Below are 44760 nucleotides of genomic sequence, written 5' to 3'. Positions count from 1 at the left end.
ATGAGCTCTTTGCTGGTTCGAGCCCAAATCGAAGCAGCGCAAGGCTGCCAAAGCCTTGCGACACAAGTGTCGGATGGCTTTGGCGGACGCCGCGAACTTCGATTTGGGCGCGAATCGCTTCGCGACAGGTCCCATTTTTCGAGGAACTGCGTTTGCCAAATGGGACAGGGCCTCGGCCCAGCCGCCATTTGGCCGCCTTGTTCTTCGAAAAATGGGTTCCTGCCAGCTTTGAGCTCATTCAAAGAGACGCCCTTGCCGATCAGCTAGTCGTAGAGCCAGAATCGGCGGCTTTCGATCTGGTACTGCTTGGCTTGGCGCTGCCAAAGAGTGATGTAGCCGCTGACGTTGGCTTGTTCGCCTTTGGTCACGAGTTGGTTCCACCAGCTGCTCGAGCCAGTGTGCTTGTTGAAGAGGGTCGCTTTGGAGTCGGTGGCGGCGGCGAAGGGATTGCCTGCTTCGAACTTTGCGGTGAGCTGCATCATGTAGAAGCTGAGCTCGGTTGGGCGCCAGGTTTTCCAGTCGGTCACGCGGATGTAAAGCCCGGTGCCTTGCTTGGTTTTGCGTTTCGTGAAAGCGATGCCGGGGATGTTGCAGGCTTTGAGTTCCGCGTGGAGCTTGTCGATATCCATCGCTCCGTAGCGAAGGCAGCGGAAGGGATATTCGGAGCCGATGCCGTGCTTGAAACCTCCGAGCTGCGCCCCGAGGCCCGTCATGGGGTAGCCGACGACAGATTCAAAATCCGGGATGAAAGGGGAAGTGGGAACCCACTTAAGTCCGGTTTGCGGCCAGCTCATGTAGCGATTCCACCCTTCCATTGTAATGACCTTCAGGTCGCCGTTCAGGCGTTGCGACTCGGTGACTTGAAGTATTCCGGGAGTGGATACGGCCATGCGTGCTAACTCGCCAATCGTGAGACCGTGGACGTAAGGGACGCGGAATGCGCCAACGTAGCTTTGCCACTTCGCTTCCATGGGTGGGCCGTCCACCTTGAGACCGCCGAGCGGGTTGGGGCGGTCAAGAATGATGACTTCCTTGTTGTTTTCGAAGCAGGCTTCGATGGCGAGCTTCATGCAGCTGACGAAGGTGTAGCTGCGGGTGCCGATGTCCTGCAGGTCGACGACGAGCGTGTCGATGTTACGGAGCATCTCGGGCGTCGGTTTACGGTACTTTCCGTAAAGCGAGTAGACGGGGAGTCCGGTGCGGGTATCGACTTTATCGAGAACGGGGACGTCGGCTTTTTCGTTGCCGTAGATTCCGTGTTCAGGACCGAAGAGGGTAGTGAGATTGACGGCTCGGGCGGAATGCAGGACTTGGATGGTGCTGACCCCGTTGCGGTTCACGCCAGCTGGGTGGGTGAGTAGGCCGACTTTTTTGCCGCGAAGTTCCGCGAAGCGGTTGGCTTCGAGAACGTCGATCCCGAGCTGTACCTTTGATCCGGTATTGGAATATTGGGCACTGGCGACGAATGGCAGGAAGCAGCAAACGAACGCGAGAATTAGCGTGAGGGGGGAAGGCTTAGTTGGTTCACTCCGCATGAAGGTGGCGAAATTGGAGCGCCAGAGCGGATTGGGCAAACCTAACTTTTAAGCATCCGCTTAACGTTTACGCTCTTGTTGAGGCGTTGGAAGAAGAAGAAGCGGAACAGGAGGTCGATAATGAAGCCGAAGATGAGCCCGACGACGAAGCCGCCGACGACGAGGTTGTAGGTGCCGGCCACGATTCCGGGGTGTGGGTCTGGCAAGTGCCAATTGTCGACGAGCCAGCCTCCGAGCTTTGCGGTGAAGATGTAGATGGGGACGGCGGTGAAGATGTTGGTTACCAGCTGGACTCCCATGATGACGAGGAGGTTCGCTCGCAGGGCGAGGGCGAGGAAGAAGGCGATGACGAACTGGAAGCCGAGGATGGGCTGGAAAGCGATGATGCTGCCGAGATAGATGGCCATGCGGACCTCGCGTTCCCCGAATTTCCAGAGGTGAGGGGTCTTGCGTGCGGCGGAGGCGAAGTTCTTCAGGATGGGCCAGCGGTGCAGTGTGGCGCGTCGCGGAAGGGGGCGAAGGATCTGCTTTGCTCTACGGAACCGGGTGTGTACGCGCGTGCGATGCTCTTCATCGTGATGCGTGTCTGGTTCCATGGTCATCATTTTAAGCGGTGGTTTTTGGGAGAGGGGGCTGGCACGGGCAAGTAAATCTGGGTGCCCTTGGTGTATTTTTACTTAAAACTGTTAAGGTGTGTCGTCCTCTCGTTACCTCCGTAAAATACTCGACGGTTGGGGTGAATCCTTGATTGGGGAAGATCCCTTTCGTCGAAAATTGACGGAAACTGCGGTGATTACTGAGAGAAGTGGGACCGGATCGCGGCCTGGAGGTTCGCTTCTGTTTGCAGGAGAGCCTCGGCCAGCGGGAGTTCGGGCGGCGAGATGGCTCGGGCTTGTTTGGCCAGTTTGGGATCCGGCAAATCGCCGAGGCTGCCTGCGAGCACGAGGAGTTCCTTGTTTTGCTGGAGGGCGTGCTTGGCTAGGGAACCGGGGCCTTTGCCTTGCAGGGAGGAGGCGTCGAAGCGGCCTTCTCCGGTCATGACGAGGTCGGCGGCGGCTAGCTTTTGGTGCAGGTTGGACCAGGCGAAAACGAGTTCGGCGCCGGGTACCAGTTGCCCGCTCAGACCGAGCATCAGACCGAAGGCGGCTCCTCCTGCGGCTCCGGCTCCTGGCGTATCCATGCTTTGGATTTCGGAATGGGTGGCTTGGCAGAGCAGGGTGGCGAGTCGGTGCATTTCGGCTTCGAGGGAGTCGAAGTCGGTTGGTTCGAGCCCTTTTTGGGGGCCGAAAATGGCAGTGGCTCCGTTGGGGCCGAGCAGCGGGTTTTCGACGTCGCAGGCGACGCGGATGGGGAGCGTGATGGGAGAGTCTGGAGGAGCGATGCGGTCGATCTCGCTCCAGGTGGCTGGCGTTGGAAGGGGATCGAGGAGACTTCCGTCGGAGCGGAGGAGCTGGTAGCCGAGGGCTTGGAGGGCTCCGATCGCGAGGTCGTTGGTGGCGGATCCGCCTAGGCCGATGAGGATGGCTTCAGCTCCCTGTTTCTGGGCGTGGGCGATGGTCTGGCCGAGCCCGTAGCTCGTGGTGGTCCATGGGGAGCGTTCTTCTGGCGGGACGAGGGCGATTCCGCTTGATTGGGCGAACTCGACGATGGCAAGCGTTTGGGTTTCGGGGGGGAGATCGAGTTGGCGTTGGGCGGCTGGTGTGATGTTGGTCGTTTTGACGATTCCGTAGGTCGCTTCGGTTTTCTTGCCGAGAGGGCCTTGAACTTGGCAGCTGTGGAAACTGCCTTGGCAAAGTCGGGTAAGGGTATCGCAAAATCCGTCGCCTCCGTCGGCGAGAGGGGAGGTGGTGAGCGTCCAGGCGGGCTGGACATCTGCGAGGGCGTGGGCCGCGGCTTCGCAGACTTGGTGGGCGGAGAGGGCGTCCTTGAATTTGTCGAAAGCGATGAGGGCGGTTTTCATGTCGGCCCGCAGTGCAGCGAGTTATGCGCCTACTTGGCTTGACGCTCGAAAATGAGCTTCTGCCTACGGCTTGATTTCGAGTTCTTCCTCGACCCCGACGACGCCTTTGGTGAAGACGGCGATCTCGATGGCCAGTTGTTTGGTTTCTTCGTCGGGCACGCTGCCGGTGAGGGTGACGACCTGCTCTTCCACGGAAACGGAGAGGGCGTCGCTTGCGATGCGCTTCTCGAGCTTAAATTGGCCCATGATGGCGAGGGCGATGGTGGCGTCGATGCCGCTCTCGATTCCCTGCTCGATGTGAGGCTTGGCGTTTTCGGCTGCCTCGTTGATCTTTTCTTTCACCTCTTCGGCGATTTCCGCCGCCTTTTCGACGCCTTGCTCCACGAGATCCTGCGGTTCTTCTGCGGGCGTTTCTTGGGTTTCTTTCGCTTCCGCTTCGGGTTCTTGAGGTTGGAGTGGCTCGGGTTTGGGAAGCGGTTCCGGGGTTGGCTCTTCGGCTGCGGTCTTGGAGCCTGCGTTTAGTTCTTTGCTAGCGACTTCGAACATGGCGGGTTCTGGCTCGTCGCTTGCCAGCTCGGGTTCGGCGACTTGGAGGGGTTCGGCTTCCTCTTCGCTGAAGAGGCGTTCTTTCGCGTCCTTGATCTTGGTGTAGGCTTCTGGGTCGGAGAAATAGTTGTTGATGAACAAGCCGACGAAGATGCCGAGAATGAGGGCGACGAAGAAGGTTTTCATTGGGAGGAAAGCGCTTGGGAGGTGGAGAGTTGAGTGTGGAAGTTCGCCCAGGCAGGAGGCTTGTTCAACCACTTCCTGTTAAGTCCGTGAATTTTGCTTGGGGTTCCGGGAGGAAGAGCGGGGAGGGGATTGTGGAAAACGAAGGTGAGAAGAGTGTTGCTAGGGGTGAGCGGTCCGTGTGTTTTTGGCGGATTGAAAAACGAGCGATCAGATTCACCTTGGAGAGGAAATGAGCGGGGCGGTGGCCGAGGACCACGCGAGAGACGAGGGCCGCGGGGACGTCCACGCTCGGGGTCGCGCGACGGCCGGCCGCGTCGTGAAGGGCGGCCTAGGAAAGAGGAGGATGCCAAGCCAGAGATCATCCGGACGGCTCAAGGCGATCAATGGCTTGAGCCTGTCTGCGGCGTGCACGCGGTGGGCAGCTTGTTTCACTGTAAGCCGTTTATTGTGGAGCGGCTCTATTTCTCGGCAGAGCTCGCTCCGATGTTCGGGGAGATCTGCAAGTTTTTAGCCAAGGAGAAGAAGGCCTACAATCAGGTTGACGACGCGGAGTTGGCTCGAGTGGGCAAGACGCGCGACCATGGTGGAGTTGTGGCGATCGCCCGGCGTCGTAATCCGGAAATGGCGACCAGCAAGGCGGCCGAGTATTGGGCGAAGGAAGGTATGCCGCTTCTCATCGTGGACGGGGTGAGCGATCCGGCTAATCTTGGCGCTTTGGCCCGAACGTCCGCTTATTTTGGCGTGGAGAAATTCTTGATCGCCTCGTCCCGCAAGCAGGCTCGACCAAACCCGCTTTCCTACCGCGCGGCTCGTGGCGGGCTAGACATGGTGGATTTGCGACTTGTGGAGAATGTGCCCAGTTTTCTGAAAGGGATTCGCAAGACCTATTTTGTGGTGGGCGTCGACGTGGAAGCTCCGCCGTTGCCGGAGCATCTAGCGATCTGTCCGGAGGAGGACGTCGACAAGCCGGTTGCGATCGTGATCGGGAACGAGGAGGCGGGACTGCTGGATTCGACGAAGCAGGAGTGTTCCGCTCTGGTGGGAATTCCCGGAAGCGGGGCGATCGATCGACTGAACGTGGCCACGGAAGCGGCTTTGCTTCTGCAGAAGTACTTGGTCGAAGCGTAAGGTTTTGTGAATACGGTGGCTGTCGATCTGGAGGATGCTCTCGCGGAGGTGGATGCCTTTGCTCTGACGCTCGATGCGGAGGCGACGCGGTATTGGCAGCTGCATCGCAAGCGCTTTGCCTGGATGGCTCGTTTTGCGGGTGAGCGGTTGGCGTCAAAAAGCGAGCTGCGTATTTTGGATGTAGGGAATTCGTTTCAAACGGTTTTGCTCAAAAAGACGTTTCTGTATTCGGAAGTGGATACGATTGGCTTTTTGGATCATCGTTTCTCTGCGGGAGAGGCATCTGTCCATTACGAGATGGATTTGAACGATGCGTACTGGCCGGAGCGATGGCCGGAGTTGAGGGGCGAAGGGTATGATCTGATTCTCTTCGCTGAGGTGATCGAACATCTGTATACCTCGCCAGAACAGGTTTTGAACTGCCTGAAATCGATGCTGCGATCCGGTGGGCGAATCTTGGTGCAAACGCCAAATGCCGCGGCCTTGAAGAAGCGTTTGAAATTGTTGTCAGGAAAAAATCCCTACGAGCTGATTCGGCTTGATCGTGGCAATCCGGGGCATTTTCGCGAGTTGACGGTGAGCGATTTGCGTCGTTACGCGAAGCTGTGCGGCCTGCAGGTGGAAGGGGTCTGGATGGATAGCAATCTAGTGGACGGGAAGCGGTTTGATCGGGTGTGCGATCGGATTTCCCGTTATCTGCCGGGACCGCTTAAGGGCGGCATCAGCATGAGTTTGCAGATGTAGCTGAATTGGCTACTTGCGAGTGACCAGCTTTTCCTTCTTCAGGTTTTTGCCGAAGTATTTCGATGCGATTTTGTAGAGGTCTTCCAACTGGGTGACGGTGTCTTCTTCGCGCAAGTTGTTGTAGGTGGTGCGTACTGCCCACAGCTGTTCCGGCTTTTGGCCTTCTTTGACTTTGTCGAAGCTCCAGGCTGAGACTTGAAAGGTGATGGGGCGGATGGTGGCGATGAGGGTGCCATCTCGGCCTTCTTTGAATTCTGCTCCGTCGGTTCCTTGTTCGGCGAGGTCGATGATTTTTCCGTCGGGCCCGAGGATGCTGGGGAGGTCTGAGTTTTGACTGCTATTTTGGGCTTGAGCGACTTGGTTGTAGCGTCCGCCGCCGAGGATGGCGGCGTAGTTTTTGGTGCTTGCCGAGTTCGAGTAGTCGATTTGTCCGCGTTCCTTGATTTTGATCTCGGTTTCGAAGGCTTCGTGCGTCTCGAATTTTACGTTTACGAAAATGACGGCGGCGCTCTCGTCGGCGACGATTGGGTATCCCATCTTGCGGAGCGTAGCCTCGATGTTTTGAGGGATTTGGGAATCTTCAATTGTCTCGAGGTCAGCGCCTTCCGGGAAGACGATATAGCAGGGGGCGTCGGTTTGGATCTGTTTTTGGGAAACGGATTGGACCACGACCTTAGTCTTGGCGACTGGTTGGGCCTGCAATGCGATGTTGCCGAAAAATAGGATGATGGTGGCAAGTATGGGCGTGGCTTTCTTCATGGCGGACGCAAAGAAGATACGCGTTTTCCGTCTGAAGGCAATCGGTAATGCCTAGTGGCTGGCGAGGGGCAGCTGGTAGATTTCTACATCGAGCCAGCGTTCGAATTTGTAGCCAACTTCCTTTAGGGTGCCTGCATGTTGGAACCCGATCGATTGGTGTAGGTGGATGCTTGCTTCGTTTTGCGCGTCGATGAGCCCGAGCATCTGATGGTGGCCTTGCTCTTTGGCTCGTTGGATTAGTTCGACCAGCAAGGTTCTACCGAGTCCGTTTCCTCTGTAGTCGCTATGGACATACACGGAGTGCTCAACCGTGTGCAGGTACGCGGCTTGGGGGCGGAAGCGACCGTAGGTGGCGAAGCCCATGAGCTTCTTGTCGCTGGACTCTAAGCCGACGACTGGGAGGTTTCCTTCGTGCTTAGCGGCGAACCAGGAACGCATGTCGTCGAGGGTTCGCTCCTGATAGTCGTAGAGTGCGGTGGTGTGGGCGATGGCGTCATTGAAGATCTCCAGGATCGCTGCGCCCTGTTGCTCGAGACTGCACTCTACGAAACCGTTCACGATGCGGGCAGGGTTTGTGGCTGGGTGACGAACAGGGAGTAGAAAATGTAGGTGTTCATGGCCAGGTTGAAGCCGGCGTGCGCGGTGATGGGGATCCAGATGGAGCCGCCTTTCTGTTTGAGGTAGCTGAATGCGAGGCTGCTGACCAGCATGAGCCCGAACCAGATGGTCCCGGCGGTGGGCATGAATTCGATCCCGTTGTACCCGCGATAGACTCCATGGTGCACGAGGTGGACGAGGGCGAAGAGCGTGGCGGAGAGGAGGGCGCATTGTGGGGGCGACCAGCTATCTCGTTTCGATTGCTCGATCATTCCGCGGAAAAAGATCTCCTCTCCGATGGGGCTGGCGATGATGGCGGGGATGGTGAAGATGATGTAGGCGACGTGGCGATCGAGCAGGGCGATCCGCTCGTCGCTTTGGTAGGTGTAGGCTACGCTGACGAACCAGTTTTGCTCTCCTTTGCCGTAGAGGGCGAGGCCGAGGAAATGGCAAAGGCTCGCCAGGACGGCTCCGCTTAGGAGGGCGACCAGTATCCACTTTAGGGCGATCTTTCTACCGAATCCGATCTGTTCGCGACCGTAGTTGCTGAGGAAGAGGAAAGGCAATAGCCACATGAGGACGAAGCCGATCATGATCGGTGGTCCTTGAAAAAGGTCGCTGCCGAAGTACCCGTAGATTCGGAGACCGGCCAGCAAGACAAATAGGGTCAGTACCAGAACGAGCGGCGAAAGGCCGAGACGTTGCCAGGCGGCGGCGAGGTCGAGTGGAGCTCTTGGTTGAGGCATTTAGGCAGAAAAGACGCGGGCCGAGGCCCGCGTTTGTTGGAAGTCGTTCGCCGTGCTCGATCAGTGTTAAGCCACGGCGTTGTGTAGGCTTGTCCTACTGGCCAGCGGCGCGGCGTTGGGCGGCACGGCGGGTGTTGTTGACGTGGTTGCGCTCGGGGATGTCGACCGAAAGGAATGCGCTGATGCTTTCCTTGCGGCGATCGGTGATGAGCTCGGTTGGAGCGGAGCGGCCCGCCTGGGCGGCTTGAGCTTCCATTTTTGCGGTCGCTTCGGCGATGGCGGCTTCGCGAGCGGCTTGGATCTCGGCGGCCTTGGCTGCTTCGGCGGCTGCGAGCTGTGCTTCTGCTGCCTTGACCTTGGCTGCTGCATCCTTGGCTGCTGCGGTGCGAGCGGCTTCTGCGGCTGCGAGCTCCGCTTCGAGTTCGGCCTTGGACTGATTGATTTCCTCTGTTTGTGAGTTGAGATTCTTCACGAGGGCGGCGAGACGGGCCTTCTCGGCCTTGTCGCGCTCGACCTGGGCGGTGAGTTCGGCGCGGCGAGCGGCTTCTGCTTCGGCAGCCTTGTCGGCGGCGGCCTTTGCTAGCTCGTTTGCGGCGGCGAGTTCTGCGGCGCGCTTCGCTTCGGATTCTGCGCGAGCCTTGTTTTCTGCGACTTGAGCTTCGAGCTCAGCGAGGCGTGCGAGTTCTTCTTCGCTAGGACCTTTTGAGCAGCCGCCGAGTAGAGCGAGGGCCGCGATAGAGAGTGTGGCAAGAGTGATAGGGAGTTTCATAACCTTGTTATTGGGTGTTATTTAGCGGCAGCTTGGAGTGCTTCATGGTGAAAGTCGATAGCTGTTGTTGGCTTGAGGGGAATTCGTGGGATTTACGGAGGTTTCGCCAGAATTGTTCAGGGAATGCTTTGCTGCTTGGTGTTTAGGTTTTAGTGCTTCGGTGTTCCGATGGCCTTTTCCGTATCCCTTCCTTCAAACAATATAGAGTTCGCCCCATCCTTTATGGAATTGTCAGCCCGACGTTTTTTCCTCCTGTCTTTGACCCTGTTTTTCTTGGCTTGTTCAAGCCGGATTGTGGAAGCCGCCTTTACAGACGTTTCTAATGCGATCGGGATCAGCTATTTGCATTCGGAAAAGAACGACCCGGTCAACAACCATGGTGGCGCGGCGGTCGTCGATGTGAATGGGGATGGGCATTCGGACCTGATTTTTGCCCGCTACGAGCAAGCTCCTTTGCTTTTCGTGAACGATGGGAACGGGGCGTTCACGGATGAGACTGCGGCCAGAGGTTTGTCAGGCGCTACGGATGCGGCTGCTTTCGGGGCGGCGGATTTCGACAACGACGGGGACCAGGATCTGTTTATGACGGTCCATGAAGGGGACCGGTTCTATCTCTACATCAACGATGGAGCAGGTCACTTCGTCAACGAGGCGGCGAATCGTGGGGCTGACTTGGTGGTGACCGGGCAGGACCACAAGGGATATAGCGTGGGGATCGTCGACTACGATTTGGACGGCTATTTGGACATCTATATTAGCGAATGGGGTGTCGAGGTGGACAGCGAGCGGGCTTTGCATTCCGCGTTGCTGAAAAATCGCGGCTCGGAAGCTCCGGGCCATTTCACGGTTGCGACGGAGGAGGCGGGATTGCTGCAGCCGGCGAAGTCGACTACTCAGAATGGGTTCGCGTCAGGATGGGCGGATTTCGATGGGGATACTTGGCCGGATTTGGCTTTGGTTTCTGACTACGGTAAAAGTCAGATGTATTGGAACGATGGAGACGGAAGCTTTACGAATACGACTGAGGCGTCTGGTGTCGGGTTTGACGAGAATGGCATGGGGGTGGCAGTCGCGGACTACGACAACGACGGGTTGCTCGATTTCTATGTTTCTTCGATTTTTGACGAGTATTCCAACAACAAGAATGGAAGTCATTCCGGTAATAAGTTGTATCGGAATAATGGGGATAGGAACTTTCAGGAAGTTTCGGTTCCGTCGGGGACGAGTCGTACTGGTTGGGGTTGGGGCGCGTCTTTCTTTGAGTATGACAATGACGGGTTTTTTGACCTCGCAGTTACTAACGGGATGCCGATCGCGGAAGGGGCGGATCGGAACACGACCCCTTATGCGGATGCAGATGATGATCCGACTATTCTATTCAGGAATCTAGGGGACGGAACCTTTAATGATGTGACGAATGGGTCTGGCGTCGCCGATGTACGTTATGGAAAGGCGTTGCTTGTGCTCGATTGGGATTCGGATGGGGATGAGGATCTCGTGGTGGTGAACTCGCACTCTGATCCTGTTTTTTACGAGAGTGATGCGGCGGCGGGCGACAATGACTGGATTCGTTTTACGTTTAGCGGAACCCGTTCGAATCGAGATGGGGTTGGGACGTCGGTGAAGGTGACGGAAGCGGGCGTAACGCGTCACCTTTATTACAATCCCAGCAATGCGTATATTGGCCAGCGGGAAGCGGCTTTGCACTTCGGCTTAGGGAATTCGGACGGGACGATCGATACGGTGGAGGTGAAGTGGCCGACGGGGCTGGTTCAGACTTTGACTGATGTATCCGCGAATCAGGTACTGGAGTTGGTCGAGCCCGATGACGCGCCGACTCCACCGCTCTTCTCGCAACAGCCTGTCCCGGCATTAAGCTATGCGTTTGGCGATCCACTGATGCTTGAAGTGGAAGCGATTGGGACGCCAGCTCCTGTCTTTGTATGGGAAAAGGACGGAGAGACGATCGAGGGCGAGAGTTCGCCGCGCTTGCATTTGAAGCGTGTCGTTCCTTTCGACACGGGAACTTATCGCGTGAAAGCGGTGAATGCGGGAGGAGAGGTCTACAGCGATGAAGTCGAGATCACTTTGGATATGGACCTCGAGGCTCAGTCGGTGGCTCGCTGGTGGAACGAGTTTATGCTGGAAGCGATCCGCAAGGATTTTCCGGATCCGACGAAGCATGGCCGCAATCTCTATCATGTTTCGGCGGCTATGTGGGATGCTTTTTGGGCTTATGAAGAAGAGGCTTGGTCGCGTGCGAAACCGATGTTTCACCAAGAGGACGTTTCGGAGTCGGATTGGGGTGGTGATCGATTGGCGGCTCAGCGTGAAGCGATTAGCCATGCAGCCTTTACTGTATTGAAAAAGCGTTACACGGGGAGTCCGGGAGAGGAGCGGTCGCTTTCTGGTTTTCGTTGGTTGATGGAGCAGTTGGGTTTCGATCCGGATGATGTCGGAACTGAAGACCAGTCTCCTGCGGCTGTGGGCAATCGGATCGGTGTTGGAGTATTGGAGGCAAATTATGACGACGGTTCGAATGAGTTGAATGATTATGTGGATACGAGTGGCTACGAGGCGGTGAACGATTCGCTTGTGCTCGAACTGTCCGGGGCCTCGATGGACGATATCAATCGTTGGCAGCCGCTTGCTTTCGATTTTGCGATCTCGCAGAACGGAATTCCGTTGGGGGCGTTGGTGCAGGATTTTCTGGGGGTCAACTGGCGTGAGGTGAAGGCGTTCGCCATGGATAAGCCGACCTCCAACACGATCGCTTTCGATCCAGGGCCGCCTCCGCTTTGGGATACCGAGTCGCACGAGGAATTTATCGATGCGGTGGTGGAAGTGATTTTGTTTTCATCGTATTTGGATCCCAATGACGAGACGATGATCGACATCTCTCCGGGGGCTCGTCTGAACAATCGTTTGGCGACGAATGATGGCATCGGGCGTCCGCTAAATCCTGTGACGGGAGTGGAGTACGCGGAGAACAAGGTGAAGCTCGCCGACTATGGTCGCATCCTCGCAGAGTATTGGGCGGATGGTCCCGCCTCGGAAACGCCGCCTGGGCACTGGAATTCGTTGCACAATGAGATTTCGGATTATCCAAATTTCGAGCGTCGTTACATGGGCAAGGGGGACGAGCTTTCGAAGCTGGAGTGGGACGTGCGCGCTTACCTCGCTTTGAATGGAGGGCTTCACGATGCTGCGGTGGCGGCTTGGACGCTTAAGGCTCAATACGATTATTCGCGGCCGATCTCCATGATTCGTGTATTGGCAGGGCTGGGACAATCGTCCGATGAGTCTAAGCCGTCCTATCACGAGAAGGGGATTAAGCTGGTGCCGGGCTTGGTCGAGGTGGTTACTGACGAGAACTCTGCGGCTGGGCAGCCGCTTGAGCATTTGGCGTCGCACGTGGGCAAGATCGCCATTTACGCCTGGGCGGGCGAGCCGGACGACGCTCATGCGGAGGTCGGCGGTGTGGACTGGATTCTGGCGGAGGACTGGTTTCCTTATCAGAGGAGCACTTTTGTGACGCCGGCGTTCGCTGCCTATGTTTCAGGGCATAGTACGTTTAGCCGGACGGGTGCGGAGATCATGACCCTTTTGACGGGTAGTCCGTTTTTTCCGGGCGGGATGGGCGAGTTTCATTTTCCGAAGGGCGGGTTCTTGGAATTTGAATACGGCCCGAGCGAGGACGTGACGTTGCAGTGGGCGACTTATTACGATGCGGCGGACCAAGCCGGAGTGTCGCGTTTGTACGGAGGGATTCACGTTCGGGCGGATGATTTTATCGGTCGGACATTGGGGGCTCGCGTAGGGGTCGAAGCGTTTTTGCGAGCTCATCAACAGAGGCATGCCAATGCGGCGAGTACCGGGCTGATCAAGGAGATTCGCCACCTGTCGACGGCTCCGAAAGGATCGATGGTACGTTTCGAGTCGGCTGGGGACGCTTTGCCGATGCGTGTTTTGCACTCGCTCTCGGACGAGAGTTTCAGCGACGCGGACGGGCTCTATTTGCGCTTCTCGCGCGATCCGCAAGCGGACGGAGTGGCGGCGGGTACGCACGGATACGCAGGGGTTGGTTCAATGAAGGGAGTGGACTTGCAGGTGGAGGTTTCGGAAGGGGAAACGCTTTCGGTTGAGATCGAAGTCGAAGTGGATGAACCGGTGCTGGTTCTTTCTACGGTGGAGGGCGCGACTCTCGGTTCCGGCGTGGCCGACACATTAGTAAGAGTGTTTGCTGTTGCGGAGAACGGAAGTGAGACTGAAGTGGCGAGCAACGATGATTGGTTGGCCAACGACACGTCCTCCCAGGCCGAGGTTCTGTTTTTAAGGGAGTCTACGGAAAACGTTCTTCATGAGAAGGATGCGGCGGTCTCTGTGGCTCTTTCTTCGGGCGTTTACCGATTTGAGGTGGAAGCGCTCTCGGGGTCTGGGACCATCGTTTTAGGGGTTTGGGGACAAGGTTGGCGGGAGTAATCGCGACGCGGCGGAATCTCGCTGGTTTTACCTGAAAAAAAATGTGAAGGGGGCTCTTGGGGGCTGGGGTCATGCTGCTCCGAACCAGCCTAAATCGACCAACCTCGTCTCTTCGGAGGCAACTACCCCCCGTATCTCCCCTTGTTCCCTACGTTAACGGAAACCCCTTTAATTTCATCGTCTGAATCGGGTCCCCTCTCGGATCTCGTTCAGCGATTTTCAAGTACATAAATGCTACCGTGTTTCCGCGTATCGCCGTGTCACCCAACGACTGGCTTGAGCGGAACGAACTCCCTTTTGCCGGCCTGCGTGTAGGGTCGGCATAACACAACCCAAATCGTGAATTGGTATTCACACTACCCAATGAATAAATCGATCAAACTAAACAATAGATATGCATGGCCTAGATCTGCATCCGGAGCGATCGCTCTGGGCGCTGCCCTTCTAGTTGCTCCTCTCGGCATCGCTCAGAACGATGACGAAGAGGATGTGTACGAGCTCTCTCCCTTCACGATTGAAGGTGAAGCGAACTCTGGCTACCGCGCGACCTCTACTCTTGCCGGAAGTCGTATCCGTACCGACCTGAAGGACGTTGGTTCTTCGATCTCTGTCGTCACGGAGGAGTTCTTGCGTGACACGTCCGCGACGGACAACGAATCGCTTCTTATCTACACAGGTGGAACGGAAGTAGCGGGTACCGGCGGTAACTTCGCTGGCGGCGGTGACTTCGGTCGTGTCGATACTGACAGCCAACGTTTGCGTCCGAACGCGGCGACTCGTGTACGTGGTCTCGCTGCTGCGGACAACACTCGTGACTTCTTCAAGACGGACATCCCTTGGGATTCCTACAATGTCGATCGTATCGATCTGCAGAGAGGTCCGAACTCGATCCTCTTCGGTTTGGGCAGCCCGGCCGGTGTTATCAACGCGACGACCAACACTGCCTATTTCGAAGATGGCGGTGACTTCGAGGCTCGTTACGGAAGCTATGGCTCTTGGCGAGCGTCCCTCGACTACAACAAGGTTTTGATCGAGGATGAGCTCGCGGTTCGCGTGTCTCTTCTCAACGACGAGCAAGACTTCATGCAAGACGGAGCGTTTGAGGACGATCAGCGTATCTACGTGGCGATGAAGTGGGAGCCGAAGGCTCTTTCCAGCGACTCAGCTTCGACCTCTATCCGCGTCAATTACGAGAACGGTGAGATCGATGCGAATCGTCCTCGCGTGATCCCTCCGATCGACCGCATCACGCAGTGGTTCCGCCCTGTGACTGACACGGCGGCGACCGGTATGGGCAAGGCGACTTACACGGTCGGTGGCGTAAACGCGATCGAGAACGGTTTTGGTTCCGGCAGCTACGATCCTTGGATCAACGCAGCGGTTGGCCGTATCTTCGATGGCCCTACAGCTGTCTACGAGTCTACCAACCAGTCTTCACAGGACTACTACTTCCTCGCGGGTGGCGGCCAACAGACTGGCGTGTTCCGTGGTATCGGCGCCTTCGACTCCTTCTCCAAGAAGGTGGCGATCGGTTCTGACAACATCAGAGGTTTGCCAGGTTCCTCCATCACCGCATGGAAGCCGACCACTATTAGTGACCCAACGATCTTCGACTTCTATGACAAGTTGATCGACGGACCGAACAAGAGCGAGTGGCAGGAGTGGGATTCTTATAACATCACCTTCTCTCGCAGCATGATGGACAACAAGCTCGGTATCGAGCTCGTGTATGACGCTCAGGACTACGTCGACGGTCAAACAAACCTGCTCGACAACTGGGGTCAGTCGCTCTCGATCGACATGATGGCTACCATTCCAAATGGTACGGCTGAAGGTATGCCCAACCCGAATCTGGGTCGTCCCTATGTCGGCGGTGACGCGCAGAACAATCAGATCAACTACCGTGATCGTGAGAACTTCCGTTTCACTGGATTCTACGAAGTCGACTTCAACGACAACTTGAACGAGGAGCTTGCTAGCATTTTCGGTAAGCACCGCTTCACTGGCGTCTATGGCAAGTCCACTTTCGATCAGCGTAGCGCTTCTTGGATGCGTGCGACTTCGTCCAGCTTCAATACTGGCAACTCCATCACCCAGGCGAGCCGCTACATCGCGAACCTCGTCTACCTCGGCCCAAGCTTGCTCAGCTCGAGCTCCGCTTCTGGCGCGAACTTGGACCGTATCCACTCCGAGCTGATTCCAACCGATGGTTCCTTCCAGGCTAACGCTGGTACAGTGAGCAACACGGTTTGGAGCGAAGCAGCGGGCGATATCTCGAACCTCTACCGCCGCGCTAATCTCGCGAGCAACGAGATCGATTCCAAGGCCTTCGTTTGGCAAGGTTTCATGTTCGACGGAAACGTTGTTCCAGTATTCGGATACAGAGACGATACTGACAACGCGGCCAATGCTGGTAACGTTCCGGGTCACCCAGACGGCATCGCCGGCGCGGTTGATCCATTCGGTTCCAGCTGGATGGTTCCAGGCAGCACTGCTGACGTAGACATCCCGAACAACAAGACCTACGTTAGCGCGAGCGGTATCAGCAAGACCTTCAGCATGGTGGTTCACACTCCGCAAGAGTGGCGCGACCAGATGAATGGTTGGGGCGTATCCTTGACCTACAGCGACTCTGAGAACTTCCGTCCTGACGCAAGCCGCCGCGACCTCGTTGGTTCTCCGATCTCTCCGTCCCGTGGCGAAACTACGGAATACGGTATCGTGATCAGCGGTCTGAACGATCGTTTCAGCTTCCGTGCTAACTACTACGAAACCGAGGTGACCAACGACACCTTGAGCGCGTCTTCCATCTCTAATTCCTACATGATCGGTGCAGGTGAAGGTTGGGGTATGCTCTTCGCCAAGATGGCCGAAGGCGGTAAGGATGACTTCTGGCGCAACTACGCTCTCGAAGATCCTGAAGCTGGTTTCGATGCGGACACCAATCCGTACATCAACCCAGAGGTTGAAGTTCTCCGCTACCAGCCAGCCTTCACCGAAGGTATGTCTGCCGCTGAGCGTTCCGCTGAAGTGGCTCGCACCTTGGCGATCGAGCAAGGCGTCGTGGCTGCGTTCAACGATCCATCGAACTACCCGTCTCAGCAGTTCCGCGACTTCTGGGGACAGAATTGGGACGCGATCACTCCTGACGCAGGTTGGGGCGCTGGTGGCGCTGCTTGGAATGGTGAGCCGTCCGCGTTTGCGATCACTGGTGACACGGCTTCCGAAGGTTGGGAGTACGAGCTCTTCTACCAGCCGACTGACAACTGGAACATCGCTCTCAACGCGACTAAGACCAGCGCGACCCGTTCAAACCTCGCCCGTACTTACAGCGAGTGGGTTGAAAGCCGTTGGGATGTGATCAACAACACTGCTTACGGAGACGCTCGTCTCTGGGGTCCAGGCTTCGGTGGTGAAACCGTTCGCAGCAAGTACGGAAGCGAGTTCTACTCCAGCTACCAGCTGTTCAAGCAGCTCGAAGGTTCCGACGTGGCAGAGCTCCGTCCATGGAGACTCAACGTGGTCACTAACTACAACTTCTCCGACGGCATGCTCGCTGGAGCAAGTGTAGGTGGCGCCTTCCGCTGGCAGGACGAAGTCGTGACTGGATACCCAGTTATCATCCTCGACGACGCGGGTACTCCGCTTGATCGTACTGACGACGTAGCTCAGTTCGATGTCGATAACCCATTCACAGGTGGCTCCGAGTCGAATATCGACCTTTGGGCTGCTTATGAAACGTCGCTCAGCGACAATATCGATTGGAGAATCCAACTCAACATCCGCAATGCGTTCGAGGACGAGAGTCTGATTCCGGTAACTGTTCAGCCAGATGGCTCTCCAGCCACCTCTCGTATCTCCGAGGGGATGACTTGGACGCTTACCAACACATTCAAGTTCTAGGCATTAAAAAGCCTATCTGAAGTTTTTGACGCCTCCGACGAAAGTCGGGGGCGTCTTTTTTTGGATTGGGGGCGTTGCTTGGCTTGCTGTTTGTTACAGTAACGTTCGCTGTCCTCGACGGGTGCAATGCCGCTCCAAACCTTGTGTGCCCGCTGGGGACAGCGGGCGCTACCTTTGGGAAGTAGGACCAAAGTCCTATATCGGGATTTCGGAACCTTTGGTAGTCTGTATCCAGATTCACGAGTCACTAAAGGCCAAGGGAGCCGACTCTGGATCTACATAGTTAAGGGTAAAAAATCTAAGATTATTAGGGGTAGTAACTCTTAGATTATCAGGGCAATGAAGCGGTGATTCCACAGGGGTCGCCGCTTCTACTTTTTTGTGTTCAAGGACCGCCCATGCCCGTTGGAGACAACGGGCTCTATCTTGTGGATGTAGGACTAAAGTCCCATATCTGAATCTCAGATCATCTGTTATGCTGTATCCAGATTCAAAAATCGCTAAAGGCCAAGAGGGCCGGTTTCTGGATCTCACAGTTTTAGGTATGCATTTCCAAGGTTTATTAGGGGTAGTTGACCTTGGATCAAATAGGGGTTATAAAACGGCGACCTTTCGGAGATCGCCGTTTTTCTTATGGGTTGCGGTATCCAGCTTTTGGTACAGAGTTGAGGAGTTGCATCCCCATGGCCGAGTCTCTGCGAAATAAATTTGCCCCTTACGCTTTCTATGTCGTCCTGATCGCGAGTCTGTTGCTGCTTGCTCTTGAGTCGTTTCAGCTGATGGAGCGTATGCGTTCGCTGACGGAAATGGAGGGCGGATTTGCGTATCTCGAGCGGGACGAAGGTTCTTCGACAGGATTTTCGGGAGGTACGCGTCAGCGCATCGCATCTGATCGAAACGATGACTTGCACTGGGTTGTCAATTTGCAGCGTGCGAAAGAGGAAGGCGTCGCTCGACTACGGGAAGTGGATTACGACAATGCGCCTGAGGGGCGCTCTGTTCATTGGTCTTCCGTATATGGCTGGTGGATACGAGTCTTAGCCTTTGACGAACCGCGGAGTATTGAATGGGCGGCGTTGGCGGCCAATGTCGTGCTGGCGGCCGGACTGATTCTCGTTTTGTCTCTCTATGTGCGGCGTGTTTCGGGGGATGGGACTGGGATGGCGTTTTGTGTGGGCGTCTTGGCGATGGTTCCGTTGCGAGATGTCTACAAGTTTGGCATGGGCGATCATCATGCGATGGCGATTTTTGCCAGCATGGCGGGGGTTCTGTTCTTTGCGATGGCCGTGCGTAGGAGCGTGTCTGGGAGAAGCGGACTTTTGGAGGGAGCCTTGTCTGCGATGGCTTTGGCTTTGGCGATGTGGGTCAACGTAGTCAGCGTTTTGCCTGTGCTGTTTGGAGTTGGGCTGGCGTTGATCGTAGTCCGTTTGGTTGTGGGCAGGGGTGATGAAATTGCTTCCTTGGTGCGGAGTTGGGCTTGGATGGGGGCTCTTTTTTCCTGTTTGGCTCATTTGATCGAGTACGCGCCTGCTTCCATGGCTTTGCGGCTCGAAGTGAACCATCCTTTGTACAGCTTGGCGTGGCTGGGAGCCGGGGCGTTCTTGGCTGTACTATTCGAGAGTGAGGTGAGAAAGCTATTTGGGAGAATAGCCCTCAGTGTCGCGATGGTGATTCCGCTTCCTGTCGTTTTCTTTAGTATGGGAGCGGAGGTCTTTCAGGTTTCGGATCCGTTTCTGATGGCGGTACACGATCGTTTCATCATGGAATTCCAGACCTTGAGCGCGAATCTCGAGGTGATGACTTCTCCTTTGCGCATGTTCGCTATGGTTTTGCCGTTGCTGATATTGGTGGTTGGTGGAGCTGGCTGCTATGCGTCGAGGAAGCGGAGCGAGGTGTTTGTGTTGCTTGCCTGTTCGATGGTTCCCGCGTGTATCCTGTTTTTCGCTACATTGTATCAGGCTCGTTGGTGGTCGCAGTTGGCTGGATTGCTAGTGGTGGTTTTGGTTTGTCTTTTTGCTGGGGCTGCTTCGCGGTCGCTGCGATGGCTCGCTCTCGGGAGTTTGGTTCCAGGGGCTTTGGTGTTTGTTTATGGAGCGTTCGAACGGGGTGCTCCTGTTCCGCGTGAGTTGACGCGCGTGGCGGAGCGGAGCGTGGCTCACTACTTGAACGCTCGCGCGGGGGGAGAGAATGTCGTGGTCTTGGCTTCGCCTGACGCTACGACCAATCAAATCTACTATGGCGGGGCGAAGGGGATTGGCACCTTCTACTGGGAAAATAACGAAGGCTTGAAACGGGCGGCGTCGATGTTCGCGTCGCCGAGCATGGAGGTGGCAAAGGAGCGGATTCTGGATGCGGGCGTGACACACGTGTTGATCTATTCATGGGGCGGCTTCGAAAAGGAGTACCTGGAGCTGCACCGAGACTTTGCTGGGACGGAGGAGGAAGGGAAGAGCTTCTTGATGCGATTGATGGAGGATCAGGAGATTCCGCTTTGGTTGCGGCCGATTCCGTTTCAGTTGGCGGATCGGGAGCTTGGCTTGGCATTGATCTATGAAGTGGTTCCTGAAATGACTCCCGGCGAATTGGCGTCGCGGCGCTTTGAATACATGCTTGAGATGGGCTTGAGCCGGGCTGCGTTTGGGCTCGAGCCGCTATTGTATGAGCACTCTAAGGATTCTGCCGCTGCGATTTCTCTTTGTCGTTTGTACGCTTTGCAGAAGAGGAAAGCTGATCTGGACGCGATGCTTAAGGCTCTGGTTCGTCGATTGGACGGCGATTATGGTTCGCTCTCGTTGGGGGACGCGATTCGGTTGAGTGGCGTATTCGGCATTTCGGGACAGAGAAATGCGGCCAAGAATTTGCTGTTGGAAGTCGTGGATCGTTTGGAAATGAGGGAAGTGCGAAAGCTTAACGCGGAGACGATTCGTCACTTCTGGGATTTGGCGGATGCTCTGGATGTCGATGTTGACCCAAAAATAAGGGACCAGTCGATGCGACTGATCCCTGAAAGGTTGAGAAGAGCGAATTAAGGTTACTTGGCGCAGCCTGGGTCCGGAGCTTCCGATCTGGCGTCTGCGGCGATCGCCTCTTCCATTTCGCGCTCCATTTTAGCGTCGATACGGTAGAAGAGCACGGACGCTGCTGCGAGAACTGCGACTCCGGCTGGGATGATGCTCATGATGAGTTTCAGGCCTTCGATGGTGTCGGGCGTTTGCTCAACGTTTGCCTCGAAACCATAGTAGCTGAGGAGGGCCAGCGATACAGCTGGACCGATGGACCAGCCGATTTTCATGGAGGAGGTGCCTGTTGAGAAGATCAGTCCGGTCGTGCGCTGCCCGAGTTTCCATTGTCCGTAGTCCGCGCTATCGGCGATCATGGACCAGAAGAGGGCCATTAGCGGAGCGGTCATGAAGGCGCTGACGGCTTGGTGCCCCATGATCAGGTAGTAACTTGTTGGCGGGATGTAGTAGAAGGCCAGAAGGAAGGCGGCATTGATGAGGGTGAGGGTGATGAAGGTACGTCGTTTGCCGCCGAATATCTGGGTGAACTGTTTGGTGAGCATGACCCCGCCGAGCTGGACTAGGCTTGCTATGAAGAGGAAGGTGCCGCCCCAGAGCTCGTTGCCGGAAACGTACTTGAAGAAGTGGATCGTAGCGCCGCCTCGGATGGCGATCCAGAGGATGGTCAGTACGCTGATGAGAATGAGAGCCCGCCATGGACCGTTTCGCATGGCGGCGGAAAGGTCTTTCTTGATGGAGATCTTTTGGGCTTTGGGAGGAGCGACACGTTCCTTGGTGGTTAGGAAAGTGATGAGGAATAGAATACCGGACGCGATGGCGTATACGCCCATGGTGAGGGTGTAGCCAAGCTGTTCGTTGCCGCCGCCCAAGGTTGCGACCAAGCGTTGCAGCGTGAGGCTCACTACGCCGACCCCGGCGAATGCGCCGAGGAAGCGGAAGGAGGAGAGGATCGTACGCTGATCGGAGCGCGGAGTCATGACCCCCATTAGCGCGGAGTAGGGGACGTTGATGGCGGTGTAGGCCATCATGAGCAAGGTGTAGGTGATGTAGGCGTAAGCCAGTTTTCCTCCGTCGCTCAGGTCGAAAGTGGTAAATGTGAGAACGCCGAGACCAATCCAGAAAGGCAGCACCCAGATCAGCCAAGGGCGGAATTTGCCCATGCGGCTTTTGGTCCGGTCGGAGATCATGCCCATGATGGGGTCGTTGATCCAGTCCCAGGTGCGGGTGACGAAGATCATGGTGGCGAGCGCTGCTGCCGAAAGCCCGAACACGTCTGTGTAGAAGATCGGGAGGAAGTTCATGAAAACGCCAAAGTAGAGGCAGGAAGCCATATCTCCAGCTGCGAAGCCGAGCTTCTCGGTCATCGCCAGCGGCGGCGCGGTTTCTTCGTTTGTTTTTGGGGGTGTATCTTGAGACTGCATACAGGTGATGATTAACTACTGTTTTCGCAAAGGAAGTTAGGGTGACAGCTTATGAGGGGGGCGAAAGCTATTTGCACCGCTTATGTAAGTATAGCGATAGACTGAGTTGGGGGCGGAGGCGAGTTCCGGAGGGATTATATTTTGAGAATGCGATCAGGGGCTTTGAATTCTCGAAGAATTGTTCGCAGGATAATTCCAGTTTCTGGGGTTTTCCCATCAAAACGAGCTCTAAATCGATCTGTTCCGCGTTGCGACCACGCAGTCGGATCGCAGCATCGTTCCCTTATTGTCAGAGCGAGATTGCTCTCGGTCATCACGATTCAACCCAAACCCCAAGATTTGCCGACGCAAGCGGGACTCGCCCGCTGAAATTGGCGCTCAGATTACTGAATGTCCCCAACGCTATGAGTTCTACCAGTGACCAAACAAGCGCGCCCGCCTCCGGTGCGGTGCCTGAGAAGATAATAGGATTTAAGGAGAAGCTGGGCTACGCCTCGGGCGACATGGCTTCGGTCTTCTTTTTTAAGGTGTTCGCATCTTTCCTGATGTTCTTTTACACGGACATCATCGGGATCGAGGCGGCGATCATCGCCACCATGCTTTGGGTGACTCGCATTTTCGACGCGTTTACGGACCCGGTCATGGGCATGATTTGTGATCGGACGAAGTCGCCGCACGGCAAGTTCCGGCCGTGGCTGCGTTGGATGGTGCTGCCCTATGCGGTTAGCGGGGTGCTGATCTTCACGGTTCCTGATCTGAACGAGACTTGGACCATCATTTACGTGTACGCGACCTACTCGCTCGCGATGCTCACCTACACGGCGATCAACATTCCCTATGGGGCGTTGATGGGGGTGATGACGCCTCACTCGGCGGAGCGTACGGTGTTGTCGTCCTACCGATTCTATGGGGCTTATGCGGCGAACCTGATTGTGCAGGCGACTATTTTGATTTTGGTCGTGCGGCTCGGGGGTAGCGAGGATGGCGAAACGGCGACGCAGTCGGGTTACGTGACTACGATGGTTCTTTACGCGATTTGCGCGGGAGCCCTTTTCCTGTTCACTTTCTCTTCCACAAAGGAGCGCGTGAAACCTCCGAAGGGACAAGAGACGAACGTGCGCAAGGACTTGGCGCAGCTCTTTAAGAACAAGCCTTGGGTCGCGATCATTGTTATCGGGATTACCACGATCATGTGGATTGCGATGCGTGATGCGGCGATCTTGTATTACTTCAAGTACTACGTCGTTGGACAGGTTGAAGAGGGGGGGAAGTTTGCTGCGCTTGCGACTTGGTTCAATGTAATCGGCACGATCGGTACATTGCTCGGTGTGGCTTGCACGAAGTGGTTTACTGATGTGTTCCGAGGAAAGAAGAACGCTTACCTTTGGCTGACTGTAATTGTGGCCTTTGTAGCGGCGTGCTACTACTTCTCTGGTCCTGGGGATGTCGCCTTGGTTTTCTGTATCCAAGGAATCACGTCGTTCCTGATGGGGCCGTTGATGCCACTGTTCTGGTCGATGATCGCGGATACCGCTGACTACTCGGAATGGAAGTTTGGGCGTCGTTTCACTGGCCTGACCTTCTCGGCCGGTACGTTCTCGCAGAAGCTAGGTTGGGCTTTGGGTCCGGCCATGGCGGGTTACTTGCTTAACTACTACGGCTATGTGGACAACGTCGCTCAGTCAGCTCGTACCATTGAAGGCCTTCGCATGATGATGTCGCTTATCCCGTCCGCCTTGGCTCTGGTGGCTGCTGGTTTGGTTTTGACCTATGGAATCAATCGCAAGTTGGAACTGCAGATCGAGAAGGATTTGGCGGAGCGAAAAATGGCTGATGGGTCGATGGGGGCGTGATGTAAGACGCGTTAGCTAATTCAGTTTCGGCCCTCTATCGAATTGATGGAGGGCTTTTTTCTGATTCCGACCCTGCTCGACCGGGTATGGTGGTCGCGGGCTGAAGCACCGCGCTACGTCGAGTTAGGACTACAGAAAAGGCGCCTGCGAAAGCAGACGCCTTTTTTAATAGCTAGAACTGAATACAGATAAATTATTTGACCCGTAGGGCCTCGATTCGCTTGAGGAGGTCGCTGTCGTTGTTTGCGAGGTAATCGAGGTTCTTGTCGATGAGCTCGTTGCGCTGGGCAACGCACTTGGCGCTGTAGAGCGGGTCGGCTGGCGTGTTTGTGACGTAGTCGACTAGCTTGTCTACCGTTGTAGTTGCCACGTGGAGACGAGTGTCGCTGGACGCGTAGTAGATGAACACTTCACCTTCATCGGTGGTGATGGTGCCGTTGGTGAACGCCACGTTCATTACGTCGCCGACGAGCTCTTCGCCTTCGGGGGCGATGAGGAATCCGCCGGGAGAGTGAGTCAGTTTTGTCGGATCTTCGAGCGAAGTCATGAAGGCGTAGATGACGTAGCGAAGACCGCTTGCGCAACCGCGTACGCCGTGAGCGATGTGGAGCCAACCCTTGTCGGTCTTGATCGGCGCATCGCCTTGGCCGTTTTTGACTTCCTTGATCGTGTGGTATTCGCGTGAGTCGATGATGGTTTCCTTGTCGACGACTGCGTTTGTCATGTCGTCGCAAAGCCCCCAGCCGATACCGCCACCGGAACCGGCGTCGATGAAGCCATCTTGAGGGCGGGTGTAGAGGGCGTACTTGCCGTCTACATACTCTGGGTGCAGCACAACATTGCGTTGTTGCGGCGAGGGGGTTTTGAGATCAGGGAGACGTTCCCAGGTTTTAAGATCCTTCGTGCGTGCGATGCCGCATTGGGCTTCGGCGGAGGAGAGGTCGAACTCGGCAGCGTTTGGGTCTTTGCGCTCGGTACAGAAGAGACCGTAGATCCAGCCGTCTTCGTGCTGAGTGAGACGCATGTCGTAGACGTTGGTGTCTGGATTGTCTGTTTCCGGCATGGTGACCGGATGATCCCAGAAGCGGAAGTTATCGATCCCGTTGGGGCTTTCCGCGATTGCGAAGAAGGACTTGCGGTCGTTCCCCTCGACTCGAGCGACGACGTAGAACTTACCATCGAGCTGGATGGCGCCGGCGTTGAACGCGCAGTGCACGCCGATACGTTCCATCAGGTGTGGATTAGTCTCTGGATTCAGGTCGTAGGACCAGAAGAGCGGCGCGTGCTTTTCGGTGAGCACTGGGAACTGGTGGCGGCTGAAGATTCCGTTGCCAGGTTCCACGGCGGGGTTAGGGCGGACAAGAAGCTCTTCTTGCTGCTCGATTAGCTGAGTGAGACGCGATTCGTAGGTGCTCATGTTTCTGTTTATTCGGGTACGTTTTTGAGAGTTTTTGTTGTTACCTGACGGACAATTTCTCGATTCGGGAAATGATCTCAAAGCAGGCCCTAGAGTTGTGGTAGGAAGATTTCCAAGGTCCGGCTTTTTCTTTGTTAATCCGATTACCATTTTTCTCCACGCCCCAGATCCATTCTCCATTATCCCGTTCAATGAAGACTTCCTGGATGTAGTCCCAGATAACGGTCGCTGCCTCTAGGAAACGCTTGTCGCCGGAGAGTTCATAGGCGTTGAAGAAGCCTACGACGCCCTCTGCTTGCGGCCACCAGCACTTCGTATCGCTTTGTGGGTTCTCGTTGTGGAATTCGTCGTAGACCCCGTTGTCTTTTGGGTCGATGCCTGTATCGAGCACGAGCTCAGCCATATCGAGGGCGATCTTTTTGAATTCCTCCACGAGGTCGGCGTCGCCCACTATCTCGGCGGATTCGTAGAGCAGCCAGCTGCCTTCGATGTCGTGGCCGGGGGAAACGACGGGATCGATCAGCTTCCAGTCGTAGTCGTAGAATAGTCCAAAACGAGGTGTATCCGGTAGGATGATACGATCGGCGATGATGCGAAGGGTTTGGCGGCAGCATTCCTTGACCTCTGGATTAGGGTCGATCAGCTGCAGGTTCGCGAAGGCCTCGATGATGTGCAGGTGATTGTTCATGGTCTTCGGAGCGTCGAGATCGTCGACTCCAAGACGCATCTTTTCGAGCGGGATCCAGTCTGCGGTAAAGGTCTCCAGATAGCCGCCGGTTTTTGGGTCCCAGGCCTTTTCGTTTATCAGGTGGAAAAGCTTGTAGGCTTGGTCGAGGCTGTCTTTCTCGCCGGAAGCTCGGTAGTGCTCGGAAAAAGCGTAGATGCAGAACGCCTGGGCGTAGCACTGCTTTTTCGTTTCGTAGGGAAGCCCGGAGTCTTCCACTGTCCAATAGAATCCGCCGTTGGCCTTATCCTCGAATTTGTTGAGGAGAACGTGCTTGGCATGGTTGGCGAGCTCGATGTATTCGGGATTGCCGTACAGATGGTAGGCTCGGCTGTAGGTCCAGAGCAAGCGCGAGACCATGATGACTCCCAGTTTTATGTCGGGTAGAGGCTGGTTGGCATCATCGAGCGCGGGCAGGAAGCTATGGGTAGTGCGCATCCGCGGCCAGTAGGGTAGGATGTTGTCGAAGAGCTCGGTTTTGAAGCTTTCGCGGAGTTGGTCGAGATCTGGAGTTTTCATGAAATTGGGAGTGTGTGAATGCCTCTTTTCACGATCCCTCGGATGCGAGGTTTAGGGAGGCAAAGAGCCATTTTGAGTTAAGAGTGTACCGTAATTATTCTAAAATTTAATGAGATTTAGAGTAAAAATCCTTTGCTCAATTTCCGATTTTGCGCGATTGTAGGGGCGAACTTTTTTGAAGGAACTGATTGAGATATGATCGATAGACCGCGTGTAGCCTTGGTATTGAGAGGGTGGCTTGAGGAGAATTTAAACATCCTGCATGGCTTAGCTAAATTTAAGCGCTTCAATGCACAATGGCACGTATTTGTGGACGATCAAGCGAGGGGGGCAGACAATCCGGAGTGGCTGCTCGACCAGGGTTGGGACGGGATCATTTGTAAGGAGAGTTCGGACGAATTGTTTGTGAAAGCGCGCGAACGGAGGATCGCTTGCATCGATATGTCGGACGACGGGACGAAGCGAAAGGGATGCCCGAAGGTACGCCCAAACAACATCGCTATCGGGCACAAGGGGGCTGAGCATTTTGCGGAAAAGGGCTTCCGGCATTTCGCCTATTGCGGCTTCGGAAATGAGCTTTGGTCTTGCGAAAGGCGGGATGGGTTTATCGAGGCGCTGACGCTGGCGGGGAAGAGCTGCCAGGTGTTTGAAACGAACTATCCGGGAGTGAGTCGTCCTGGCTGGGAGCACAATGAAGAGGAAGAGATGGCGAAGTGGCTGGATACGCTGCCCAAGCCGGTGGCAATTTTGACCTGTAACGATTTACGGGCGATGCACGTGATCAATGCCTGTCACCAGGCGGAGCTGCGTGTGCCGGAGGAAGTGGCGATTTTGGGAATCAACAACGACAGTGCTCGCTGTGAGCTCTGCGCGCCGTCTCTTTCGAGTATTCCCGTGGATGTGTCGGAGTACTCGCGAGTGGCGGGGGCGACCTTGGAGGGGATCTTGAAAGGGGCGCACCACAGCCAGTTTCGAGAGGAGACTTTGGTCGATCCCTTGGAAGTCGTTACCCGTCGTTCGACAAGTATCTTGGCGGTGGAAGATCCATCCGTGGCTCAGGCTCTCAATCTCATTCGCGAGAACGCGTGCAAGGGGATCACGGTCGAAGAAGTCGCGAAATCGGTCCATATCTCGCGGAGTCTTTTGGAGAAGCGATTCCGTAAGTATGTTGGGAAGTCGCCGCAGGTGGAGATCCGGCATGCGCAGGTGATGCGCATCAAGCAGATGTTAGCGGAGACCGAATACTCGCTGGCTCAGGTGGCGGAGATGACCGGTTTCGAGCACCCGGAGTACATGAGCGTGGTGTTCAAGCGACTGACGAAGGTTACCCCCAGCGCCTATCGGCGAAAGAGCAAGGCTCTGGCGGCGATGGGGATGTGATTGCTCGTTGAGCGAGCTGGCGACGGGTGCCAGATTTGGGGATAGAGTCCATTGTCCTCAACGTGCATTGGTTGTGGAACTTGGCCGTTGGGGACAACGGCCGCTACCGTTCGCGTAGGGTGCCCCGGGTGACGCCGAGCTGGTTGATTAGCTTGAGTTCGCGCCAGAGGGACTGGCCGCTGAGGGTGCCGGCAAGCAGACGTTCGTAGCGGTCGAGTGTCTCGCGGACTTCCTGTGGCGATTCGTTGAGGAACTCGATGCGGAAGTTCCGCACGCCGAAGTTTAGAAGGTCTTGGGCGAATTCAGCGCCGGTCTGTGCTTTGGCGTTGAATACGGTGTTGCGGCAGCCGGCGTCGGCTTTGAGTGGGTGGAGCATGCCGGTGCGGTCCTTGATGGAGACCTGGTGTTTGTCGCACGGGCGTCCGCAGTCGCGGAAGTCTTTTCCGTCTGAGAGGAAGGCGCAGAAGACGCAGTGCTCCATGTGAAACATGGGCATGTGCTGGTGGAGGGTTATCTCGAACTGCTCGGCGTTTGTATTCTCGAGCAGGGCGGCGAGCTGGGTTGCGTTGAGGTCGTAGGAGGCGGTGAGGCGTTCGAGCTGGAAGCGTTCGAAGAGGTATTCGGCGGTGAGGTGATTTGATACATTGAGGGAGAAATCTCCTCGTAGTGGAAAATTGGATAGAGAGCTCAGGTGCTCGTGGTTACGGGCGAGAAAGCCGTCCGCTCCGCACTCGGTAAGCTGTTTTATCACCCAGTCTTCGCCCGTCTTAAACATGCGTGGCGGAGCGACCCAGATCTGTTTCTCGGGCGAGGCTTCGCGGACGAGTTGGACCGCTTGTTTGTATTTGCGTGGATCCTCGAGCTCCATGTAGAGCTCCTGGTAGGGGAGCTCCAGTGCTGCTTCGAGTTGCTCAAATGAGCGGAGATAGGGGATGATTCGAGCGGAGCTCGAATCATTGGGTTCCGGATTCTGGGCTTGGGATTCTGGGTGGTCGGTTGCCCCATCTGTGAGTCGCCAGCGTAGAGGTTGGCGGCGGAGGGTGGTGAGTGTATCCACTGCGTCGCGACGGATTTGGTTGAGCTGGGAAACGGGGAAATGGCAGTCGCCTTGGAGTTGGTTGTCGAGCTGGTCGAGGTAGAAGGGGGTGTTGCCAAGACGGCCGAGTTGCTTGCGGAGCGTTTCCGAATCGAGTGGGCGCTTGCTGGCTTCTTGGATGGGCTCGGTGGATTCGGCTCGGGCAACGCGTCCTTCGTCGTCGCGGATTTCTAGGGTGAGCGGCTTGCCGGGTTCTCCGTAAACGGAGGCGGAGATGGGGCGAGTGTAGTTGGGCTGTTCGACTTGGTAGCTTTGGCGAAGCTCCTTGTCGAGAGCTGGGTCGGAGGTTTTGAAAAGGGTATCGCCTGGGTTGACGCGGTTCCAGTCGATGGAGTTGTTGAGGAAGCGGATGTAGCTCTCGTCGCTCTTGGTATCGACAGATGTGATACGGCCGCCTTCCTCTTTTTCGTCGGGACGTCCGCGGTCGAACACCACTCCGTCTCCCGCTTTGAGAGGCGCTTCGAGTTGGAGGGTGACTCCGTCCTTTTCGATCGACTTGACGGTGCCGAGTTTGAGTCCTCGCTTTTTTCCGAAGCGGGCGTGTACGAGGGCTTGGTTGTCGATGCCGTTGAGCCAGCCGTCGGAAAGGCCGCGAGAGAAGGTCATCTCGAGGGCGTAGCGGCCTTCTTCCTTATCGAACTCGACGAAGTTGTTTTCGGTTTCGCCGATGTAGTCGAGCCAGGCGGAGTCGAGGGCTTGTCGGTAAACTTTGGTGACAGCGGCAACGTACTCGGGCGCTTTGAGACGTCCCTCGATCTTGAGGGTGGCGACGCCTGCGTCGATAATTTGCGGAAGGGCGTCTAGGCCGGAGAGGTCCTGCGGGCTGAGAAGGTAGCGGCGGTTTCCGAGGTCGACCTGTTTGCCGTCGGAGTAGAGGTCGTAGGGGAGGCGGCAGGCTTGGGCGCACTCGCCGCGGTTGGCGGAACGGCCGCCGAGGGCTTCGCTGGTGAGGCATTGGCCGGAGTAGGCGACGCAGAGGGCGCCGTGCACGAAGAGCTCGATGGGGACTTCGGTCCCGGCTTGGATGGTCTTTTCGCGGATGGCTGCGACTTCGTTGAGCGAGGTTTCGCGGGCGAGGACGACGACGCTGGCGCCCAGTTCCTTGGCGAAAGCGATGCCGGCCTCGCTGGTGGCGCTCATTTGGGTGGACGCGTGGATGGGGAAGTCGGGCGAGAGCTTGCGGATGAGGCGGCAAATTCCCACGTCTTGCACGATGGCGGCGTCGACTCCGGCTGCGATAATGGATCGCAGGAAGTCCCGGGCGTCGTCGATTTCGTCCGAGAATACGAGGATGTTGAAGGTGACGTAGCCTTTAACTCCACGGCTGTGGAGGTAGGCCATGAGCTCGGGAAGGTCGGCGACGGTGAAGTTCTTGCCGCGCATGCGGGCGTTGAAGCGCTCCAGTCCGAAGTAGATGGCGTCGGCTCCGTTCTCGACGGCGGCTCGGGCGCAATCCCAATTGCCTGCAGGGGAAAGCAGCTCCGGCTTGGTGACGAGTCGGGTGTTTTCCTGTTTTGAGGCGAGGCGCTTGGGAATGAGTTTCGGCATGGATCAGAGAATTTAGCATGCGAATACCGGGCCGCAATCGAGTTGCAAATAAATACGGGTTTGGTCGGGAGGCTGGGGAGTTGTCGCATTTGGATCGGTTTTCGATAAATTGGGAGTTGCGGGTGCCGATGGGGAGGTTGACTCGTCAGGGCTGGGGTTCAGACTGTGCGAGGCTTCTGATTGAGGGTGAATAGGCTTAAGACAAGGTGGATGATAGCGGGCTGCATTTTGCTGGGAGCGATTTGCGTTGTCATCGGCTTGAGGCAGCAGGGCGGGGTTTCGGAGAATGTCGAGGTCGTCGCTTCTCGCGTGGAGGCTCCGAATCTGCGGTTTGTCGAAGAGGGAAGCGTTGAGGCTTTGGGCCGGGGCTTTTCGGAGCGTTCGGGCGAAAGGGAGAAGGCCGTCGAGAGTCGATTGGAGGCTAGGGGGCGTGTGCTGGATCAGCGCTTTGTGGCGGGGACGCGAATGGGCGAGGGACGTTGGGAATTGTTGCTGGAGGTGGAGGATTTGGCCTTCCCGGTGCGAGTGGTGCGGAGGGTTTTGATTGATCCGTCGACCGCTACTGAGCGGACGCTGGCGATCGAGGAAATGGCGGCGGATCGGATGATCGTGCGGCTTTCGGATGACGCTGACTTTCAAACGGTGCAGGAGGAGTTGGCGAAGCGTGGCGCTCGGCTGGGGAGAGCGTTGATGGGAGGACGATTGTATGAGCTGCAGCTGGCGAGTGCTGATTTGGAGGCGTTTGCGGTGGCTCTGGATGGCGGTTTGGGGATGGTGGCAGGCCGGGACTATTTGTATTTGGAGCCTGACTACGTTGTTCATGTTTCGGCGTCGCCGGATGATGCTTCGTATTTGGATGAGTCGCTTTGGGGATTGAACAATCTCGGACAACAAGGAGGAGTCGAGGATGTGGACATCGATGCTCCCGAAGCGTGGGATGTGAGGACGAGTACGGGGGAGGTCGTGGTGGCGGTGATCGACTCCGGGATCAACTACGAGCACCAAGACTTGCGGGGTAATCTTTGGGTGAATGAGACGGAGGTGCCCGGCAATGGTTTGGATGATGATGGGAATGGGTATGTCGATGACGTGTACGGTATCAATGCGGTTGATGGTTCTGGAGATCCTCTCGATGACAACGGTCACGGCAGCCACTGTGCGGGAACGATCGGGGCGGAGGGCGACAATGGGTTAGGGGTTGTGGGAGTTGCGTGGTCTACGCGCTTGATGGGGTTGAAGTTTATTTCGAGCGAGGGTTCTGGGGCTTTGTCTGATGCGATCGAGTGTATTGACTATGCGGTGACGATGGGAGCAACGGTTCTTAACAATAGCTGGGGTGGGGGTAGTTATTCGCAGGCTATGTTCGATGCGATCGCGGTGGCAGAAGAAAGTGGGGTCGTGTTTGTTGTTGCTTCAGGTAATTCGGGGGTGGATACGGATGAGGAAGTCGATTATCCGGGAGGGTATGAACTAGGGAATGTTATCGCCGTTTCCGCAGTCGATCGAGATGGGGAGTTGGCTGTGTTTTCCAATTATGGCTTGAGGAGCGTGGATGTCGCCGCTCCTGGAGTTTCCATTTTGTCGACCTGGTTTGGCGAGGAGGATGCGTACAAGTCGATCGACGGAACGTCTATGGCTGCTCCTCATGTCAGCGGGGTGGCTGCCTTGTTGCAGGCCGAATTTCCTGAGGCTACCCTCCGCGAAACGGTGAATCGGCTGAAGTATGGATCGAAACCGTTTGATTCGTTGCTGAGCAAGGTGAGTGTGGGAGGAATGGTCTCGGCGCGGAAGGCTCTGGACCTGGTGGATGCTCCCTTTCCGCCTGAGTTTGTGGTTCGCCCAGAGTCTGAATACGTTGTGAATCGAGGAAACGCGTTAAGCGTCGCGGTAGAGGTGGAGAGTGAGGCTGAGGTTATGTTTCGGTGGTTTCGAAATGGGAGTCTTTTGGATGGGGCGGCAGATAGCTTTCTCAGTATAGAAAATGCGAATACGGAGGATGTCGGCGACTATCGGGTGGAGGTCGAAAACGGGGATGGCGTAGCGATGGCTCTGTTTTCTGTCAGTGTGGTGGATCCTGATCCCAGCTTGGCGGAGGCGTTCGATGCGGTTGGGAGGGACTTTTTCAGTTTGGGTGACGAGGGGTGGAGCGCGTATTTCTCGGACTCGGTTACTGGAGGGAGTTCCATTCGCTCGGGCGCGATTGGGGATTCGGAGCGTTCGGTGTTGCGGACGCGGGTGCAAGGTCCGGGGGTGGTCAGCTTTTATTGGAGGCTGTCGTCGGAACCGTTGTGGGATCGTGGGGTGCTTCGGATCGACGGGGTGCAAGAGAAGTTGTTGAGCACTGAGGATAACTGGGAGCGGGTTTCGATCGAGCTCGGGGAGTCGCGCGACTATGAGTTTGAGTGGGTGTATGAAAAGGATGGCTCACGTTCGATGGGGCAGGACGCTTTGTTTTTGGATGGATTTTTGTTTGAATCGCTTGCTGACAGCGCACCGGTGATTGTGCGGAATCCGGAGAGCGCGATCGTTGGGCCTGGCGAGCATCACGCCTTGGGGGTGGAGGCGTTGGGGGAGTCTCTAGAGTATCAATGGTTTTTTGAGGGGGAAGCGATTGAGGGGGAGGAATCGGATTTGCTCGTGTTGTTCGGCGTGCAGGCGGAGGACGATGGCGTCTATCGCGTAGTGGTTTCGAATGCTCATGGAGAGGTGGAGAGCGCTCGGGCGAGGGTGCGAATTGAGGAGGTGCCTGTTTCGATTCTGACGTCTCCAGTTGATCAAACGCGGAGAAGCGGGGAGTCGGTACTGTTCAGCGCTGTGGTAGAGGGGGCGTTGCCGATCGGGTATCAATGGTACAAGAATGGATTGCCCCTTGTCGGAGCAGTCGGTTCTCGGCTGTTTATCGACAATTTGGATACGAGTGATGCCGGGGAGTATTTTTTGCGTGTTGGCAATGCGCATACGGACGAGCCGGTTGAGTCGGAGGTGGCGGTGCTATCGATCGAGGATTTCGTTTTGAAGCCGGAGATTGTTAAGCAACCGATTGGCGGCTACTGGCAATCTGGCGATGCGTTTCGTTTGTCTGTAGTTGCGGAAGGAGGACAGCCTTATTCGTTTCAGTGGTATAGTGATGGGGAGGCGATTGCGGGAGCGACGGAGCAGGTCTTTGAAAAAGCTGCGGAAGCGGGTGATTCCGGTGGGTATCGAGTGTTGGTTTCGAATGCTCAGGGACAAACGTGGAGCGAATGGGCGGATGTCGTGGTGGTGGGCGATCTAGCGGAGGCGTTGGAATTTCCGGGCTCGGAGTGGGATTTGTCGGGCGCTCATTATTTGTTCTCCCAAGGCGATGTGAGCTTTGACGGCGAGGACGCGTTGCAGACGTCGCCGGTTAATAGCTTGTTGCCTCAGTTTCATGGAATGAAGACTGAGGTGGTGGGGCCGGCGAACTTCAGCGTGTATTGGAAACAGGCTGGGGCGACTGGGTTTTCTGGAGTGTCTCTGTATTTGGATGACGAACTACAGGTGGAGCTGAGGGATGAGTCGGATTGGCGTCGGGTGTTTGTGAAGATTCCGGAGGGGAGTCACTCGTTGGAGTTTAGGATCCGCAATGAGCTGGGATGCAGAATTTGGTTGGATCAGGTGGAATTGTCTCAGACGCCGGTGCTCTATTCGCAGCCTGAGTCGAGGGTTCTGCTTGAGGGGGAGTCGTTGAGCCTGGCTGTCGATGCGTTTGGAGAGGAGCCTGTCAGCTTTCAGTGGTTCAAGGACGAGATTCTTGTTGGGGGAGCGGAGTCGAATGTGTATTCACCAAATGGGAACGGTCTAGAGCTAGTGGGCCGCTATTGGGTCGAGGTTGAGAATGCTCATGGCAAGGCGGTGAGTGAAGTGGCGGAGGTGGATTATTTGGAGGATGCTTCAGGTATTTTTGGCGAGGGAACGGTGTTGTTCGATCTTGATAAAGACAGTGATTGGGAGGTCTGGAAGCGCGAGGGTGATGCTTTTCAGTTGCGTAGTCGCCCGGCTATTGGAGGTGAGAGTCGTAGGCTGGAGGGGACGGCTTCGGGGCCTGGGGTTCTGGTGTTGAGTGTGGCGATGCGTTCGTCTGTCTGTTGTCCGAGTCTGGAAATTGCGGTTGACGGGGCAGCTGTGGATGGGGTCGTGACGCGGAGTGGAGAGTTCGATGAGCTCGAGTACGCTCGATTCCATATCGCGTTGGACGAGGGAGAGCATCTGCTATCGCTAGACTTCCTTGCTGCCGAAGATTTCTTGGGGCGGTCTCAATTTGGTGTTTTGAGTGGAGCTTATGTGACCTCTGATCCCGTATTTGTCCGGCATCCGTCTAATGTGCGTGCCCTGGAGGGCGAGGCGGTGGAGCTATCTGTTGAGCTCTTTGAGGAGGGAGGCGTTAGCTTTCAGTGGTATCGAGAGGATGGTACTCCGGTTTCAGGTGCAGGTGAGTCTGTATTCAGAATTGAATCACTTGTTGAGGTGGATGACGGTTTTTATTATTGTGAAGCGACAGTTCCATCTGGTGGTACTGCTCGGTCGGAGTTGGCCCGAGTGGAAGTTATTCAAGGGTTTTATGAAGCGGTGGGAGTGGACTTCGGACGTTTTTCAAGTGGGATGGATTTGTGGATTCCTCAAGCGGGGGCTGGCTGGGATGGTGGAGAGGCCTTGGCGTTTGAAGCGGATCGGGCGTCTGGTTTGAGCAGTCTCTGGCTTGATCTTGATGGGGCGGCGGGATCGGCGTCCGCGTTGCGTTTTCGAATAAAAATCGAGGGACAAGCTGAGCGATCCTATGTTGAGGTAACGCAACCTAAGGGGAAGGTGTTCAAGTTTTTTGAGAATACCGATTGGCAAGAGGTTGTTGTGCCAATCGATGCGGAGGCTCCGCTAAAGAGTCTGGTCTTTTCGGTTTTAATGGGGGACACGGAGTTGGGTGGATCGATGGAGGTCTTGCTCGATGACTTTGAGCTCGTTCGGTATCCAGTTGTTTATGACGATTTGGCGGATGTTGTGGCCTTGTACGGATTGGATGTATTGTTGGAACCACGCGTATCTGGCACGGGGTTGAGTTATCAATGGTACCGTGACGAGGTGGCTTTGGCTGGGGCGAATCAGCCTAGCCTCCAGCTAAAATCTTCATTCTCCAATCGGGGGAAGTATCGTTTGCGAGCCTGGAACTCGCATGGTGAAGTGTTTACGCGAGAGAATGAGCTTGGTCTGATGGAAGAGGGGTATGGAGCTGAAGTGGTTCGTCGGGGCGCTTTCTCTTTGGAGGGCGAGACGCTTTGGAGCCGAGAGGAAGAGGGATTGGCGAATTCGGGTCCGCTCCTAGCGGTGGAAGGTGTATCAAGAGGTGAGAGTTCGGATTTATATTTTCAGGTGAAAGGTCCGGGGGTGTTCAAGTTCGATTGGCGTCTGGCTGCATCAAGGAACGAGGAGAAGCTGTATTGTTATATCTATGACACGTTAGTGGGGGGCGTATATTCCGGCGATCGGTGGAGGTCCTTTAGCTTGGAGCTTCCCGAGGAGGCGGTGTATCCGTTTCGCGTGAGCTTGACGAGCTTTGGAGGCGACGCGTTTCCGGGGGGACAGGCGTGGGTGGACAACTTCAGGTTTTCTGAAGATGCAACGAACGGATATGGCAGTTGGGTTGAGGACGCGTTTGCGGGGAGTGAAGTTCCAGAGGAAGGCAGGAGAAGAGAGGCTGATGCTGATGGAGATGGTGTGGCGAACGGGGTCGAGTATTTGCTTCGCTTGGATCCGACTTCTATCGATGATTACCCTAGTCCAAAGATTATCGAAGATGATGGTTCGTTGCAGGCGTTGCTTGATTTTGATCTCAATTTAGCGGCGCGTGATGCGCGCGTCGGGTTGGAGATTAGCGAGGATTTGGAGGTGTGGTATCCGATGGAATCCGTGTTGCTGCTTGGAGAAGGCGGGGATGAAAGCTCTGTCTTGCTGTCTCCGATCGATGATGAAGATCGCGGCAGCTCTTTGTTCGTGAGGGTGGCTGTGTATTTCGACTTGGTGGACTAGCTGAGCGGGTCGAATATTCTGACGGTTTCTCCGGAAATTCGTTGCCACGTCTATGCCCGCCTAGAGTATGCAAGGATATGGCGGAAAGAATAGAAATCAATGTTCCGGATGGCTTTAAGAATATGAAGGGCCAGTTCGGAGGAATCTTCGGAGTCGTGATTTTGGCGCTCCTAGTGTGGGCCGGTTTTTCGAGTGTCTACACTGTTCCTGCGGAGTCGCAGGGAGTGGTGTTGCGCTTCGGCGAGTATCTCGAGACGAAGGATCCGGGACTGCAGTTTAAGCTGCCTTTTGGCGTGGATTCTGTATTGGTGGTGCCGGTTCAGCGTCAGCTCAAGCAGGAGTTCGGTTTTGGTTCTTCGGGCGCGACGAATCCGAGTCAGTACGCTCGGAGCCGTTCCGAGCAATCTGCGGAACGTAGCATGGTAACGGGCGATTTGAATGCCGCGTCAGTGGAGTGGAATCTTCAATACAGAATCGAGGACCCGAAGCAGTTTCTATTCAAGGTGCGCGATCCGGAAGATACCTTGCGGGACATTTCCGAGTCGGTGATGCGTACTGTCGTGGGTGACCGCACGGTTGACGAGGTGATCACGATTGGGCGTCAGGAAATTTCGATCGTGGCTTTGGAAATGATGCAGAACTTGGTGGATAAGTACGAGCTCGGGCTCCGTATCGATTTGGTGGAGTTGCAGAACGTGAACCCGCCGGATCAGGTCCGCCCGTCCTTCAATGAAGTGAACCAGGCACAGCAGGAGCGTGAAAACCTGATCAATGTCGCGAATGGTGAATACAACAAGGTGATCCCGCGAGCTCGTGGTCTTGCGAACCAATCGATCCAGGAAGCGGAAGGTTATGCTCTTAAGCGCGTGAATGAAGCGGAAGGTGATGTGGCTCGTTTTGAGGCGATGCTCGTGGAGTATGTGAAGGCTCCGGAGGTGACGAAACGCCGTATCTATCTGGAGACAATGCAGAAAGTCGTGTCGGGGATCGACAAGAAGATCGTGCTCGATAGCGACGCTAGCTCGGTGCTGCCATTGTTGCAGCTGAACCAGAACCAGTAATTTCGATAAGGAGAATAAGCAGATGAAACAGATAGCTCAATTTTTTGCGATATTGATCCTTCTCGTAGCCCTCGCGGTTGGATATAATTCCGTTTATACGGTTAAAGAGACCGAGCAGGTGATCATCACCCAATTCGGTCAAGTGGTCGGAGATCCTGTGACGGAAGCGGGACTGCATTTCAAGATTCCGTTTGTGCAGACGCCTAATGTAATCGAAAAGCGAATACTGGATTGGGATGGTCGTGCGACGGAAATGACGACCAAGGATAAGACCTATATCGAGGTGGATACGTTTGGTCGTTGGAGGATCGCTGATCCGAAGCAGTTCTTCCTGCGTTTGCGTGATGAGCGTAGCGCTCAGTCTCGATTGGACGGAATCCTTGGATCTGCGACCAAGGACGCGATTGCGAATAACGCTCTGGTAGAGGTGATCCGTTCGACGCAAGGTCGCGTACCGCAGGTCGATGATAGCTTGGAGGGGGCTTCGAGTCGTATCGGAACCTTGCCGGATATCGAAAAGGGCCGTGTTGCGGTTGAGCAGGAGATCTTTGAGTCGGCTGCGAAGGAGCTGACCGAACTTGGTATCGAGTTACTGGATATTCGTTTTAAGCGTGTTAACTATCGTGATACGGTACAGCGAAGCATTTTCCAGCGTATGATCTCCGAGCGTCAGCAGATTGCGGAACGGTTCCGTTCCGAGGGTGCGGGTGAAGCGGCGAAGATCAATGGTAAGCGTGGTCGTGACTTGCAGGAGATTGAGTCTGAAGCGTACCGTCAGGTCTTGCAGATCCGCGGTGATGCCGATGCGAAAGCCACGGAGATCTATGCGAATGCTTACAACCAGTCGTCAGCTGCGATCGAGTTCTACGAGTTTATCAAGTCGCTCGAAGCCTACGAGTCGGTGTTGCAAGGTGATACGACTCTGATCCTGACAACGGATAGCGAGCTCTTCAAATACTTGAAGGACATCGATCTGAGGTAGTTGCTAGTCAGTTACGCGTAATTTGTAGGCCCGCCGTTTTTGGCGGGTCTTTTTATGGGAGCGGGATTTCTCCGGTGACGACTTTGGCGATGGTGTCGGGGTAGAGCTTGTGCTCTTGCTCAAGGACTCGAGCTTGGAGGGTTTCGGGTGTGTCGTCGGCAAGGACGGGAACGCTGGCTTGTTGGAGAATGGGGCCTTCGTCGTAGACTTGATCGATGAGGTGGACGGTGGCGCCGCTCTCGCTTTCGCGCGCTTCGAGCACTGCTCGGTGGACGTGCATGCCGTACATGCCTTTGCCGCCGAATTTGGGAAGAAGGGCGGGATGGATATTGAGGATTCGGTTGCGGTAGCCGGAAAGGACGGCCGGGCCGATCTTCTTCATGTATCCAGCTAGAATTACGAGTTCTACGCCTGCTTGTTGGAGGGCTTGAAAGATGGCTTGGTCGAGCTCTGCGAATTCGGGGTGGGTCTTGCCGTTGAGGACGCGGGAGGGCATGCCTGCGTTTTGAGCTCGTTCGATGGCGGTGGCTCCGGGGTTGTTGCAGACGAGGAGGGCTGGGGTGGCGGCGATCTGGCCGCTGGCGCAGGCGTCGAGGATGGCTTGCATGTTTGAGCCGCCGTGGGAGGCAAGGAATCCGAGTTTCATGGGAGGAGAAGGTGGAGGTGAAAAAGTGAAGAGGGAAGTGCGAAATGGGGAGGTTTGCGCGGGGTATGGCGGTGAATGTCTGAGGCTGGCTGGTAGTTTGCGGGATGAATGGAGATGAGGTTTTGGCGGCGAAGGTCAAGGGTGGGGAGTCGAGGCGGCATCGGGAGTTGAAATCTCTAGGCGTGGAGTGGCTTCGCCTCGAGGGCTGCCGGGCGGTGGCGACGGAAGTACGTCTACCGATGTCGGCTTATCGGGTGGATGTGGCAGGCTACCGTTCTTCCGGGCGGCTGGGAGTCTTTGGCGAGAGTTTCGCCTTGGAGTGCAAGCAGAGTCGGGCGGATTTCCTGAGGGACGCAGGGGGGGAAGATGAGGTGGAGGGGGAGCGTGCTGCCTTGACCGAGGAGGTTATGGTTTTGAGGGAGTTGTTGCGCGTGCATCTGCCTGAGAGTCGCCGGGGGATTTCTTTATTTTGCGAATACGACGAGTATGATTTTGGCGACTTGCGGCATGAGAGATGGCGGCGTTTGGTGGCGCGGTTGGCCCTGCTTGAGCGGAAGTTGGAGAGTGGGGTGAAGTTTTCGAGAATCGCCCGCTATGGCTCAGCGAATTTTTGCTATTTGCTGGTAGAGGAAGGGGTCTTGCGACGGATGGACGAGGTGCCGCTTGGCTGGGGATGTTTGGTGAGGGAGGGAGATCATTTGAGATTGGAGCGTGAGGCGAAGCGACTGAGGAGTCGGGACGAGGCGAAGTTGGCGTATTTGGAGCGAATTGCGGCGCGCCGAGGACGTGTGTAGGCGGATTGGGTCAAATAAAACGTGATGGCTGGACGAGGCGGTGAAGGTGCAGCATGTTGCCGCCTTTTGAATGAGTGAGCTCTTAAAAGGTAGTGTCTCTGGTCATTTGAGGCGTCTGACGATTCCGAGCATTGGTGGGATGTTGGCGATCATGGTCTTCAATCTGACAGATACTTGGTACGTATCGCGTTTGGGGACGGAGGAACTCGCTGCCATGGGATTTACCTTTTCGGTGGTGATGGTAGTGGGCACCTTGTCGATCGGGTTCTCGGCGGGGTCTGCTTCGATCATCACGCGGGCCTTGGGCGCGGGCAATGTAGGGCTGGCGCGGCGGGCGGTTTCCGGAGGTCTCGTTTTGACGATCGCGGGGACGCTGGTGGTGAGTGTGGCTGGTTATTTCTCGATAGATCCTTTGTTCTCGGCTCTGGGGGCGAAGGGGCGGATCTTGGATCTGGTAGGGGAGTACATGTCGGTTTGGTTTCTGGGGGCGGTGTTCTCGATCATGCCGCCGGTGAGCGACAGCTGCTTGCGAGCGGCGGGGGATGTGAAGCGCCCGATGTATGTGATGTGCATCTGCGCGGCATTGAACATCGTGCTGGATCCGATTCTCATTTTCGGCTTTGGGCCGGTACCGGCGATGGGGCTTGAGGGGGCTGCGATCGCTACTCTGATCGCACGCTCGGTTGGCATGGTGGCGTCTTTGTATTTTCTGCACTTCAGCCACCGCTTGATTGATTGGAACGTGCCCAGCTTGGGTGAGTTGGCGCGATCCTGGATGGAGATCCTCCGGCTGGGGGTGCCGGCGTCGTTGAATCAGGTCTTAGGTCCGCTGGCGCAGGGGTTCTACATCCGAGTGGCGGCCGGCGTGGGGGGCGCGGAAGCGGTGGCCGCGATGGCCACCGGCACTCGGGTGGAAGCGTTTTTGTTTATATTGGCTTATGGGTACGGGATCGCCTTGGTCCCTTTTGTGGGGCAGAACTACGGGGCTCGAGCGATGGACCGGGTGCGAGAAACGCGGCAAATCACGCTGCGGTTCGCTTGGCTGTACGCGGCGTTGACGTTTTTGATACTGCTACCCTTGGCGACTCCGGTTTCGGGTTTGTTCAGCGTGGAGGCGGAGGTGGTCAGGCAGAGTTCGCTCTATCTGATCGTGGCGTCCCTAGGGCATGTTGGCCTGCATAGCAGCACTTGGCTCAGTCAGATGTTGAATGTGGTGGGGAAGCCGCGACCGGTGATGGTGATCAGTGTGGTGCGGGTGTTTTTTCTGATAATGCCCCTTTGTTACCTTGGAGCGAAATTCTGGGGATTTGCCGGTCTGGTTGCTGGAATCGCGATCGGAAATCTTGTTTCAGGTGTACACGCGTATTTTGTTTCGCGACCACATTTGGGGCTAGGGAGTGAGTTATTTTCGCCTGGCAGACGCGATCTATCGCGTGACAAGCACGCTCCCAAGGGCTCCGTTAGATGATGAAATGGGCGCTGATCGCAATCGCTCCAGCTGCGAAGCAGTAGTAGGCGAAGTAGATGAGTTTACCGCGGGTGACGATGGTGATCATCCATTTGCAGGCGAGCACGCCTGAGACGAAGGCGGCGATGGCGCCGGCGATGAGGGGGATGGGGGCGACGACGCTATTGGCCATGCCGCCGTCGAGGATGTCCTTGCAGTTGGCTCCGAGGATGGGGATGAGAACCATGAGGAAGGAAAAGCGGGCGACCTTGGCTTTTTCCACGCCGAGGAGGAGTCCGGTGGCGATGGTGGAGCCGGAGCGGGAAATGCCGGGCATGACGGCGATGGCTTGGGAGAGGCCGATGATGAGGGCTTTTTTGAAAGTGACGGGGCCGCCTTGTTTGGGGGCGTAGTAGGTGAAGGAGAGCAGGGCGCCGGTGATGAGCAGCATGCAACCGACGAGCAGCACGTTTCCGGTGAAGAGGCTCTCGACTTCTTCCTTGAAGAAGAGCCCGACGATCACGACGGGGATGGCGGAGACGCCGATCATGGCGATGTACTTCTTGGACTCGTTCCAGTCTGCGGTGAAGAGGCCTTTTAGGAGGTCGAGGATGTCTCGCCAGAAAATGACGATGGTTGAGAGGACGGTGGCTCCGTGTACGACCACGGTGAAGGTGACGTCTTCGGTGGTTTCGATGCCAAGGATGGCTTTGCCGAGCTCGAGGTGTCCGCTGCTGCTTACGGGGAGGAATTCGGTGAGGCCTTGGATGATGCCTAGGAGGATGGCTTCGAGGAGGGACATGTTTGCTTAGGCTTTAGGTGGATTGGTTTTAGGCTGTAGGTGACCTTGCTTGATGGCGGGAGCAAGCTTTGAGCCGAAAAGGGATTCGTTTTCTGGTTCTCCAACGGCCTGAATCGCTAGTGACTTAATCAAGGAGTTGGCGGGTCATTTGCTCGGCTTGGTGGGCGTAGCTCGCGCCAAAGAGGTAGAGGTGGTTCAGGCAGTGGTAGAGGTTGTAGAGGGTCTTGCGGCGGCTGTATCCGGGGGCGAGGGGGAATTCTGCGTTGTAGGCTTGGTAGAACTCGGGCGGGAACCCTCCGAAGAACTCGGTGAAGGCGAGGTCGGCCTCGCGATCGCCGTAGTAGCTGCCGGGATCGAAGATGAATGGGGAGCCGGCGCTGTCGAAGGCGGCGTTGCCGGACCAGAGGTCGCCGTGCAGCAAGCTTGGAGCTACATTGTGATCGGCGAGGAGGGTGGGGAGCTCTTTTAGTAGTTCGGCGGCGAGGGGGAGCTTGTAGCCGCGGCTTTGGCAGAGGGAGAGCTGGTGCTCGAGGCGGTGTTCTGCGAAGAAGTCGAGCCAGGAGGAGGTTTGCGGATTGGGCTGGGGAGTGGCGCCGATGAGGTTGTCTCGGTGCCAGCCGAAGTAGGGTTTGGGAAGGGCGTGAAGCTGGGCGAGCTGGCGTCCGAGGGTTTGCCAGTCTCCGGTCCTCGAGGGGCGAGCATCGATGTATTCGAGAATTAGGTACGCTTGGCTGTTGCCTTGGATTTGAGCGACGACTTGGGGGACGCGAACGGTATTTGTTTCGGCAAGCTCTTTTAGGGCTGCGGCTTCAGCGGCGAAGGAGTCGTGAAAGTCGAGTTGGTTGGCTTTGACGAAAAAGGGGCGTCCGTCTTCTCCTTCGAGGCGGTAGGCGTCGTTGATGCAGCCTCCGCCGAGAGCGCGTTGGGAGGCGATGCGAAAGGGGAGTCCGCTGGTGTCGGAAAGGGCTGTTTCGATGAGTTGCTGGTCGCTCAACGGTGGGGGGCGTTGCGGGCGGAAGGGACTGGCGAGCTGCGATGGCTCTGGGCGGCAAATGCTATAGTTGCTCTTTGATCTGCTTGAGGATTTGCTTGCAGCCGTCTTCGAGGAGATCGAGGACGATTTCGAAGCCTCGCGCTCCGCCGTAGTAGGGGTCGGGGACTTCGGTATTGGGATACTGGATGCAGAATTCGCAGAATCGTCGCACTTTGTGGCGATTTGCGGGAGTGGAGAGGCGCTCGAGGTCTGCGAAGTTCTCGTTGTCCATGGCGAGGATGAGGTCGAACTCGTCGAGATCGCTAGGGGTGACCTTGCGTGCGGAGCCGGTCATGGCGTAGCCGCGATTGCGTCCGGCTTGGGACATGCGGGGGTCGGGGGGATTGCCAACGTGGAAACCGATGGTGCCTGCGGAGTCGCAGCGAATGGAGTCGCCTAGGCCGGCGTCGTCGAGGAGTTTTCGCATGACGTTCTCTCCGGATGGGGAGCGGCAGATGTTGCCCATGCAGACGAAGAGGATGGAGGAGATGGGGGTCGGTTGGTCCATGTTGGAATGAGGGGATAGCGGGGGTGGTGGCTGGGGGCAAATGGTTTTTGAGGAAGTCCCTTTTACAGTTGCGGGTCGGGCTGTATCGTGATTAGTTAGAAGACTATGATTGATGCCATTAAGAAACTGATGCTCGCTGGGGTTGGAGCCGCGGCGATTAGTACGGAAAAGGCAGAAAAGGCCCTGAACGAGTTGGTGGAAAAAGGGAAGCTGTCGGCGACCGATGCCAAGGATGCTGCGAAGAAGTTGGCGGACGATGGCAAGAAGGAGTTCGAGGAGGCTTCCAAGTCATTGGAGGATCGGCTCGACTCTATGTTGAAGAAGCTTGGGCGTGGGCAGGCGGAGCGTATTGAAAGCTTGGAGACGAAGGTTTCCGATCTGGAGTCTCGCCTTGCGGAGCTTGAGTCCAAGCAGCCAGCCGAGGTTGCAGAGTAAGCGTTTTCGAATCCCTCTCTTGTCTGGCCGCAGACCTCGGGTCCGCGGCTGGATGTGTGTGTCCCCACCTGTTTGACCTAGCATGGCACTGAAGCCTCTTGAATTTATTACCAACGCGGTTCGCGCGAAAGAGATCATCACTGTGCTAGCGCGCAATGGTTTCGCGGACTTGCTGCAAAAGATGGATTTGCCTCCGCGGCTTATGAGCGCGTTGGGGAAGATCGCTCCTGAGCGTCGTAGCCAGTGGGAGCGGATTCGTCTGGTGATGGAGGAGTTGGGGCCGACCTTTATTAAGTTTGGCCAGCTTCTGAGCATGCGTCCGGATATGGTGCCGGAGGCGTTGATCAAGGAGCTGAGGAAGCTTCAGGAAGCGGTGCCTCCGGTATCCTTCGATCAGATACGACCGATTTTGGAGGAAGGTTTGGGGCGGGACATGGGAGCGGTCTTTTCTGAATTTGAGGAAGAGGCGATGGCTGGCGCGTCGATGGCTCAGGTGCACCGGGCTCGCTTGCTGAGCAATGGGGAGCAGGTGGCGGTGAAGATTCAAAGGCCGGGACTGGAGAAGGTGATCGATGCGGATTTCGATATTCTCTTTTGGTTGGCTCGGCAGGCGCATGAGCGGATCGAGGATTTGCGGCCACTCAATCTTCCGGATGTGATCGAGGCCATGCGGGAGGGAT

The 44760-nt window shown here is 56.2% G+C and carries 30 protein-coding genes (1 of these 30 only partly in view); 14 read left to right on the top strand and 16 right to left on the bottom strand.

From position 1 onward, the window contains the following. Positions 1 to 263: 263 nt before the first annotated feature. The 4 genes from JIN87_RS15705 to JIN87_RS15690 form a co-directional block, all read right to left on the bottom strand. On the bottom strand, positions 264 to 1574 hold the full coding sequence (locus JIN87_RS15705; RefSeq protein ID WP_200356538.1) for a DUF1343 domain-containing protein: 1311 nt from the start codon (positions 1572 to 1574) through the stop codon (positions 264 to 266). A gap of 2 nt (positions 1575 to 1576) precedes the next feature. After that, positions 1577 to 2140, bottom strand: a complete 564-nt coding sequence (locus JIN87_RS15700) for a DUF2062 domain-containing protein (protein WP_200356537.1) — start codon at positions 2138 to 2140, stop codon at positions 1577 to 1579. Between the two features lie 188 nt (positions 2141 to 2328). Next, complete coding sequence (locus tag JIN87_RS15695) at positions 2329 to 3495, bottom strand: glycerate kinase family protein (protein WP_200356536.1); 1167 nt, start codon at positions 3493 to 3495, stop codon at positions 2329 to 2331. A gap of 63 nt (positions 3496 to 3558) precedes the next feature. Further along, positions 3559 to 4227 carry a BON domain-containing protein gene (locus JIN87_RS15690; RefSeq protein WP_200356535.1) on the bottom strand — a complete coding sequence of 223 codons (669 nt, stop codon included), beginning with the start codon at positions 4225 to 4227 and terminating at the stop codon, positions 3559 to 3561. 192 nt (positions 4228 to 4419) lie between these two features. Here JIN87_RS15690 and JIN87_RS15685 point away from each other — a divergent pair, with 192 nt between their 5' ends. Both JIN87_RS15685 and JIN87_RS28820 read left to right on the top strand, forming a co-directional pair. Continuing rightward, on the top strand, positions 4420 to 5355 hold the full coding sequence (locus JIN87_RS15685; RefSeq protein ID WP_234033438.1) for a TrmH family RNA methyltransferase: 936 nt from the start codon (positions 4420 to 4422) through the stop codon (positions 5353 to 5355). Between the two features lie 6 nt (positions 5356 to 5361). Then, the gene (locus JIN87_RS28820; protein ID WP_200356533.1) at positions 5362 to 6099 is read left to right on the top strand and encodes a class I SAM-dependent methyltransferase; all 738 of its coding nucleotides are present in this window, start codon (positions 5362 to 5364) and stop codon (positions 6097 to 6099) included. 9 nt (positions 6100 to 6108) lie between these two features. Here the strand turns inward: JIN87_RS28820 and JIN87_RS15675 are convergent, their stop codons facing one another. The 4 genes from JIN87_RS15675 to JIN87_RS15660 all read right to left on the bottom strand — a co-directional run bounded on the left by JIN87_RS15675 (position 6109) and on the right by JIN87_RS15660 (position 8970). Beyond that, a complete protein-coding gene (locus JIN87_RS15675) occupies positions 6109 to 6858 on the bottom strand; it encodes a hypothetical protein (RefSeq protein WP_200356532.1) in 750 nt (249 codons plus the stop codon). Between the two features lie 51 nt (positions 6859 to 6909). Then, positions 6910 to 7416 carry a GNAT family N-acetyltransferase gene (locus JIN87_RS15670; protein WP_200356531.1) on the bottom strand — a complete coding sequence of 169 codons (507 nt, stop codon included), beginning with the start codon at positions 7414 to 7416 and terminating at the stop codon, positions 6910 to 6912. Continuing rightward, complete coding sequence (locus tag JIN87_RS15665) at positions 7413 to 8201, bottom strand: CPBP family intramembrane glutamic endopeptidase (RefSeq protein ID WP_200356530.1); 789 nt, start codon at positions 8199 to 8201, stop codon at positions 7413 to 7415. Before JIN87_RS15665 ends, JIN87_RS15670 begins: the two co-directional genes overlap by 4 nt. Before the next feature lie 94 nt (positions 8202 to 8295). Further along, a complete protein-coding gene (locus JIN87_RS15660) occupies positions 8296 to 8970 on the bottom strand; it encodes a hypothetical protein (RefSeq protein ID WP_200356529.1) in 675 nt (224 codons plus the stop codon). Positions 8971 to 9192: 222 nt separating this feature from the next. Between JIN87_RS15660 and JIN87_RS15655 the strand changes: the two genes are divergently transcribed. From JIN87_RS15655 to JIN87_RS15645, 3 genes are all read left to right on the top strand, one after another. Then, positions 9193 to 13452: an FG-GAP-like repeat-containing protein gene (locus JIN87_RS15655; RefSeq protein WP_200356528.1), complete on the top strand. Its 4260-nt coding sequence runs from the start codon at positions 9193 to 9195 to the stop codon at positions 13450 to 13452. A gap of 363 nt (positions 13453 to 13815) precedes the next feature. Next, the gene (locus JIN87_RS15650) at positions 13816 to 17355 is read left to right on the top strand and encodes a TonB-dependent receptor plug domain-containing protein (RefSeq protein WP_200356527.1); all 3540 of its coding nucleotides are present in this window, start codon (positions 13816 to 13818) and stop codon (positions 17353 to 17355) included. A 683-nt stretch (positions 17356 to 18038) separates the two neighbouring features. Then, complete coding sequence (locus JIN87_RS15645; protein WP_200356526.1) at positions 18039 to 20384, top strand: hypothetical protein; 2346 nt, start codon at positions 18039 to 18041, stop codon at positions 20382 to 20384. 2 nt (positions 20385 to 20386) lie between these two features. On the opposite strand, the gene JIN87_RS15640 is transcribed toward JIN87_RS15645, so the two are convergent. Continuing rightward, entirely contained in the window at positions 20387 to 21796 is a 1410-nt protein-coding gene (locus tag JIN87_RS15640; protein ID WP_200356525.1) for an MFS transporter, read from the bottom strand. 404 nt (positions 21797 to 22200) lie between these two features. Here JIN87_RS15640 and JIN87_RS15635 point away from each other — a divergent pair, with 404 nt between their 5' ends. Further along, complete coding sequence (locus JIN87_RS15635) at positions 22201 to 23649, top strand: MFS transporter (protein ID WP_200356524.1); 1449 nt, start codon at positions 22201 to 22203, stop codon at positions 23647 to 23649. A gap of 193 nt (positions 23650 to 23842) precedes the next feature. Here the strand turns inward: JIN87_RS15635 and JIN87_RS15630 are convergent, their stop codons facing one another. Further along, positions 23843 to 25066 carry a glycoside hydrolase family 130 protein gene (locus JIN87_RS15630; protein WP_200356523.1) on the bottom strand — a complete coding sequence of 408 codons (1224 nt, stop codon included), beginning with the start codon at positions 25064 to 25066 and terminating at the stop codon, positions 23843 to 23845. Positions 25067 to 25106: 40 nt separating this feature from the next. Further along, positions 25107 to 26309, bottom strand: a complete 1203-nt coding sequence (locus JIN87_RS15625; RefSeq protein WP_200356522.1) for an AGE family epimerase/isomerase — start codon at positions 26307 to 26309, stop codon at positions 25107 to 25109. Between the two features lie 195 nt (positions 26310 to 26504). Here JIN87_RS15625 and JIN87_RS15620 point away from each other — a divergent pair, with 195 nt between their 5' ends. Beyond that, positions 26505 to 27689 carry a XylR family transcriptional regulator gene (locus JIN87_RS15620; protein WP_200356521.1) on the top strand — a complete coding sequence of 395 codons (1185 nt, stop codon included), beginning with the start codon at positions 26505 to 26507 and terminating at the stop codon, positions 27687 to 27689. Between the two features lie 103 nt (positions 27690 to 27792). Here JIN87_RS15620 and JIN87_RS15615 read toward each other — a convergent pair whose 3' ends face one another. Beyond that, complete coding sequence (locus tag JIN87_RS15615) at positions 27793 to 30333, bottom strand: U32 family peptidase (RefSeq protein ID WP_200356520.1); 2541 nt, start codon at positions 30331 to 30333, stop codon at positions 27793 to 27795. 186 nt (positions 30334 to 30519) lie between these two features. On the opposite strand from JIN87_RS15615, the gene JIN87_RS15610 reads away from it, so the two are divergent. The 3 genes from JIN87_RS15610 (at position 30520) to hflC (ending at position 38415) form a co-directional block, all read left to right on the top strand. Further along, positions 30520 to 36372, top strand: coding sequence for a S8 family serine peptidase (locus JIN87_RS15610; protein ID WP_200356519.1), 5853 nt, complete (start codon positions 30520 to 30522; stop codon positions 36370 to 36372). Between the two features lie 122 nt (positions 36373 to 36494). Beyond that, positions 36495 to 37433, top strand: a complete 939-nt coding sequence (gene hflK / locus JIN87_RS15605; RefSeq protein WP_345780798.1) for an FtsH protease activity modulator HflK — start codon at positions 36495 to 36497, stop codon at positions 37431 to 37433. 22 nt (positions 37434 to 37455) lie between these two features. Beyond that, positions 37456 to 38415 (top strand): protease modulator HflC, encoded by a 960-nt coding sequence (gene hflC / locus JIN87_RS15600; protein WP_200356517.1) that lies wholly within the window; start codon positions 37456 to 37458, stop codon positions 38413 to 38415. 52 nt (positions 38416 to 38467) lie between these two features. Here hflC and purN read toward each other — a convergent pair whose 3' ends face one another. After that, positions 38468 to 39061 (bottom strand): phosphoribosylglycinamide formyltransferase, encoded by a 594-nt coding sequence (purN, locus tag JIN87_RS15595; protein ID WP_200356516.1) that lies wholly within the window; start codon positions 39059 to 39061, stop codon positions 38468 to 38470. A gap of 104 nt (positions 39062 to 39165) precedes the next feature. Here purN and JIN87_RS15590 point away from each other — a divergent pair, with 104 nt between their 5' ends. Then, the gene (locus JIN87_RS15590; protein WP_200356515.1) at positions 39166 to 39855 is read left to right on the top strand and encodes a hypothetical protein; all 690 of its coding nucleotides are present in this window, start codon (positions 39166 to 39168) and stop codon (positions 39853 to 39855) included. A gap of 70 nt (positions 39856 to 39925) precedes the next feature. Continuing rightward, positions 39926 to 41323, top strand: coding sequence for an MATE family efflux transporter (locus JIN87_RS15585; RefSeq protein ID WP_200356514.1), 1398 nt, complete (start codon positions 39926 to 39928; stop codon positions 41321 to 41323). Here JIN87_RS15585 and JIN87_RS15580 read toward each other — a convergent pair. The 3 genes from JIN87_RS15580 to JIN87_RS15570 all read right to left on the bottom strand — a co-directional run bounded on the left by JIN87_RS15580 (position 41316) and on the right by JIN87_RS15570 (position 43645). Beyond that, positions 41316 to 42104 (bottom strand): undecaprenyl-diphosphate phosphatase, encoded by a 789-nt coding sequence (locus JIN87_RS15580; RefSeq protein WP_200356513.1) that lies wholly within the window; start codon positions 42102 to 42104, stop codon positions 41316 to 41318. The two genes, JIN87_RS15585 and JIN87_RS15580, sit on opposite strands and share 8 nt — an antisense overlap. A gap of 124 nt (positions 42105 to 42228) precedes the next feature. Further along, positions 42229 to 43098, bottom strand: a complete 870-nt coding sequence (locus JIN87_RS15575; protein WP_200356512.1) for a fructosamine kinase family protein — start codon at positions 43096 to 43098, stop codon at positions 42229 to 42231. A 61-nt stretch (positions 43099 to 43159) separates the two neighbouring features. Beyond that, positions 43160 to 43645 (bottom strand): low molecular weight protein-tyrosine-phosphatase, encoded by a 486-nt coding sequence (locus JIN87_RS15570; protein WP_234033437.1) that lies wholly within the window; start codon positions 43643 to 43645, stop codon positions 43160 to 43162. A gap of 105 nt (positions 43646 to 43750) precedes the next feature. Here JIN87_RS15570 and JIN87_RS15565 point away from each other — a divergent pair, with 105 nt between their 5' ends. Both JIN87_RS15565 and JIN87_RS15560 read left to right on the top strand, forming a co-directional pair. Further along, entirely contained in the window at positions 43751 to 44080 is a 330-nt protein-coding gene (locus JIN87_RS15565; RefSeq protein WP_200356511.1) for a phasin family protein, read from the top strand. 82 nt (positions 44081 to 44162) lie between these two features. Beyond that, positions 44163 to 44760: the 5' end (the start) of an ABC1 kinase family protein gene (locus JIN87_RS15560; protein WP_200356510.1), read on the top strand. Its footprint extends 1061 nt past the window's final position; 598 of the gene's 1659 nt are visible here — the first part of the coding sequence; its start codon is at positions 44163 to 44165; its stop codon lies off the right edge, out of view.

The organism is Pelagicoccus mobilis, assembly GCF_016595505.1.
In the GTDB taxonomy this organism is placed as follows: domain Bacteria; phylum Verrucomicrobiota; class Verrucomicrobiia; order Opitutales; family Opitutaceae; genus Pelagicoccus; species Pelagicoccus mobilis.
This window is presented reverse-complemented; position numbering and strand designations above follow the sequence as displayed.

Coding starts and splice junctions, on each gene's coding strand:
- JIN87_RS15700 (WP_200356537.1), bottom strand. CDS start 2,140: ATGATGACCATGGAACCAGACACGCATCACGATGAAGAGCATCGCACG.
- JIN87_RS15695 (WP_200356536.1), bottom strand. CDS start 3,495: ATGAAAACCGCCCTCATCGCTTTCGACAAATTCAAGGACGCCCTCTCC.
- JIN87_RS15690 (WP_200356535.1), bottom strand. CDS start 4,227: ATGAAAACCTTCTTCGTCGCCCTCATTCTCGGCATCTTCGTCGGCTTG.
- JIN87_RS15675 (WP_200356532.1), bottom strand. CDS start 6,858: ATGAAGAAAGCCACGCCCATACTTGCCACCATCATCCTATTTTTCGGC.
- JIN87_RS15665 (WP_200356530.1), bottom strand. CDS start 8,201: ATGCCTCAACCAAGAGCTCCACTCGACCTCGCCGCCGCCTGGCAACGT.
- JIN87_RS15660 (WP_200356529.1), bottom strand. CDS start 8,970: ATGAAACTCCCTATCACTCTTGCCACACTCTCTATCGCGGCCCTCGCT.
- JIN87_RS15655 (WP_200356528.1), top strand. CDS start 9,193: ATGGAATTGTCAGCCCGACGTTTTTTCCTCCTGTCTTTGACCCTGTTT.
- JIN87_RS15650 (WP_200356527.1), top strand. CDS start 13,816: ATGAATAAATCGATCAAACTAAACAATAGATATGCATGGCCTAGATCT.
- JIN87_RS15645 (WP_200356526.1), top strand. CDS start 18,039: ATGGCCGAGTCTCTGCGAAATAAATTTGCCCCTTACGCTTTCTATGTC.
- JIN87_RS15640 (WP_200356525.1), bottom strand. CDS start 21,796: ATGCAGTCTCAAGATACACCCCCAAAAACAAACGAAGAAACCGCGCCG.
- JIN87_RS15635 (WP_200356524.1), top strand. CDS start 22,201: ATGAGTTCTACCAGTGACCAAACAAGCGCGCCCGCCTCCGGTGCGGTG.
- JIN87_RS15630 (WP_200356523.1), bottom strand. CDS start 25,066: ATGAGCACCTACGAATCGCGTCTCACTCAGCTAATCGAGCAGCAAGAA.
- JIN87_RS15625 (WP_200356522.1), bottom strand. CDS start 26,309: ATGAAAACTCCAGATCTCGACCAACTCCGCGAAAGCTTCAAAACCGAG.
- JIN87_RS15620 (WP_200356521.1), top strand. CDS start 26,505: ATGATCGATAGACCGCGTGTAGCCTTGGTATTGAGAGGGTGGCTTGAG.
- JIN87_RS15615 (WP_200356520.1), bottom strand. CDS start 30,333: ATGCCGAAACTCATTCCCAAGCGCCTCGCCTCAAAACAGGAAAACACC.
- hflK (WP_345780798.1), top strand. CDS start 36,495: ATGAAGGGCCAGTTCGGAGGAATCTTCGGAGTCGTGATTTTGGCGCTC.
- hflC (WP_200356517.1), top strand. CDS start 37,456: ATGAAACAGATAGCTCAATTTTTTGCGATATTGATCCTTCTCGTAGCC.
- purN (WP_200356516.1), bottom strand. CDS start 39,061: ATGAAACTCGGATTCCTTGCCTCCCACGGCGGCTCAAACATGCAAGCC.
- JIN87_RS15590 (WP_200356515.1), top strand. CDS start 39,166: ATGAATGGAGATGAGGTTTTGGCGGCGAAGGTCAAGGGTGGGGAGTCG.
- JIN87_RS15585 (WP_200356514.1), top strand. CDS start 39,926: ATGAGTGAGCTCTTAAAAGGTAGTGTCTCTGGTCATTTGAGGCGTCTG.
- JIN87_RS15580 (WP_200356513.1), bottom strand. CDS start 42,104: ATGTCCCTCCTCGAAGCCATCCTCCTAGGCATCATCCAAGGCCTCACC.
- JIN87_RS15570 (WP_234033437.1), bottom strand. CDS start 43,645: ATGGACCAACCGACCCCCATCTCCTCCATCCTCTTCGTCTGCATGGGC.
- JIN87_RS15565 (WP_200356511.1), top strand. CDS start 43,751: ATGATTGATGCCATTAAGAAACTGATGCTCGCTGGGGTTGGAGCCGCG.